This window comes from Butyrivibrio sp. NC3005 (genome assembly GCF_000424545.1).
Classification (GTDB): Bacteria; Bacillota; Clostridia; order Lachnospirales; family Lachnospiraceae; genus Butyrivibrio.
On sequence record NZ_AUKC01000003.1, the window covers coordinates 173,014 to 221,942 of the forward strand.

A 48,929-nucleotide genomic window follows, 5' to 3' on the forward strand; every position below is an offset into this window, starting at 1 on the left:
CGCTTCAATATCTCTAAACACACTTATTAACCCCTTGCTTTCCATTGCCTCAATCATAGTGATTATTTCCTGATTATTTGAAAACACCATTGTTTCGCCATCATTCTCACTGTCACTATGATATTTAACAAAATCTGCATCACCCATACATGCATCTGAATTAATCCCAAAATGATCAATGCAATTCACACATGCTTTTTGCCAAAAATACTCTGAATACTTTGTACTAAAGTATTCAGAGAATGGAACTGAAAAAATTTCAGTTCCATTCTCTATGTCATCATAGGCCCTGAAATTTCCAAACCATCCATTTCCTCTATACTTAATCATTTTAGGATTTTTAATTTTATATTTTTCAAGAAGATAATCTGTTGCCTCATAGCTTGGTACATGATTACACATCAAAGTAATCACGTATTTAATTCTACTATTCAGCACCTGATCTTCTTTCAGAAGTTTACTAATTCCTCTGGAAAGACAAGGCAAACATACTATCACATATCTTCCCTCATTTTGTTTTATTTCCTTGATAGATCTTCCAATATTTGCAGGACAATAGTTACTTCCAGAATGATTATATAGCAGAGAAGAATTCTTCTTATCAATTAAGCTATATCCCAAATCTTTGTCATTTTGATATATTCCAGCTGTAATAACGTAATCTACAACATCATTATCTAGCATGTATTTCAATAATTCGGTTGTTATTGCACCTGAAGCAGCCTCTTTTCTCACAACCGTGCTATTAGAATGCCCGTAAATCCTATATTTAAAACTTTGATAGCTTATTACGTCATTATTGAGATTTCCAGGGCAAATTCTTAAACACTTTCCACACTCAACACAAGTTTCATCTACTTTAGGTCTAAAGAAACCATTCTTTAAATGTATCGAAATCGCACCTGTTGGACATGCACTTTCGCATATTCCGCAACCAGAACACTTTTCATCCCAATTGGCACATACGTTATTCATTACCGCCTATACCTCTTATAAAAGCAAGCGACTCTTTACGCATTTCAAATAATCTCTTATTAATCTCTTCATAGTTCCAGTCAAAATTCAACGCTGAGTCCAAATTCGTTCCGCTTTTATACAAATCATATAATCCTAATTCTTGTAATAAAGTTGTTGATCTATTCTTTACGTATGCAACCTGATTAAAGACTATCTTCTTCTCAAAATTGATACTAAACATCAATCCATGAAATGTGCATGTCACCACGAACTCTGCGTCTCTAAACATCCCTATCCATGCTTTTGGGCCAATATCTGTAAGCCTAATATCACACCAGTCCGGCGCTATTCCTGCCCCAATAACAGTAAGCCCTTTATCCTTAGCATATCCAACAACACTATCTATTAACTCTTTTGGAAAATCATTTCCATAAACAAGAATATAATTCTCATATTTACTTTTAGGGATATCCTTATCTGACTTAAAGTCATATACAAGCGTTGGATCTAACACAAGTTTTGCGCAATCTTTGCCTAGAAGTGACATCACAATAGTTTTTGAGTTTTCATCTCTTACAGAAATATCGTCATAGGAATCCAATCCATTTTTTATAAACGGTTTAAATGTATCATCAGGATTCATATCCCCGAAACTTGCTGCATAAGAAACCAATTTATTGCAATTAAGTTTATTTCCAATCAAATGAATATCGTCGCCAAACTCAGGAATAGAGTACTCCCATATTGCATCGCTTCCGGTTACTATAACATCGAAATAACTGTTTTCTAAAGTTTTTTCATCACTTAACTCTATATGATCGATAGAATTCCAATCTTGTTCAAATCCTGGATAGCTTCTTTTTGGATTAACACAATATTTCAAGCACTCTTTGTAAAAATATGGTGATACCAGACATTTTACAGATGAAACTCTTGGTCTATTTTTCTTAAAATATAAATCCTGATGCCTCTGATGAAGATATGCTAAATGCTTTACTTCATATTTGTTGTAATTATTTTTCAACAATTTATTCAGGGCATACGCTTGTGCAAATGCTCCATAATTTGGCACACCCCAAAAAGTTAATATTCCAATCTTTCTCATCACTTAATCCTTATAATATTTTTAGCCTCATCAACTATTCTATTTTTTTGTATATAGAGAGATTCTTCTGAAACTTTTAATATGTCATTTGTTTTTTCGAGATTTTCCAATGCATAAAAGCATTTATATCTTTTCCCATTTTCCCAATATTTAACCGGTGTTCCATACATTAACGAGACTATTGTTGCGTGTACCAAATCTGTATATACAGTTCGAGCATTCGCATATACTGTCAAATAGTCGTATGGTGTATCAGATATCAATATAGTTTCATTACTATATTCTTTTCTATATTGATATTGCATATGCCAAGGGCGGACTACATTGTTTGCATCCTTAAATATTTCAGGCTCTTCAGAACGATTAAAAGTAACAACGTCATAATCACTATCTGCAAATCCTCTAGGATCAAAAACATCCACTGTCCAAAATGCACAGTCTACTCCTTTTACACATGGGGCAACATCCTTATATTGTTTATACACATCATCATCTCTACTTATGATTAACGCCGGCTTTATTTGCTTAAAATATGCCCTTAGGGCCTTTATTTCATCATGGTTATACTTCTCCCCCCCAAACCTAGAAATACTGGTCTACAGCCCTTTTCAGCTAATTTGTCAATCATTTTTCTTGAAGGTGCATTCAAGAATTCTTGCGTTCCAACCATACCAGGAATAACAACATAATCAGCATTTAGATAATCAGACATCTTAAATATAATAGGCTTGGTAGGCACATCCTTACTTAGTATTCTTCTCTTACCAATAGGGGCATTGTTTACATAATAATTAGTCATCGCAGATAGGCATGCCATATGGCAGTCGTCACCAAATATTCTTTTAGTTAATTCCATTCCTCCTATATCAATAAAGGCTTCACCAACATTTGTGAACCAGCAATTATTAAAATATAGAATTTTCATGTGGCTATACCTCCCTCAATTGCGGCAACCTTACGGAGCCCCAATACTGTCTCTGCCAATTAGTCTTTTCCATAGAATCATTCACAATTTCGAAGAAAATCTGATCTGCTTGGTCAAGATCCCTAAGCTCATTGCTCTCATTAATTTCAGATAAATGAAAATAGGCAATATAAATCCCTTCAGCTAAGTTTGAAATATCATACTCTAACTTTGTCTCGTAATCTCCAGCCGAATAATCTTTGAGCATTGTCCGACAATCTGTATATCCAACTGCACTTCCATCTGCGTATTTTAAAGATAAATCTATTAGCACATTGTCAATATTTTCATGGGCTGTCCATTTAAAATCCAATAACATTTTTTCATCGGTACGAAATCTTGCCATCCCTCTATCTAAAATTGATATTGACTTAAATCTAGCCTTTCTTCCCAAGTCAGCGGACACACGCTTAAATGTACTCAAATCATACTCTGTTTTTAAATCAGATGAATGACTATTCATATATATGTCTATAGCCTTCTCAACATCACCATCAAAAATCATTTTTCCTTTTTCAAGGACAATACATCTAGTACATAAATTTCTTATAGTGGCCATATTATGACTTACATATAATACTGTCTTTCCACCTTTGGCCTCATCGCCCATCTTTCCAAGACATTTCTTTTGGAACTTCATATCACCAACAGCAAGCACTTCATCCATGACCATGATTTCCGCATCAAGGTGTGATGCCACGGCAAAGGCAAGCTTGACATACATACCTGAAGAGTATCGTTTTACAGGTGTATCTATGAACTGTCTGCACTCCGAAAAGTCGATGATAGATTCAATCTTTTCATCAACTTCTTTTCTGGTCATTCCTAGGATAGCGCCATTCATATATATGTTTTCTCTACCTGTAAGTTCCCCATGGAATCCTGTACCAACTTCAAGCATTGAAGCAATTCGTCCATCAATCCAAATATCGCCTTCTGTAGGAGCTGTAACTCTGGAAAGAATTTTGAGAAGTGTAGATTTACCTGCGCCATTTCCGCCTATAATACCTACAGCCTCGCCCTTTTTTATCTCAAGATTGATACCATCAAGAGCCCAAAATGACTCTCCAAAGTGTTCTGCACTCTGTCCAATCTTCATATTTGGGTCTTCTTTTCCTCTAACTCTTGCCCACCATGACTGAAGCTCGGCATTTAGAGTCTGACCACCTATTGCACCAAGCTTATACTGTTTTCTTAAATTTTCTATCTTTATTGCTGTATCTGACATTTCTTATACCGTATCCATAAATGTTTTTTCAATCTTACTAAATAAAAGTACTCCTAAAGTTAAAACAATAAGAGTTACTATCCAACTTAGTCCCCAATAATGCCATGCAAGTGTTTTAGTACCTAGAAGTACACTTCTAAAGCACTCTATTATCGGAGTCATGGCATTAAGCATGTATACTGATAAGTATTTCCGAGGAATTATCTCGGTTGTATACACTACAGGTGTTGCATACATCCAAAGCTGAACACCGAAACCTACAAGAACTACCAAATCTCTATACTTGGTAGTAAGAGAAGCTATGATAATTCCACATCCAAGTCCAAATAATCCAGCCTGAAATATAAGAACAGGCACCAATAAAAGTGACCATCCAAGTCCAAAATTATATCCATTAAAACTATAATATGCAATTGCAATTACCAGCATTGCCAATTGTATTCCTAAATCCAACATGCCGGTAAGTACAGATGAAATCGGCATTACTAGTCTAGGAAAGTATACTTTACCCATTATTGCAGCATTTGCAGTAAATGTACTAGATGTCTGTGTAAGGCTTGTAGCAAAAAATGTCCATAGTGCATTACTGCAAAGGTAAAATACAAACTGCGGAACACCGCTTGTTGACAAACCAGCTAAGTTTCCAAAGACAAATGCATATAGTAGTACAGAAATTAATGGTTTGAATATTAACCATAACGGACCAAGTATTGTCTGCTTATAAATCGTCGTATAATTTCTTTTAAAGAAAAGCCAAATAAGATCTTTATATCTAAAAAGTTCTTTTAAATCAATATCAAACCACCCTGTTTTGGCTTTAATATGTGTAGTATATTGCTCCATGTATTACTAACTTGTTCCTTTCAATCTACAATGTATTAAAAAATGTACTTCCTATTTTTTGTGATATACTGCCCCTTATGCGTCTTCTATATAAATATAAATTGTCAGTAATATGTATCACTTTACCATATCTATAAATTCGCATCCAATAGTCATAATCTTCCGCCAAAAAAGATTGGCATCGTACGCTCCAACCTTCTTTGCAATTTCTGAAATGTACAAGAAACATGCTCCGCACCATTATATACTGGGAGTACTATAGATACTCTCTTATTGTCCATTTTTTCTATGTATAATCTTATAAAACATACCAATTACAACATTATAGAATTCATATAAATGGTAATTAGTATAAAACAGCTTTAAAGATATTCCCCCTATTCTATATTTTTTTAATATAGGCCTTATTCTTTCAAAATATTCTTTTGACTCCTTAGATTCTTGATCAGCCTTGTTCATTTGCTTCCAATGATGAATCATCATGCTCACAAAAAAAGAGAGCTGCCAAATTCCATACATATCTTTTATCTCTTGATGACACTCTATAAATCTATCTGTTTCTTCTATACTTATGCACATTGCTTTATTCTTTGGAAGCAAATTATTATTTGTTGTAATTGAATTTGATCTTACTCTTCTGTAATACAGCGGTTCATGCAAAAGTGCCACACGTTGACAAACAGATGTAAGCTCGAAATTAAATAAATTATCTTCGTGTATTATTCCTTCATAAAAACGCAAGTTGTTGTCTTCAATAACACTTCTTTTGATAAATATCAAACAACAACTTGGAAAATAATCATTGTTATCCAACGCTTTGCGATAAAAATCTGTTCCCTTCATGACATCCGGGTAACAACCATTATATTTATATCCACCTGCTTCTCTAGTCCACTGATAATCACTAGTTCCATCTTCAAATGAATATGCAACAAAACGTAACTGGTCTAAATTTTCTTCTTCAGATTTTCTGTATAGTCTTTCTATTGCATCTTTTTTTAGAAAATCATCGCTGTCAAGAAAATAAACATACTTACCTTTAGCATGCTCCAATCCAGTATTTCTTGCTGCTGAAAGCCCTCCATTTTTACGATTTATAAGAATAAAATTATCATTTTTATCACAATACTCTTTTACTATGTCGTCAGAATTGTCTGTAGAACCATCATTCACAATCAATACTTCAAATTCCTTAAAAGTCTGTTTTTCAAGACTATCCAAACATTCTCCTACATAGTTCCTAACATTATACACTGGAACAATAATACTTACCTTAATATCTTTATTCATCCTTTGGTTCCTAATTAGTATTCTATTAGCAAATCTACAAAGTATATTAACACACTTTATATATTATTGCTACATTTACGATAAACTAGCATAAAAACTACAGTTCTATATCAAATAGCTTCTTTACAACATTTCTAAATACTGTTTTTTTATTTTCTATGAACAGAATATAATAACTTTTTTGCCAAAATGAAAGAGGCCTGTTTATTTTTTTTGAATACTTCATTACTAGTTCCATAGCTTCTTTGTTTTCTTTTATTTCATTGGCAAATTCTGTAATTTGCTGATCTTTTAACTTTTTCTTTGGAAAACGAATATCTATAGGACAATTCTCTCCCGTTCCATCAAAGCCAATATTTTTACACATATCTACATTAGGATATAGTACTAGTCCATTGTGTAGATATATTGCCAATTCCCAAAAAACCGCCCAAGTTTTCTTTTTTCCACTGGCATTATCCAATACTTGCTGCCAAATAAGATCAGTTCCATTTCGATCAAGCTTATAAATATCTTCATCAGTCATCTGTGAAACAAATTTCTGAGGATTTCTTTCAAAATACTGCCATCTATCAAACCAAGTAGCCCATCCCCAGCATCCTCCCCAAGGTAATAAAAATGTTTGAGGTAAAAATGCCTTATCTTTATCAGTAGGAAGCGAACATCCACATATCTCCATCACTTTCTGCTGATCAGCATACCGTATCAAGGCTTCATTCATATATTCTAGAAAAAACTTGTTTGGCACTATATCATCTTCAAGCACAATTACCTTTTTATGCTTATTGATAACATTAGTAACGCCACCCATAATATTCTCTGCTAAGCCTATATTATTATCCCTTTCAATAATAATAATGTCTTTAAATCCATCAATGCTATGAATAAATGATCTTGTTGCTTCCACTTCGGCTAAATCAGATTCATCTCTTGCTCCATCAGAAAATATATAAAGCCTAGTTTTCTCAGATAGAGAACATTTCTTTAGATTATCAACTACTTTTTTTAATGAATCAATCCGTTTGTAGGTAAACAAACAAACTGGAGCGCAAATATCATCTTTTTCAAAAATTTTATTCTTTTTTATATTTCCAACTTTATTCATGGTAAAAACTCCATATATCATTGATAAATATAAATACTTATTGCAATCAAACCATAGTACTATATTTATTTATCCAATATGAATTATATCTTTTTTTCCATTTAAATATTTCTTTATTCTTCTATCCAAATCCACAGAATAATTATATATTTTATCTTTCAAACTTAGATTTACAGGTTCAATCTCTTCTGATAATGCTGGATGTTTGATAATCATAGGATAAAATCCGTATTCTTTTAAAACAAACTCTTTTTCATGATTCAGCTTTAAAAGATATTCATTATATAGTGCTTTAACAAGCTTATGATCCACTCTCCAATGAGACGCTGCAACACCTATATCCACCGTTTTTTCATTTAAATAACAAATGTTATGGTAATGGTAAAAAACAACATTTGTACTAACTTTATCATCCATCTTTATCTGAATATCATCATCATTTTTTGATATCAATTTATAGCGATCTAGGTTCCATAAAGCTAGTCCTGCACCGGGATGTTCAAGTACATGAACACAATCATATTTCTCCAACCATTCATTTAAATACATTTGATCTCCAAACGTTTTTCCATTATCTGCAGCTTTGCAAGAATTAAGTACTTGTTTCTTCCATTCTTTCAATACCTTCCTTCCAAATGTATCATTGCAGAAAGTATTAAACTCCACACAATATTTTCCCGAATTTTTCTCGCTATAGTAGCCATAAAAACTATTGGAAAATCTGTGTTCTATAATCTGTACACTTTTATTGTTTGCTATCATTTCATTAATTAAAACAATAGGATCACAATAAAAATACATATCAGCATCAATATATGTACAATATCCTTCATTATAAACAGTAAATACATAGTCCAAAAAGCAAGCTGAACAAGTCCAGTTATATTCTGCTCTTGATCGATTTGACTTTACCTTTAACATAACCTCATCTTCAAAATCACACAGTGAAACCACTATTACGTTTTCAAAGTCAATGTCTTTAAGAACTTTTTCACATCTATCATCCATGGCCAAAACATACAACCGAAACTTTTTGGCGTTTTTTTCTAATGATTTAATTAATACCAATCCCTTATCTAAGTAATTACTATCAAATAAGGTACAATAAACATTTTTATCCAAAGTGGCTCCCATCAAAAAATATAATCAGTATTTATTATATCTAGCATATTAACTTTAACACTATAATCCAAACATTATAATTACAATATCTGTATAAACAAAAACAATTTTATCACATATCGCAATATTGTTCTAACAAAAATAAATCATCATATATCCCTTAACAAATCGCTGTCTACTCAATTTTTCCACATATGCTTTTGCCATATCATCATATTCATAATCTTTCAGCAGAAGTTTCTGCATTTTCTTTGAAAGATCCTGCACGTTTTCTGCCTGAAACACTTCTCCCAAATGGTATTTACTTATCGTATTCCCAATTTCTCCACAATCAGGTCCTATTATCCATTTACCATATGCAACTCCATCTATCATAGGTCCGCTTGCACCATTAAATTCACGTCTATACGGAACTGCCACAATATCACAATGCTGTATTAAATACCTCATCTCTGAATCTGAGATATATCGCATTATCATAGTTATTTGCCTAGAAAAATTACTGCTAAGCGCCATAATTTCATCTGTGGCTATATCCTGCTCTTTTCCAGCAATAATAAGATGAAATGGGCAATTTACACTTTGTAGTGCTTTAAGCAAAATGTCTAAACCTTTATCACGTCTTGTCGCCCCTAGAGCTAATATTACCTTTGTATTTTTATTAAAATCATTTAGTTCCGGAGGACATACGCTATCTTTTTTGGCGCTTTCATCAGCTTTTAGAAAAGATGGATAATGTACTACTTTACCATTTTTTATTCCTTGACTACCAAGCAAAGAGCATAAATAATCAGAATGTACGACTATTGTATCCAGCATTCTGGACACTCTTAGCATTGACAGGCGCATAAACAGTTTATACCACTTTCTATCATAATCCATCGTTACGTGATGATATGTGGCAATTACCCTATACCTTTTCAAAAATTGCATTCCGAAACCGGCATACAGATTTAGATAATCACCTGCAAGAAAATGAATTAAATCAGGCTTTTCTTCTCTTACAATATGCTTTAGTTTCTTTAACGCAATTAAATAATTTTCAAAGGATAAAGTCTGGTAAGAAAATTCCGGAATACCAATCTTCTTGACATTATCAGCAGTATTGTATTTTGTTGCATCTTCTACAGGCAGCACCAACATATATTCAGCCGATATGTTTTCTATTATTGTATTTCTATATACTTCAAAATGGCCTTCAACACCACCATCAATCAATAATACTTTCATCTATTCAACTTTCTATTTTAGCGAAAAAAAGCTTCATGATACAATTCATATGTATTGGATATTTCTCTCTTTTTCCCTTTAATAAGCGGATTTCCATAATAAATTGTATTTGCCTCTAGATGTCCTTTTGCAACTGCACCTGCTCCTACTACACAGCCAGAATCAAGTTCTGAACCTTCCAGAACAGTTGCACCTGCTCCAAGAAAAACATGATCATGTATTTTAATCTGGTGATCCTGATATGCAAAATCTTCTGACTGCAAATCGTGACTTGCAGATATGATCCTTGAAAAAACGGATATAGATGAATTATCTTCTATTATTATTCCGCCTCGCCCGTCAAGATAGCAAAACTCATTGATAATGCAACCTTCACCTAGAGTAATATTATGGGGACGAACTATGATTGTCCCATATCCAATACGGCATTTCCTGCCCATCTTTAGCCCGGACAGTTTATATAGAAGTCTTCTAATCCACCATGCCGGTATATGATTGATAAAGGTATTAAGAAGCATGTAACCTAGATCCAGATATATCAGACCTAGTTTATACCATGCTTTGGACTTACGTATTTTACTAAACATTTCCATTCCTATCGTTTTTCTCAAATAATGATAATTATACCGTAAAAAACAAGATTATTCATACCAATAATATAATCCACATGTACTCTCTGCTAAAATAAGTTTTGCTTCTGAATCAGGCTCATTAACAATTTCATAGTCTTTTATTCCAGTATCTAATACATTAAAAATATAACCATGAAAACCTCCAGGTGCTTGTAAACAAATTTTAACTTTCCTTGAATCAGACATTTTTTCCATATTGCTTAATTCAGAATATGCCTGACTAGATTTTTTATATCTCCATACATCTGCATACAATGTTCCAGCACAGTTTATCACCAACAAACCAATAACTATAAAACTTATAATTCTATCTCTTTTTCTGACCCCTTGCATGTTTACATACTGAAACATCCAAGAAAATAATGCTCCCATCGGAATAAAGTACAAATGAAGATAATATCTAGCCGCAGACAATCCAGGAACAACTACAATCTGAATCAAAGTCAAAAGAGACAAAATTCCTATTATTATATATATTCTATTGTTTCTGTTTTTATATACCATAAATACTAGGTATAATAATGACACTAAGAATATACCACTGAACATTATTCCCCAACCAGCTACTCGCGTATCAACAAATGACGCACTTTGTGATATCTCTGCTAAACTAAATGTAAATGGAACCTTCAAAACAGGTTCAACTTCAATAGTATTCTGACACTTAGAAAAAAGAGAAAAAAGAGTCTGCAATGGATGTGGCAATGATCCAAACCATTGTGTAACATTTGTATGAAGTACTCCATCTGATATTCCATCAGTACCTGTAATGGAGTAAAAAGGATTACGATGCACAAAAGTATTATGCCAATATGTCGTTGATCCCACTATTCCAAATGTCAAAATCCCAACACAGATATATTTTTCTAAAATTCCAACAATTTTTCTCAAATCTAAATGATTTATGAATATGTCAGCAGCCAAAAAACCACAACAATAAATAGCAGCAAATATCACTCCTGAAAACTTAGAGTTTATCATTAGTGCGACACTTACTCCTACCATAATCCATGAAATATTATTGGAGGACTTAGACTCTATTATTTTAACTAAATTCAAAACTACAACAATAATCATGCAGTACATAAATGCATCATTATAATATGATTGCGCTTGAGCTAAAGTGATTGGATTACATACAGATAATACTGCAAAAATCAAACTCAAAAAAGACTTATTCAGATATTTTTTAACAAAATCATATACCAATAATACTGCTGCTATCATTGCAAGCATTGTGTAGCATTTTCCACTCTCTATATTTCCTGTAAATGCATAAACAACAGCTCCAAAAATCCAAGTAGCTTTTGGATAATGAGTATAAAAAATTGGCCATTTATCTGCCTTTCCAATCAAAAAACCTAAACGATTGTTGGCTTCTTCAAAAGTCTCATATATCGGGTTCCAACCATATTTTAATAAACCTGTACAAGTTTTATGATAAGAGTTTCCATCCCATGACATATCAAAAACACATGTTGATAGTGATACAGAAACTGTAAAGATAAACAGTACCCAAGCTCCACTTATTATTAGCTTTTTTAAATCCAAGTGCATGTTTTTTTGAGCTATTATTGCTTCAATGACTTCACAAATAAAAACAATTACCAAAGAAAATCTGTTTATAGAAAGTCCAAAAAACATGCAGATTGTTGGAACAATAACAATATTGAATATAGTCCATAGCAACATTATTCCAACTAATCTGGTTATTTCTACATTCTTCAATTGACTTTTCATTTTTCCTCACTTTTGTTTAGATAAGCATTCTAATCTATTCGTATTTGGTTGTATAAGATACCTCAACGCTAAAATTTTCCTATAATAAAACACTTATAATATGCAACTGCTCCATCCTTTGAGCAACATTCCTCAATAGTCGAAGTGTTGTATTTACCAAACTTTTCAACTATTTTCTCAATATTTTTTTTATCCCAACTTAATAGGCATATTTTATTACCTTTGGATAACCAGTCATCCACTAGTGATTTGCTTACTTCATTAACATCAAACAATCCGGTATTTCTATAAGCAATCTCATACTCTATATTATTATTTGATAAGTATATAAATGTTGGTAAAAAACCCGAATCTGCGAAAATATACTTATAACCTGTATTTTTTGAGTCCATTGCTTCTTCTGTCATTGTTGTTGAAAAATAACCATGTCCACCACCCATTTCCTCAAGTCTTTTAGTAAATTTCCGTGTTCCTTGTATATTTACAATGAATAAAGCGATACCAACAGTAACAATAGTCGCCTTATAGACTTTTTGGTTTTCTTTTAAAACAGATAATATTTTTACAATCCCGTTTAAACCAAATCCTATAAGTAAAAAATTCAGCCATTCAAATACCTCTACATGCTGAGGAGTCATTCTTGAAATCATTTTTAACGAAAACACATAGTAGCAAATATAGAATCCAAAAATTTCAAAAAATTCCACATTATTAATCGTTACAACCTTGGCATTAAAATGTTGCTTACCAAATTTGATGATTTTATCAATTATTAACAATGTCAGAAATGTAATTGTGATAATTATAGTACCCTTACCTAACCACATTTCTTCCATTCCTTTATGATCAAGAATATTATACGAAGTCCATATTCCTGATGATGCTATATAAACCAATCGCCAGAAAGTTGTCATTTTTTGAAATAGTGTAACCTTATTTCCCAATACGTTAATATACGAAAATCTGTTAATAGCACTTTTAATATAAGCAAAACCAAAGATACTTCCTATCAAGCAAGCACATCCAACTATAACTATTAATAAAAAGTAAATTTTACGAATAAATGCTATTTTCTCTTTCTTCACTATCAATGGGATCAGCGTAAAAATAACAGATATGACAATCAACAATAATAGCACAATCTTACACATAGTCTCGGAAAATATGTAATGCAAAACACTGTCAGAAAATCCCCATACATATGGTAAAATGCCTAGTGTAAAACCAAATACGTACTTTTCTGTTCCTAGAAATTTTATCTTATTAACTTTATTTCTAATTTTGATATCCTCTCTAGCAACGATAATTATCCACATGGGGACCAAAAACAAAAAAGAAAAGTAATCATAAAAAGCCAATCCGCTTAGTAATCCTATTTTCCACCACTTTTCAACCTTTTCTACGTTGCTGCTCTTCCAAATGTATAATGCGATGATGACACACATAACTCCAGGAAGCATTATATCTACCTGAGAACGTGATACTAAAATAATATTAGTATTACTTGCAGCCAAAATGCTAATTACTATTGCTATAGTCATGTTGGTTGTTTTTTTTAATATTAAGTAGATAAAAAAACATATAATCCAAATATATATCAGATGCGAAAATCTAATCAAAAATAAACTTCCACCTCTGGTAATTAAAAGCAAAAGCATCTGAAGATAAATAGCTAACGTTCCATGATAAATGCTTCCTAAAAGAGGTAAAAAGCTATATTGCATTGTAATATGCATATTTCTGTTTGCCGGAAAAACGATTATCGAAGCCAAATATTCAATAATAGCAGAATCAAAATACAGGCCTGGAACATTATATTTATACAATCCAATTCCAAATACTAAACAAGCAAGTATAAATCCAACTATAATTTTCTCTTTTTGTCTGCGTAACAGCATTTTTTTATCCATCCTCTTAACATGTTTACTTGTACTGATGCATATGGAATAATTGCAACCATATACGGAAAACAATATCTTGATTTAGATTCCCAAAATAATTGGAAAACAAATCCCCCTATAAAAAATATCCCTAATACCAAATATCCTATATGGTATTCTTTTTCTTTAATCAGTTTGCCACTTATAAAGATGAGATTGAGTAAATATATAGTTCCGCATACCCCTCCTAACATTCTCAAAATCATTTTCATAGTATTTCCCGCAATAAAATCAACAAATCTTGGTGATACCTGGACTTCATCAACACCATTAATATACACGGAGTGACTCACTGCTCCAAATGTCGGATCTGCCCATTGCCAAATAATCTTTTTTCCGAAAAATCCCACAGCCTTTTTGGGATTATGAATATAATTCTTTATAGCTTCTTTTGATTTTTCTATGCCAATTTTATCAGCTTTTTTCTTATCACATTCATGAGCATATAAACAAAGCAAGTGTGAACCATCGTAACCACCAGGACCTATTTCAGTTTCTGAGTTTAACCCCATCATAAGATAGCAACTAATAGGTATACTGTTCGGATTAGTTTCAGAGTCTGTTACTATTTCAAACGTTTTTCCAGCTATTCTTCCAGAAAACAGCATAACAAAAATACTTAAAACAATAAGTATTAATTCCTTTTTCTTTGCAATTTTGTCATCTTGTTTATCAGAAAACAAATGCACAGACAAAATAATAATTATTGCCACTATTCCAATTGCTGCTCCAGAATATGATATATTTGAAAAAAACATACAAAACAATGATAGTAATGCATATCTAAACTTACGATTTGACAAAAATACAAAGATTCCAAAATAAAACGCAGTCAAAAGAAAAAAGAGACTGCAGATAGTGCCATAAACATATGAAGCATACATAGCAATAGGCAAAAAAAGTATACATATTACTGCGCCCATACACTTGTCTTCTTCTTTTTTTCTTAAAGCAAAAGATATTCGCGCCACAACCATAGTAATACCAAAAGTCAAAACGCAATTAAATAGTTTATACGCTATCCATCCTCTAACATGATTTCTACCAATAAATGCAAATGGAAGCATAATCAATACCATGCCTCTTTGATGTGGGCATAATTGAAAGTAAAAATAATCAATACTATCCAATTCTCCTTTAGCAATATGAGTCGCTGCCTGCCATACCGCCGATGGATCTGCTATTGGATAGAACATTGCATTTTTCATCCATATCACAGATTCGATAAAAACGATTGTTGCAGAAAAAAACACAACAATATTAGCTAACTTTTTATTTTTACGCGTCAAATGCCTAATGAACTCAGATATCAATAAAACGGCGATAGCAACTATTATCACTCCTAAAAGATATTCAATGGCATTTCTTTTTGTAAAAATCAACTTTTCAGTGTGCTTCTTAACCAATAAATCAATTCCCCAGAACAAGTTAACTACAAAAACTACTCCTATTATTAAAAAACACATTAACTTTATTACTCTAGAACAAATAATTTCAAATAGTTTATTCATTATATTATTACACCTCTACCACTTTATCTCTTTGCGAATAGCTGTTCTTGATTCAAAGGTGTCAAAACAAACAGAATCGACAAATCGTCCTAACTTATTATCATATACAACAATATTAATGCCACGAGAATTAACCGAATAATCCTCGTCATTAATAATGATATTTGCTGTTGTTCCACCTGCAATAAAGCCTGCACTCTTTATTTTTACAATTTTACCTCTATCATTAAAGCTAATAGACTTTGAAATTGCTTGATCTGATGCCTCTTCAAAAACTCCAGTATTTCCCTTTACAAAACAATAACTCTTTCTAAAGCAGTTCATCAAATTCGTTTGAACCCCTATCTTTTGCATTAATTCCATATCTTCCACTGATAATGCTCTTGTTCCCTCGTCATTGATTGACATGAATACTGAATAGTCCCATGAATCCAGCGCTCTAAGATACTCGTCAAAATCTGTTATATTTATTAGTTTCAAATCATTCAGCAGCTGTTTATATGCAATGTCTTTGTCATCCCAATAAGCTGATTTACTCTTCTTTATATTAATATTTTCATCAATCATTTTCCCAATCAGTTTTGATAACCTCATTGCTCCTTGAGGATTGCAATGATTTATTACAGTCTCGCCTTCCTGTACCCCCAACTGATTGAAATACTTCTTTTCGTTCAAGTCCCAATAAAATGCATTATGATTGTTTGCATATTCTTCGAGTTCATTATGAATACCATCAGTCATATCTCTTGGTGTAGTATACAATATAAGTTTAATTCCATTCTCTTTACATAATTCTGATATCTTATTCAAATATTCAAGTTTATCCAAAGAAATCTCTGTTCTATCATATTTATTTTTCGACACAAATGGCTCAAATTCAGTTGTTTCTATATATGGAAATGGTCCAAATCCCAAAAGAGAAGTATCTTTAATAACTTCAGATCTAAAATCCTCCGCCCGCAAATCCTTCCATCTACCTGAATATCTAATATTTTTCAAAAAATAACCTACAAAAGACTGTTCCTTTTCTTTTTCACATATTTTCCTAACATATTCAAACTTATTGATTGACAATCTCATTGGATCTGTAGCAAGTCTATAAAATTCCTCTCCCGTATCTTCATATAGATATCTTGTTTCTAAAACAATAGCCTTGGGTTTCTGACTTTTTAAAGCTTCACGCATCCAATAATACGATGTTATAATTGACTGCTGTTGACTTCCTAAAACATATGTTTTCAATTTATAATCATCATACAATAATTGAGGTATGATTCCATTAACAACAACACTACTACCAAAAAATAGTACATCTACTTCATTTTCGGGGACGTCATAAAATCCTTCAAACGAAGTTGTAACTGGATATAAGGAATTGCAATACAGATTTTTTTTCTGTAGAATATCATTAATATTTATAATCGCAATAAAAACCAATAGAACATAAAAAAAATCTATTATTATCCTCCTTCTTCTCTTATTAAAAGTTTCCGTAAATAAATGATTCCGCATTATACATCACTCCATACGTTCCAAAAATTATAATTCCAATTATTAATAATGTTATTATCACATATCTTATTACAAAATTCTGATCATATAACCATTCTCTAATATCATACTTTTGGCGAATAGCATTCGCACCTATCAATACTCCAATGGAACATAAGAGTACATTCCAATCTTTTCCATCCAATCCCAATTTCAATAATGAATCATCAAACATTATCCATGGGTTAAAATACAAAAACATGCTTTTGATCATTTTTAGACTTATAAGTGTACTATCTGCCCTAAATACAATCCAAGCCAGCATTACTTCAAAAAAAGTAATAATCCTATGCCATGTGCGCCAAGTTAATGTATCTTTCTTCAATTTAAAAAATTTGTCAGTCTTAGAATTAATATCAAATCCAAGTACATCGCCTAGTTGATAAAAGGCATGCATCCATCCCCATAATATATAATGAAATCCATCTCCATGCCACATACCACTAATCGTAAACGTTGCAATAAGATTAATTGCCTTTCGAATTTTTCCTTTTCTGTTACCACCTAGCGGAATATATACATAATCTCTAAGCCATAAACTCAAAGATCTATGCCATCTTTGCCAAAAATCTTTTACCGATACTGATAGATATGGATAATTAAAGTTTCTAAACAATCTTATTCCAAACATCTCTGCTACAGCAATTGATAATGCTACACATGCCAAAAAATCAGTATACAGCTGTATACTGAACAAAATTCCGGCCACCCATACATACAGTCCTCTGTATGTATAATAATTCCCAAATACTTCATCCACAAATATTCCTGCTTTATCTGCAATCATATATTTCAAAAAGAATGCCCAGATAACTAAATATATTGCCTTGATAAAACGTTTATATTCAAAATGATGATTATTAAATAGTTCCACTGATAATTGATCATATCTTGATATTGGTCCCTGAATTATAATTGGAAAAAAAGTAAAATAAAGATACAATTTAAAAAAATTCTTTTCAGGCTTAATCCTTTGTCTAGAAATATCAGCCATATATGATACCATCTGTAATGAATAAAAAGAAAGTCCTATCGGAAAAACCAAATTATCAAAAGCACTATTTCCGAAAGAAACGTATTTTTTTAATAATAATGGTAATAAACAAACAATAATGCAAGCCAAAAGTATTTTCTTCAATTTTACTTTATCTATAAGTATCCCCATTCCATAAGCATAGATAACCATTATTAGATGTACAAAAAAAAGAATGCTATTTTTGTTTAATGCATTCCAATAAAAGAATACGCTTGATATTAATAAAACTCCCCAGCGCTGCTTAATTGGAAGTAAGTAATAAAGTAAGAGTGTAATTAAAACCACTCCCATAAATTCAATTGACAAGTAATCCATTTTTTACCCCTTGCATGTATCAATTAACTGTAATTTTACATCACATAATCATAGGCTTAAATGCTTCCGAATATCTCATTCGATTACTAATAAGCGTTACCGTTCACTCGTATAAACACAAAAACAAGAACCAAAAGAACAGCATTTTTCCTTCACCAACTTTCTAATTCTACCATTTATGTTATAATATCGCTAGTGTATTGACAGACTCATTTTGACTAAATTCAGGTTAAAATAAATCTTTTATCATAAAAATTTCGCACGGAGATGAATATATGCATCAAATACTATGGCTGGCGCCGCATGTTCCATACTCGAACATTTCACATGCCGGAGGCAAAAACTTAAACTATTACATGAAATACATAAATGATTCTGGTAAATTCAATATCCATTTCATTGGACTTGGATACATTCAGGAAAAAAAGAAGGTTACTCTGTCAGATAATGGCATTTCAACTGATATATATTATAGAGACAACTCTAGAATAGATTCTTTTTTAAGAAGGTTTGTAAGTGCCTTTTCGCTGATAAATCCATATACCAAATACTATCATTTACTATTATGCTACGAACACCATCAGCTTATAAAGCGCATAAAAAAATATAAAAAAGCCCAAAACTCTAGTCCTGACATTATTATCTTGCATTGGACAGCAATGGCTCTTTTACTTCCTGAATTAAAGAAAATGTTCCCTGACTCTAAATACTTGATAGTTGAGGAAGATGTCACATATTTAAGTTACAAGCGTAAATACGATGCTGCCAAAAAGCATTCTAGTTCTAGCCATTGGAAGCGCTTCTATCATAATTTGAAAAAAGATGAACTTAATGCAATTTCAAATGCAGATTTAACTGTGACTCTAAACGAAAAAGACAGAAAACTTCTTTTATCTGATGGAATACCTCCTGAAAAAGTATTTACTGCTGCCTTATACATCGACAGTCACTCTGATGTCGTTCGAAAGCCTGACAATAATTCGCTCCTCTTCTACGGTGCAATGAACAGACCCGAAAACTACGAAAGCGTATTATGGTTTATCCAAAATGTTATGCCAAAGCTTTCACCTGACATTACTCTTGAAGTTGTTGGTGCAAGGCCACCTCAGATGCTGTATAAAAACTTGCCATCAAATGTTCACATTCGAGGATTCGTAGAGGATATTTCTCCATACCTATCAGGCTGCATGTGCATGGTTGCTCCACTTGTCTTAGGCGCAGGAATCAAGGCCAAGGTTTTAGAGGCTATGTCTGCCGGAATTCCGGTTCTAACCAATGAAATTGGTATTGAAGGAATTGATGCTAGAGATAAAATAGACTACTTTTTCTGCTCGTCTCCTGATGAATACATCACTACTATAGAAAAGCTTTGCTCTGAACCAGAAACTGTAAAAAGAATTGGAGAAAACGGGAAAAATTTTTTCGAATCTTCGTTTGATGTAAATAAAAAGCTTGACACTCTTGTCGATTTCTTACTCAGATAATAAAACATGGTACATAAGTCAAAACAACTGCTTATGTACCATATTTCCAAAAAAATATTATATTTCTATTCATCACCCTCAATTAGCCTTACTACGCCTATATACCACTCCGCAATCTACTGATTCTTTAAGATAATCTCCATCATCTAATTCTTTTGCCATTTTGGTCTTATTCCAGTAAGCTTCATACTCATCTATTTGAGTCTTTGTTACATTTCTTCTTTCCAGCTGATCAAATTCTGAGAAAGGAGCACTTAATCTAAGTATTATATCTGGTTTTTTTGCGGATAGTTCTTCCAATAAGCATCTCCCAAATCATCCTGCATATCCGGCATTATTCTCCATGTTGTATATGCAGCACACTTCATATCGGAATTAAGATATCCCCAAGGGCAAAATCCCATTATATAGAAATTAGCATCCTTTTTAGTGATAGATTTTATAGTATTACTAACAGCTTCATAACACTTTGCTTTCTCTGCAGTAGTTACTATTCCCTTGGCACAACCACTTTCTATTGTTGTATCAAGTTTTCCCAGACTATCATCTCTATATACAAAGCTCAAACGTTCACCAAATGTGATTATTAACGATACTATTATTACTAATGCAGCAGCATAATTGCATTTATACCTTGTCTGTTTCCAAAAATCTTCGAACAGCAATAAAGTTCCGATTCCTGCTATTACACATCCATTTGTGGTAGCACTAAAATGTGTATCCGATGATGCGCACATCAAAACTAAAGCCACTATCCCTGTAAGATAAAACAGATTAAATATCGTTTTATTTCTATTTGGAGTAAGAAGGTATACAATTCCTCCAAACAAAGTCAAGGCTACAGCATTAGCACCTAATGTATAAATATTTCTTAATGGATAGAATGTATTTATAAGCAAAACGCAAATATTGACACATTGCAATGCATTTTTCGTTTTATCATCAATTTTCTTCTTCAATATTGTCCTACTTATTATATACAAAAACGATAATCCCCAAAATGCAATCGTAAATTTAAAGTGATTTGCTATATACAAAAACGCTCCAAAGAATTTCACCAAACCATTTCCATAATATGATGAATCTTGTGTTATGTACTCAAGACTTTGACTAAAAGAATTGATATCAGCACTTTTGAACACATAAATCAAAACAGATACTCCCACAAAAAATGTACCCATAAAGATCATTCTAGTATTTATATCATAGTTTTTCTGCGAATCGCAGATTGTACCTAATGCATTTGAAATTTTTGTAAAAAGATTTGTAAGTTTAGTCTTTAAAGTATTATGATTTTCTTTATCACGATTTTCTCGATCACAATTTACCTTATTACTATTTACTTTCCATATAAGAAAAAGATACATAGAAAATAATAGCGCCAAAAGATATGGGTTGCATACAATAGCTATTCCCCACAATATTCCAACTATAAAAGATTTAATACATTTTCTGATTTTGCTAGTGGAAACGCTTTCCAAATCAGAAAGCAGCATCAAAAATGACAGTAAAAGACTTCCAAGGCTTACAGAATAATATGAAATAGTTATTATATTTCCTCTACATGAGATCATGAATAGTATTGCAGCCAAAATTGCAGTTTTATAGCCTTTTTTACTCAAAACTTTATAAGTAAAAAAGGCTATAAGCATCTGACTTGCCACATACAAATATCGAAAAAATATAAATATTCCATCAAACTCCCCACCTGAAACTTTTTTCCATATCTTTAACAAAGGAACAAGCAGAATCGAATACACCTGAGCAGTATACCATTCATCTATTATTGGCCTATCTCCCTGAACAAATCTATTGGCAGTAGAAAAATAAAACGGCTCATCTGACCAGATGAAGCCATACTTAGCTCTCCATGCTAATACTATTGCAACGACTATTAAGATACAATATGGCATAAAGCCTTTTATCATTTGTTTTTTATTTTCTTTACTATACATATTTTTCCCTGACTTTTTTGTGAAATTCAACAAAACTGATTATACAGCATAATCATCAGCCACTCAATGATTTCCCCTAACTCATGACTAAAGTCACGAGTTAGCCGCCAATGTTATCAAATCTTCAAGCATTGCGATTCAACCTAAAATCACTCCATTCGTAAACCGAAATACTCTTTAAGAACATGCGACCATTTTCATTTTTTGTATTAGCAATTATAATCTAGGAGAAGTTTTTATGGCAGATAAGCTTCCGATACTATTATTCGCTGGGGATGCCAGGCTTTGCTATGGTATTTTTCGATCTTTCAGTAATCAGCTTTATAAAGCTTTATTATCACTTGGTGAAGATGTTATTTATACTGATATTGAAAAGGATGAGCTTTTTCCTTATCTTGGCAAAAAATACAAGGCTATAATTGCGTTTGAAGAACGCTTTTTTTATAGCTTTTTTCCTAATACTACAACTCCACTATTTGACTATGTTGATGGTCCTATTCTTAATTTCTGGGTAGATCATCCTATTACCTTTTATGGTATGTTTGACTGTATTCCATCTAATTATCATATATTAACACTTGATAGGAACTATGTTGACTTTATTCACAAGTACTATACTGATTTTGATGCTTATTTTTTACCTCCTGGTGGTATTGCACCTGAAAGAATCATTCCATTTTCAGAAAGAAAATACAACTTATCTTTTGTAGGAACATACATCGATTGGAAGATTCCATTAGAAAAATTCAATGGCTGTGATGAAAACACTCTTGAAATTGTTCACAAATACGTAGATTGTCTTATTTCCAACTGCACTTTATCTACAGAGGATGCTTTTAACAAAGTTCTTCTAGACATAGGCGCTGAAGTCACAGGTAAACTCTATCTTGAAACACTGGCCAAGCTTCGTCCACTTGCAGACAGATGCGTTGCAAGGCTTTTTCGTGAAAATATAATAGATACACTTTTACAAAATGATATTTCCATTGACGTTTTTGGAGATTCATGGAACAAGGCTCCATTTGCAGATAATCCTAATCTGCATATCCACGAGGAATTATCTGCTGCCGACATTTCAAAGATATATGCCGATTCCAAGATGAGTCTCAATATAATGGGATGGCATAAAGACAGTATCACCGAAAGGATTCTGGATACAATGCTTTCTGAGAGCATCGTAATAAGTGATGAGACAGGATATCTTCGCGAAAATTTCAAGAATGAAAAGGACATTCTTCTTTTTCCGCTCGATAATATTGATGAAGCTGTCCGCCTTATAAAAAAGCATTCAAACGATTATGAACTTGCAGTAAATGGCTATAAAAAAGCTATCCAAAAACACACTTGGAAACAAAGAGCAAAAGAGATTCTTGAACTTATAGATAAATTGGAGAATTAAATGATTTTTTATTCAGTGATTGTTACATCGCGCTTATAAGCATATGATAAAAGGCGTGAAACTTACATTTAGGCAATATAAAAAATGCCAAAACAAAAGTTCACGCCTTACTCTATATATCCGTTTAATCAAAAATCCAAATCATTGTTTACTATTGTTTTCTGTATCATTCTCCAACAATTCTTTTATTAGCTTTGACTGATATTCCTTATCTGAAACCGCTCTTTTCAAATCTTCAAATCTATTTTGATTGATTAACAACAGATTCAAAGAATTAATAACATTCTTGCCCTGCTCCAATCCAATCTCTTGGCCTTGCTTAAGTCCAATCTCTCTGCCTTGCTCTCTGCCTTGCTCTAGACCTTGCTCTAAACTACGTTCTATCAAAGCTTCACTTAAATTGCACATTGTGTTCAGTCTCCTTTCTGTTTCTAAATCTACTACAATTCCGTATTCTGAAAGTTTTTTTTTCTTTATGGAAAAGGAATCATCCCTCATTATCAAATCTTCAAGCATTGCGATCAATTTGTTCTCTGATTCTTTTAGGTTGCTGTTTTTCCTTAAGCGTATTATTACTCCCTGCACCTTATCTAAATTTGCAAGTTTCATTTCTTTTCCATATATCGTATCCTGTACAAAATGTATGCGGTTGATTGAATCTTCATCATCTGCTGTATCCATACATATCCAGATACTTCTTACTGCCTTTAGATTATCATAGTCCGAATTTACAAATTCAACTTCCTTTTGCGCGGATATCATTCTTCCTAGATAATACAATATTCTATTATCAAGTTGATAACCAAGCTTATGTTTATCCGTGCTTTTCTGTGCCTCGATATTTATTAGAATCTTTATCGGCTGCTTTCCAATATATGCTGAAAATCTGATATCATAATATATCTTTCCTTCTCCAAGCACGTTATCTTCTTCTGACGTCTTCTTTACTTTGCCAGTATTTGTAAGCCCTGGTTCCATTCGTATGCTTGAAATTTCTGGTTCATCCATGTTGTTAATAATTGTTTCTATGTCTATCTCAGAAAACTCTTCAAGCGTATACTTCAAGATTCTTGCCAGAATCTGTTTATTTGCTAAAACTTCTTTCATACTTGCATCATATCTTACTGCATACTCATCGTTTTTAGCAATCATTTCTATTATGTCTAGTAAACTGTTGCCCATATTACTCCCTTCACTGTAATTATCGCATGAATGCTTACTTTTGTGAATAAATATCATAGATATTCTTGAGGTTTTACCATGTTTTCTGTATTATAAATTTGTTTGTATCTATATCAAATTATTTTACTAATATCAAAAATGGGAGGTTTACCTTGAAAAGTTATATTAAAGGGGCGAATCCGTACATGCCATTATGGGAACATGTGCCGGATGGAGAGCCAAGAGTATTCGAATACAACAACGAAAAAAGGGTATATGTCTATGGTTCACATGACATAGAGAAGGATAAATATTGTGGTCGCAACTATGTAGTATGGTCTGCGCCTATTAATGATTTAACTGACTGGACTTGTCATGGAGTAGCATACGAAACACAGTATGATTCTGTTCTGTATGCTCCGGATGTTGTCAAAAAGAATGATACTTACTACCTGTATGCAGCTGAGCGTTGCGGAAGTCTTGTAGTTGTGGCAAGTTCCAAAACTCCCTGGGGGCCTTTTGAAAATCCTGTAGAAACAAAGCTTGGATTCGATCCAGGCATACTCGTAGATGATGATGGCAAAGTATATGCTTACTGGGGCGGATGCGCAGCTCCATGTTATATAGCAGAACTCGAAGATGATATGGCTACTATAAAAGAAGGTACATTAGTAGAGAATCCGCTTGGTCATTCTACATGTCCGTGGAACCCTGTTGATGATGGTCATATCTCTTTGATAGATGCCTTTTTTGAAGCATCAAGTCCTAGAAAAGTAATGGGCAAATATGTCTATATTTATTCCAAACGTTATGAAAAGCCGATTCCAGAATTAGGAATATACGAGCCTAATAACGGTTTTCTTTCATATCGTTTTAGCGATTCTCCGTTTGGACCATTCCATGATGGCGGAGATATCAGCTTTAATGGTGGAGAAATACTTAAGGATGCGGATGGATGCGGAACAATGACTTACCAGTGGGGCAATAATCATGGTTCTATTATGGAAGTTAATGGGAAATGGTATATTTTTTACCACAGACAGACCGGACTTAATGAATATTCCAGACAAGCAATGATGGAGCCTATAGAAGTGGCAATGGGAGCAGATGGAAAGCTCTATATCGGAGATGTTACCTTTATAAATGGTGAACCTATATCTTCAAAGCCTGTTGAAATGACTTCTCAAGGGCCTCAGATAAATGGAATAGATGCATATTCATGGATATCTGCAGGTTACGCCTGTCACATATTTGGCAGCAAAAAAAGAGCTTATGTAAGACCAGAATATGACAAAAAAGAAGATATATCAACTCCTATAGTAGATATTACAGATGGAACAACAATTGGTTTTCGTTATCTACAGTTCGGCCTTAATACTCCAGAAAGCGTTACTGTGATTCTCGAAGAGGCTAAAAAAGTCCAAGTTAAAGTACGCATAGATTCTTATAGAGGACGAATTGTATCTATACTAGACTTTGATGGAACAAGTAAAGAAGTTACAGGAAAACTCACATCAGGAATTATAGGAAAACATGCAGTATACTTTGAATTTGTTTCTGAAAACAAAGAAGAAAGCTTTACGTTTGACAGGTTCAGTTTTAATTCCTGACAAAAAGTCATGACTTCTTGTCACTTATATTCAGAAACTCGCATTTACTGCGAGTTTCGTGAGAACAAAAGTCAAGTGGCAAACTGGTTCAAGGCGAAGCCTTTTCAAATGGCCAGTTTGCGTGGTTTTTGGAACGTAGTGACAAAAATCTATAGGTTATTGTTTTCATCAGGAAAATCAAGAACCGTACCAGACCAAAATTTGTCGTTAAGACAAATTTTGTCCTGCGAAGCAGGATTCTTGCTGATGATTATCCTAAATCTCAGCAAGAAGTCATAGATATAGATGAGTTTTGATGGCTTGTAATATTTCATGAGCAGAACTGTTTATAAACGTTGGCACTTAGGTTCTGTATTTTAGAACCTTATGTGCCATTACGTTTATAATCAAGCGAAAGCGCGTCTGCGACGAAATATACAAACATCAAAACGGACTACATAAAGACAAAAACTATAGATTTTTGTTCTTTCGTTAATTACTCCCTATCTTTTTCAATACCTTTTTACTGAAAATCGGTTTATTACACCCAGAAATACATTTAACTTTGTACTTAAGAGCAAAGCTGAATCTATCTATATTCTTTATATTTCTATTACATATCAGTACATCTGCCTGACTTATTACTGCTTCATCTTCATCTTCGTTTATAGCCAAAAAGCTTAAAGCAGGCCCATCTGGGAGAGTTCCGCAATATTTTATTAAATTTTCTATAATCCTGCAGTCGTTTTCGCTGTTCAAATAATAAGCAATAATAAGTTCTGCTTCTTTTGAAGGATACTGCCTGCAAAAAGAGTCAATAATATTAAAATATACAGGTCTGGTATCAGAGGTATCCAAAAAAGTCACGAAAATAGGTTTTGTTCCGCCCAAAGCAGAATTTATAATCTCAGGATTTTTTGGATAATAGTTAATGTTTTTTTCGTATTTTTCTACAAACGCAGTAACGTCGCCTTTCATGTCATTTTCAATATTCTTAAGAGTATCATCATCAAATGCCCACCATCTGATACCTAGCATCTTTTCAGCTATATCTTCTGGAAATCTATATTTTATGAATCTTGCAGGATTTCCGCCATAGATTGTATACGGCAAAACATCAGATACTACAACGCTACCAGCTGCGATTACTGCACCATCGCCTATGGTGACATCACTTATAATCGTGACACCATCGCCAATCCACACATCGCTGCCTATCATAATCATTCCCTGATGCTGCATGGCTTCTTCTTTTTGACCAACTCTTTTTCTAAATGGGACGTTTTCATCCTCTGTTCCGTAAAGATAAATAACTCCCTGATAAACTGAGTTATAATCGTGGTTTATATCCACAAGAAATTTGCAATTACTCCCAATAGAAGTAAATCTTCCTACTTGGAAAAAATTATAATCATACTTAGGATCTAATTGATATGATGATTGAAATTCAATATTCTGTGAATACGACGATTTACCACAGGAAAAAATAATTAAATTATCTTCATTTTTTCTTCGATAATCATCCTTTTCCATTCCCAATCTTAAAAACATAATTTCCTCCGTAGAGTTGTAGTACGAAACATCAGGATTTTTTCTTAAATTACCTTGTTATACATAACATCAGGAGATTTTATTAAATCACCTTGATATACATAGCATCAGAAAATTCTATTAAATCACCTTGTTATACATAGCATCAGAAAATTTTATTAAATCACCTTGTTATACATAGCATCAGAAAATTTTATTAAACCACCTTGATATTCGACTCTATTCCGTACTTTTTACGATCCTGTTCATAGCGTTTATCTATCCAGATTAAAGCCTCTAATATTTTATTTCTATGTTCTATATCTTTATTGTTTATTAAGCCGTTCTTCCTTCTATAATAGTCATACAAAGGTTCTTTAAGAAATGCCGCGTCGAATAGCTTCGACATGCGAAGTGTAATTTCCCAGTCTTCATATGCTATTAAACTTTCATTAAAAACGCCTGCTTTTTCAAAGCATTCTTTTTTGAAAAAAATCGCAGTTGAACATATAAAATTTTTAGGAAGAAGTGCTGGCAATATATATCCGTTTTTTCTGACATCAGTCATTTCTCTTTTTGGAATGACTGACGAAGTTGTAATCACAGAATTGTTTTTGTTTTCTTTGGCCAACGCTTCATATTCTTCGTGAAGTATGCACTCACAATACGTAAATTTATAATTATCCGGAAGTCCCAAGATATAATTTAGCTGTTTTTCAATCTTATCAAGTCTGCAAAAATCGTCATCATCCTGAAAGACTATGTAATCTCCTTTGGCATTTGTCAGCCCGATATTTCTAGCATGTGAGACGCCTTTATTATTCTTGTTAGATATTAGCTTTATTCTATCGTCGTCAAATCCATTTACAACTTCCTGTGTATTGTCTGTGGAGCCATCATCTACAATAATGTATTCAAAGTTTTGATAAGTCTGCCCCAGAATGCACTCTATCGACTTTTTCAGGTAACTTGCCCTATTATAAGTGGCTGTTATTACCGTAACCTTTCTTTTAGCTGTAAGAGCGTCACCAAGTTCCCTGTCAGACGAAATATCAGCATTCATCAAAGTTAAAAGTTCTAATTCATCTCTGTTAAAAGAATAAATAATATCATTCGAAATCCAATGAGGTACTATATTTAACACAATATATTTTAAAATATCAAAAAGAAGTATCTTATCAATACCATCACCAAAAGCTCGCAAAAGTTTCATATTTTGAACATAGCATTCTTTCACAAAATGAGCTTCAATAATATCTTTATACTCTCCTGCTATTTCCGGGATTCCGCATAACATCTGATACAGGTTAGTCTGAAGATTTAGTCTGTCCGATATTCTTTTCTTTAACTCTTCAAATCTGCAGTTTTTGGTATCAGCAATCGCTTTCCTATATGTATTTTTATATTCAAAAGAGCAATATCCATGGTCAAAAGTGTAATAGATACTCTTTGTAAAAAACAAAAGAATATATGCAAACACATAGTCAATATCACAGTATGTTTTGGAAAAATAAAGTCCTATACTGCTTATCAGACTCTTTCTATATACATGACAAAGATAACATTCATCAAAATAGTCACTACAAAGATACTCTCGCCTTGTCATGTCATCTTCTATGCCAATAAACGAAAAATCCTCTATGGTAAATGGATCATCGCCAAACCTCGTAAAATCCCTATGTGCAATCGTCCTATGAAAAGAAATCAAATCAGCATCGCTGTTTTCTATGATGGAGGCAACATTCATTAAAAGAGCCGGATGAATTTCATCCCCTGCCTTTAGAAAAAGAATGTACTCTCCATGACAATCGTCTATACCTGTATTTAAAAGTATTTCGCTCGAAGCTTTTTCGATATTTTTTATCGTAAAATCACATTTTATTCCTGAGAAAAAACGACTTAAACTAGTATTCTCAGTCTCCTTTAATGAACTTACAATCAGTATCTCCAAGTTATCCAAATCAATCTGTTGATTTTTGATACTATTTGCAGTCCTCTCTATATCTATATCTAAATCGCAAAAAGGAATGATTATACTGATAGTCTTCATGGTGATCCTTTCACGCCTAAATCTCAGCAAGAAGTAATGACTTCTTGCTGAGATTTAGGATAATCATCAGCAAGAATCCTGCTTCGCAGGACAAAATTTGTCTTGACGACAAATTTTGGTCTGGTACGGTTTTGGGTTTTCCTGATGAAAACCAAAACCTATGGCTTCTTGCTGAGATTTAGGATAATCATCAGCAAGAATCCTGCTTCGCAGGACAAAATTTGTCTTGACGACAAATTTTGGTCTGGTACGGTTCTTGATTTTCCTGATGAAAACAAGAACCTATGCTATATTCTAAACTTTGCAAAGACTCTTCTCCAATGCCTCCATTTTGCTGCTAAACTCTGTAAGTTTTTCTCTTAAGGAGTTATTCTCATTTTTCAAAGCTTCAAAAGTTGTCTTTATGGTTTCATCTTCAAGTGTACTTATAATAAACTCTTCTGAAAGTTTTACATATCTGTCTGTCATTTTGGCATATTTCCACCAGATTTCTTCATTTGAACATCTAAAATACGCAAACTTCCACGGTTTATCTCCAGCGTAATGGATAATGGAACAGTTTTTCTCTATTTCTTCTTTGGTTATTCCGTGAGTATGAGCCATTCCTGCGAATATATCATAGAAAGCCCATTCCATATATCCGATTTTTTTCCAATGGACATAATTAATAATATCCTGATCGGGAGCTTCCATCTGAAAGTCCCATTCTTTCATTACTTTGCAGTAATAATCGAAGTTGTACTTTTCTCTAAGTCTTGCAACATTTAGGAGAAGAACTCCAGAATTAATATATTTATAACCACTACTAAAAGCTTCCTGCATCATGCTAACAACTTTAGGGCTATGGTCAAGCTCTGTATCAAGGCCGCAGCTATTAACACATCCATACATTTCATAATCCATAAACGGAAGGTTATACATATCATTTATAGATTTGTTGACTATTATATCAACATCAAGGTAAAGTACTCTTTCAACGCTAACAGGCAACAAATCAAAAAGCATCAAGCGAAAATAAGCTTCAATAGTCCACCATTCATCTCTAGGAAGTCTGTCATCAAACTTTTTCCTGTCCACTTTGAGGTCATGAATCGTAATATCGAACTTATCCATAGAAGATTTCATGCTGTCTATATCCTCTGTGGTAAGCTCGCACTCTAGAAGATAGGCATCTACATGAGTCTTATTATTAACGCAAAGGGATGTCAGCATAACTATTGTATAATCAATATATTTTCTATTTAAAGACGTAACTATGTTCATAAAATCGCCTTTCTTTTTAATTACTTTAATCCTTTATCACTATGTTTGATTCAAAACACTTTAATTTTCCAAAACAAACTGACTTTATTTTAAAATCACAAAACAAGCAACTATCCTTCTCCCACCATAGTCAAGACTCGCTCGCGAGTCTTGCGCGCCGGATTCGGGTCTGCTTCAGCAGACAAATTCCTGTCCGAATCCGTGCGCATCCTCGCGGAGCGTTTAACTCAGTCGGAGCTTGTACCCCGACTGAGTATAGTTTGTCATAACCCCCACCTACGCTAACGCTTAGAGGTGGGGGATTTCTCCGACTGAGTTAAATATCTGTTCCAACCTGTTTTCAAACGTATGATATTTAGCTACTTTATCATGCGCATTTTGAGCTATTCTTATTCTTTCTTCAGGGTTACTTAGATAATAACCTATCTTTTCATCAAGGTCTTCTCTACTTTCGTAGTAAACAAAATCTTCTCCAGCTTCAAAAAAATCAAAAAAGTCAGCCTGATAATTGGATATTAAAAATCCATTACATGCCATGATGTCAAATGCTCTTAAAGGTATTCCGCTTTTTATGCTGCGCAAAGATATATTCAGATTTATCTTCGAGCACTTGAACGCCTTAGGCATTTCAAGATAATAATCAACTTCTCCTCTATTATCCACTTTTGGAATTTTGAATTTTTTATCCTTGGTATATAAAGTTACATTATATTTTCTTCCAAGCATCTCTAATATTTCATACCGCTCAATTGCTGTAATCTTGCGGTTTACAACATACTGCCCATAAAGATATTCATAAGTTTCAACTCCGTCGAAATTCGGTGTAAGAGATAGTGCATTTACCATATCGTCTATTACATATTTATTCAAAGACTCCTGAACAAAATTTGCACCTTCTACCTGCATCTGGGCTTTCATAAGACCTTCTATATAGCCTTTTGTATAGCTCGATACTTTATCGCTAATCCTATCCCAGAAATTGTGTCCCTCATTGTACATACTTCCACAAAAAGAAACATCACTTTCCCACTTTTTTCTTTCTTTATCAGGGATAACTATGCTATCAAGGCGTCTTGACGAAGCTGCAAGCGGCAGATAATAAACAGTCTTTATTCCCTGACCAGAAAACTCCCTATACATTTGAGAGTCAAAGACAAATACATAATTACATGAATTAATCAGCGTATAGGAATAGAGTTTAACTTGAGGATTATCATATAGCCAGGATGCATATTTTATACCTGTTTTCTGGCATACTTTCGACACCTCAGGGTAATAATTCATGGAAAAGACAAATGATGGCTGTTCGTTAACTATAGCCTTTTCCAGATTTTCTTCAAACTCCGGATTGTCAGCACTTTCCCTTGGCTCAAACTTATAGCGGAACACTTCAATAGGTCTGTCCGATTCACTTAATTTTTCAAAAGCATCTAATATATCTTCATTACAAAAGCTATTCCATTCCATGAAAAAAACTTTCATAAACTACCTCTCAAAAGCAGTAACGAACATTTCAGGAATCTTTTTTATATAAGAATACTTATCTTTAACTTTCTTATATCCATTTTGAGCAATTTCTTTTCTTTCCTTTTCATGTTCAAGATAAAAACTGCATTTATCAGCCAATTCTTCAAGGCATGTGTAAACTTCTATTTCCTGTCCTATTTCGAAAAACTCCGGAATCTCTTCCTGATAATTGCTAAGAACAAATCCTTGACAGCTCATAATATCGAATATTCTCTGCGGAAGTCCTGTCCTTATAGCTTTAGATGTTGTATTTATATTAATCTTAGATTCTTTGAAAATAAGTGGCATTTCTTCAGTAGAATTAGCAAGTCCCATTGCATGAACCTTTGGAAGTTTTGAGGTATTACTTCCTGTATAAAGACTTACGTTAAAACGCTTCGATAAGTATTCAAAAGTATCCTGCCTCTCCATAGCTGTAACATGATTTCCCATACAAAGCTGAGTTAATACCACTCTTTTTGTAAGATAATCGCCTTCTTTGCCATAATAAAACTTCTTACTTCCAGAAGCAGTTTTTTCCACTATTTCATCTGAAACAGCATCGTCTATAATCCATGCTCCATAGGCAAACTCCTGTATAGCCATTATGCCTTCAAGATATCCTTTTATATAATCATCTGTAAATGTAAGCTCCATAAATGGATCTTTTTCAGTATAAAGAGATCCTACAAAGGCTATGTCGTGTCTATACTTTTTAAGTTCATATGCGTTTTTTTGATTAAAAAGCCTTTCTTTATAAAATCCTCCTGAAAGCGGATAGTGCCATACTTTATCGTTAAAATGCGATATTTCCTCAGATAGTTTCCTGTCAAAGATAAAAAATCTGTTGACCTTGTTAGATACGGATTTACTGTACAATTCAAGGACCGGAGAATCTACCACAAGGCTTACATATATGAGACCGAAGACATTACATACATCAGACAAAAAAGGAAAAAAATTCACCGAAAACACGGCATTTACTTCATTTTTCATTAGAAAATCAGATATTTTTTCACTATCTTCGCAGATTTGGTCATTCCAAAGAGTTTTAACTTCTATTCCAAGCTGATCAAATGCTTTCTGAATATCTGTTTCGCATATGCTGTGATAACGATAAAAAAGAATCCTCATATATTTTTCCTTTTTGTATATAAAAGCCTTCCTGTAGTTTGATAGTAACTGCGCGTCACCCTATCATTATCTTTGTATAATCACTTCTCTTATCACGCATTATCAAAAGCCCTGTTTCTAAATCCTCTAATTTAAATCTGTGAGAGATAAACTGCTGCGGCTCTATTTTTCCGCTTTCCAGCGCTTTTAGAACAACATGCCAGTCATCGTTTTCTTCCTTGGTAAAAGAAGAATTCCATGTTCCTGTGACTGTTAGTTGTTTTCTAAGTATTCTCCAATAAATATCTTTGGGCAATTCCATATCAGAATAAGGATTTCCTACTACTACTATTTTCCCAAGAGATTTTGACATAGTTATGGCATCATTAAGAGTTTCATTTCTTCCAACGCATTCAAAGAAAAAATCAAATCCCTCTTCAAATTCTTTCACTTCTTTTATGGATTCATATGTATTACCATCATTATCTGTAATGTCTTTTGTGTTATCTTTAGAAATATTTCCTTTCTTTCTTACAAGACATCTTTCCTTTCTTTGAAAAAGCTTCAAAAACTGCTCTTTTTGATACTCTTTATTACAAATGGCATATACATTTTTAAATCCGAAGTACTTAAGAAACATGCACACAAAAAGTCCTATTGTGCCAAGTCCTTCTACGCATATTCTCTTTTCAAAATCACTATTATTTATATCGGTTATTCTCCTTATTGCATGAACCGCTACGCTCATTGGTTCCATGCAAGCAGCCTGCTCAAAAGTCACATTTTCTGGCAGTTCAATCAGATTCCAGACAGGAACTTTTACATATTCTGCAAAACCTCCATTACATCTTGAGCCAAGATAATTGTAATTCTGACATGTCTCAAAATTTTTACTCTTGCAATCAGGGCATTCTTTACATGGAATAAGCGGGAATACTCCGACTTTTTTTCCTAGAAGATTTCTGTTTTCATCACTACATTTGTAAACTGTTCCTGCAAATTCATGCCCTGGAATAAGAGGCTTAACATGCGCACCTGTCGTATATATTCTGGGAATGTCCGAACCGCAGATTCCAACATTTTCAACTTTAACAATTACTTCTTCTTTCGATGCCACAGGCATATCAACTTCTTCTAATCTGATATCGTTTATTTCATGTAAGACGTATGCTTTCACTAGTGTACTCTCCCTGTTAGAAATCTCTCTAAATCTGCCTTTGTAGTAATCTTATAATTATTCTCATCACCTTTTATCGCAGAAATATTCATGCCTGACATTATCGCTACTTCTGTCGAACCATTTACAGTTAATATCTTATCTGGAAGAAGCTTTCTGCAAGCCTTAAGGTATTTGCCAAATACAAAAGCTTCCGGAGCCTGCCCCGCAACAACTTCATCTCTATTTAAAAGCGAAGATATGCTCTTGCCATCTTTGCTCAAATACACTGTATCCTTCATAGGAAGAACAGGAATTGCCCCATCACTGTTATCCATGCTGTTAAACAAGTCACTTATCATTTGACCTGTGACAAGCGGCCTTGCTGCATCATGAATTAGAATTTCATCATCCTTATCCATAAAATTTTCCATATCTTCAAGTGCATTTACTATAGATAGTTGCCTTGTCTTGCCTGGCATAGAAAAAGAAAGTTTCTTATCCTTACAGATTCTATATGCTTCTTCATCTTCTTTTTCAAGCTGATTTATAATCTTTTGCTGCTCTTTAGTGATAAAATCATGCCACATACAATCTGCCACAACATAAACCTCTGATATCATGGCATGGCTAAGTATGGTCTTTAGGCAATAGTAAATAATCGGATTACCTAGAGCCCTTACATATTGCTTTGGAATATCAAGACCAAGCCTTGTACCAGTGCCACCTGATAAGATTATTGCAACTCTCTTCATAGGGATTCCTCAAAAATGCCTTTTATAGTTTAGATATAGTACGTTTTGCTGTTTGTATATTTCAACACATATCTATTGATATAACTTTTTCTTCAAACTGTCCCTTATATTCCCTACCGGCAAATTCTGTTAGCTTTTTTACGTACATTTCTCTTAATTTTTCCGTATTGACATACACTTCATCTGCCTTTAGTACTGCCGGTGCTGTTACGTAATGCTTCATGTTATAGCAGTTTTTCAGGTCGTTTTCTCCGAAATCTTCAATTTCAAATGGTTGTATATAGATTAGTTTCTTACATTTTTCATATAGATTTTTGCTATAGAAACTTTCTGGTATGGATAGAACACTATTTTCACCATCGTAGGGATTCTGAATAAAAATATAGTCATAGAAAAAATCATCTTCGATAGCTTTTTTATACTCTATTATGTTTGCTTTTTTAGTAAAAAAACTTTTTTCATCCAAAGACCAGTCAATTGTATTATTCTTATCTGTCAAAATATTTCCTAGTGCATCTTTTCTATAGGTTGGAGCAAAGAATATACTAATCTCAATTTTATTTTTCTTTAGAAGTTCTATCCACTTGCTGATAGATTCTACACTTTTTTTATAGGTTATTACGAAAAGCGCTTTTCTGATAATCGAGGTTTCTTTACTTGTTTTTTTATATCTTTTTAATTCTTCAAGACTGTTTATGCCTTCTTTTTTTCTTGAAGGTAAAAGTTTTTTGTCAAATGTAAATTCAGGCAGTTTGAAATCAGCTATTTTCTGAAGTTCCTTTCTTTGTCCTTCAAAAAAAGGATATCCATGTCCTCCCCATGCTTTCTGAACTGCAAGATAGTTTCCATAGCAGCTTTCAAGCACGCTTTGATAGGCTATGGGGACCGGGATAGTGGTCATTTCGTAAGGAACTCTTATTGATTTTTCATAGAATGTTTTATCTATTCCCTGTGAACCTTTTAAAACCCACGGGAATATGTACCCTAGTTTTTCAGAATCTTTTTCTTTAACTCTTGCCATTTGTTTTTCGGCAAATGAATACAAAAAAACTGCTTTTTGTCTTTTATCTAATTGAAAAAAGTTTTCAAATTCTATCTGATACTTTTTCTCTAAATCAGAAATCAGTTTCTCCTGAGCTATTTCTGAAATTTCCTCGCCATATATTGAATCGGCAAGTGCTATTATGTATTTTATTTCTTCGTCTCTTTTTTTTTCTTTATCACTATCTTTGTAAAGGTAATCAAGAAGGAACACGTCGACACACGCTATATAAGGAAAATTGTAATATTCATTAAGATGTTCTAGTGAAAAATTCATATGCTGTGTATTTACTACTCTTGTTATGTAATACCAATGATCATCCTGATTAGAATAATCGAATGTGGCAAAGCCATCTTTTAATTCACTTCTGCAGATTATTTTAAACTTTTCATAGTCCTGCCTTTTCATGCATATATCTATATCGTCATCCCAGGGAATAAAGCCTCCATGCCTAATTGCTGCTATTAATGTTCCCCAGGCCGCAAAATACTCTATACCATGTTTACGGCATATTCTATCAATTTCTTCAAGAATATCCAGTCCCGCATTCCATGCCTGTTTCACTGCTGTTGGAATATAGAATCCATCTCTAACTTCATCTTCAAAAAAGCTTAGCTGCTTAGCCATGTGCAACTCCAAGTTTATCTAGTTCTTCATCCTGTTTTTTGTACAAAGGATAATCATGAGCACCCTTTCTATTATGTGGTGTCAGATAGTCGCTTCCATACTGCCTTGTAAGTATCTCCTGATATCCAATTGGAACTGAAATTTTGGTAGGGCCAAAAGGAACCCAAATATTATCATCAAATAGTGAACTCTTAAACTGTGCTGCATTTCTGTCAAGAGCAGACCTGATAGACACGATATGAAGTGTATCTGTGTCTATATCTTCGTAAATCTGTGCCAGCTGATTTTCTAGTCTGCTCATCTGAACATACAAAGATTCGTTTCTATTGACTGTAATTCCGCAGGTCTGTTCAACTAGTTCAATCATTTCTTTAACATCTTTTTCTTCTACAGTCTTTCCATTTTCATCAACACTTTCTTCTTCATAAGCCTTAAAAACAACTGCTGCCTCCAAGACTTTATCAATAAGTGTCATCTGAAGATCATCGTCATCTTTATTAGGATTTTTCTTGTCCAATACATCAATATCAAGACCGTTAACATAAGGACATCCATGATACATCATAAGTCTGTCTGCCTGCGTAGAATAGGAAGTTGCATTTATTACTCTTGCCGTAAGATTCTCATAATTGCCCACAACTAGCCTGTTAAGAAGTACCATATCGTCCATAAATCCGTTTTTATTATAAAAATCTACAAGGATGTTATAATCCCTTCTTTTCATAATAATATCAATATCATCATCCCAAGGGATATAATTTCCATGCCTTATCGCTCCAAGAAGTGTTCCCCAGCATGCAAAGTAAGATATACCAAGTTCTCTGCAGATTATGTTAAAGCGTTCTAAAACTTCTAGTCCGCACATCCAAAATCTTTTCATCTTTTCCGGAACTAAAAAGCCATCTATTTCTTCATCTCTAAAAAAGCTATCGTCAACACTTAACAGGCTTTTTTTCATTATGCACCTCTTTTATATTATTTCTGCTGACCTAATCATGACCGGTTTCTTTAAATCTGTCATTTTCAGTACATAAGGCGAAGCATCTCCATAGTAGGCATCAAGTCTTTCCAGAAACTCTTTATCTATTTTTCCTTCTATGACGTTTCTAAACTTAAGTATTTCTTCTATCTTCCTGAACGCATTAATATTTACATGCATCCACTGACTCTTATCTTCCGGAAAAAAAGTAATAAACAGCTGGATTTTATTCTTATTCTCATCAATTATGCTTAAATTGGACAGTAATTTATCTATCCCGTTATTCTCCATCTCTACAAGAGAACTTGCTCCAAGACAAAGAAGCATGTGTTTTTTATTTTTTTCAAAAATATAATCATCAAGAAATGCTATTCTCTTCTCATCTTCATGATAGAAAAAATCAGTCCCAAGATCATATAATATCCATGGTGCTTCCTGAGGAAGTACTACAACTCTTTTACCTTCTCTTCTTAAATCCATAGCATGGATACTGCAGCAGTACTCATCATCAAAATCCCCGGTATTCCACTTTATATCACCTTTAGTAGCAACAAGCACGTTACTTACAAATGAAACGTCGCATATGCTATTTAGAGCTTCACCGCAGATAACTGTTTCATTCTGACTTGTAACTGCAAGAAGTCCCTGACAGTCTATATCTTCCATGATGCCATTTGCAGGAATGTGTCTGCTTCCAAGTATTCCCACCATAGCAATGTCTTCATTTTCTTCAAACGCATCTATTACTCTGTACAAAAAATACGGATTTAGAATCCTAACTCCTTCTCTTAAATAAATCTTGTACTCTGCATCAACTGCTTCAAGCGCTTCATTATACCCTTTTGATAGTTTCTCTACGCCTGTAACCTGAATAGAGTCAATTTCGATATTATGAGGAACATATAAATGCTGAATCCATTCCATAATTCTTGCATATTCCAAGTTGTTGTCAGTACAGATGATAAAGCACACTTTGCTGCCTTCTCTTTTCTTTTCTATTAAATTATTATCTGGATAATTAAAAAGAATCTCTTCATCTTTTCCTTCGATTCTATCAAATACCCTATCAGGAAATACTGCAAAAATGCTGATTGCAGTAGACATCTCTATCATAGAAATCTCATTTTCCTTCATGAAGCTTATAAGTGTTGACGCATCAAAATCATCGAGAAATTCTGCGCGTTCGATATTGTATTTGATTTCATCAAGTATTTTTATTGCAGTATTTAAATCCTTTACCATGCCTAGAATTCCATGGTTTTTTTCTTCTTCAAAGTTTTTTCGTTCGAGAAGACTTAATATATAGATACTACTTACTTCCTTACTGTTTCTGTATTCCTGCAGACCTTGGCTGACATCATTCCATAATTTTTCAAAATCACCTGCACTAAAATCTTCCTCTAGCATTTTTCTAAAAACTGTAAGATTATCCATGATTTGTTCCTCTTACGTTTGAATCGAATGACATTTTTGTTACTTTGTTCCAAAAACGGGAATAACTTTCATACTATTTATATATTATCATATTTTCGTCATCATTGTTACGAGAAGTTGTTTTTTATCCGATATACATTTCGACAATATTAATCGTTACAATTTTCCTGGCTGCGTCTGTAAAAAGTAACGAATCCGCGAATAATATGTGCTTTTTTCCAGTCTGTAAACACTAATGTATTCGCTCTTTTTTAACTGAAAGGAAACACAACATGGTAAAGAATAGTAAAGAAGTAAGTTTAATAGAATACACCGAGGCTATAATATATCAGGACGGAAAGATGCGTCATTACCGTACTTTCTACGATGAAACAGGTATAACTATCTGCAGATACAGAACAAGATTCAGCAAAAATGATGATGAGTATGGTCTATGCAAAATAGACTTTACCGATAGCAGCCAATATGACAAAGTTATGCAGTTTCTTCAGTCATTTGCAATAGATGATAACCTTACATTCACTTCTCAGAAAAGTTTCTGGATAAGCTTTTTAAACGATTCCGTTGACTTGGATCACATCATGGAGTACTTTGAGCTTGATAAAAACGGTTATACCAATCTGGATAATCAGAGCCTTACAGAAATTGAAGTTATGCGCAACCTTCAAAAATACTCTGATGTTATAGATTTCTTCAGAGATACTAACATATTCGAACGACGTTATGGAATATATTGAAAATCTTTTTGAAGATGAAGTCAGAAATGATTTCACAGTGACTTCCAAAAGGAAAAGAATATGGAATGTTGAGCTTGAAATGCTCACATTAGTTGAAAAAATATGCAGCCAGTACAATTTAAAGTACTGGCTGGATTTTGGTACGCTCCTTGGTGCAATAAGGCATAGCGGATTTGTACCATGGGATGATGATATTGACATTTCTATGCCCAGACCTGATTATCAGATTTTTCAAAAAGTTGCACCAAGACATCTATCCTATCCTTTTTTTCTTCAAAACATCTACAATGATGGAAAATGGCTTTTTAGTAAGCTCCGAAACAGCGAAACTTCCTGTATCTGTTATCCTGACGATACGCTTAATCAAGGGATTTTTATAGATATTTTCCCGCTTGACAGCGTTCCTTCAAATGATGATGCTAAATCTTTAGCTGTATACGAGACAGAACTTGAACTGTATATGCTTGGAAGTAACGAAACAGCTTTTGCACATAAACTTGAAAGCGGCAGGTGTATTCTGCCACTTGATATTATTAATACGCTAAAAGAAAGTGGTTCTCTAGCCTCTTTTCAATATTATGAGCAGTTTGCCGCTTCTAATTATGGATGCACTGATACTATCAGCTTCCTTCCGTGGGTATTTTCTTCTAACAACTTTAGTATTGGACGAAAAAAAAGCTGGTTTGATTCGATTATTCATGTTCCTTTTGAAAAAATGGTCGTGCCGGTTCCTGCTTTCTATCAAGAAATTTTATCAAGTACTTATGGCGATTATTTAACTATAAGAAAAGGCACAACCCTTCACGAAGGTGCTATCTTCGATCCGGATGTGCCATATACTGTTAAGATTAATTCCCTCCGCTTATAACTGGAAGTTCTTTTACTCTTAAATCCTTATCAAGGAGCCATACTGTAAACATTCTCTCTGCAATAAAACCTGCAATTCTCTTATCATAATCATTTTGGTAAATGCCGTTTAACTCTTCATCTATTCTGTCTGTCAGTTCGATGATAAAAGGAAACAGGAAATCGCAGTAATCATCAAAGAGTTTAAAAGGCATAACGAAAAGGTTACACAAATACAATGTATGTCCCTTCATTACTCTATCAAAGTTTTCAAGTCTTTCAGGATATTTTTCTGATAAAATATTTCTGGCTATTTGGAGCCCTACATAAACTGTATGAGTATTTTTAAAAGTTTTTATAAGATGTTCTTCGATTGTTTCAGGATAGCTATAGTCTACATCTTTTAATATAATATCGTAATCTTCAAAATAATCTAATATATCTTTTTCTAGCAAAAACCAATCAGAGACTCTATTCATTGTCCTTACGCTAAAATATCTCCGGTAATGATTTATGCCTATATATTCAAAATCTTTTACATTTTTCCAAATATTATAAATTGCAGTGCACTCGTTAATATAAGGGTTATATTCAGAAATATTATCCCCTTTATCATCTCCTATATATCCTAAATCTTTTTTGCCTTTTCTTCCCGCATGAATCGGAAGATACATAGGGTAAGACGGCTTATTGAATGCTTTATGACATACTGTATATATACGAACTTTACCCTTGTAATTGTTTACTTCTCTATCTAAAAGAATCAGCAAGCCTTTATAGTTTTTGCCTATAATAATAAACCTTCCGTAATCAGATAATTCTTCTCTAATCTTATCAGTAATTGTATCTGTTACAAACTCTATTAGGACATATCTAGAAATATCTTTATATTCTTCCAAGTCTTTTGACAATCCTGAAAGACTTTCTTCGTTAAAATCCTTATATAAAAGCAAAGACACATCATAAGTGTTTTTTTCTTTACTATTCTTTGGACTATAGGAAAAAAAAGCTTCTTGTCCCCAAAATATATTGTTATAAATGTTACTTTTTACAAGTTTTGCAACGAATCTGTTATCAGGTAAGCTAATGTTTTCATTTTCTTTTTGCAAAAAAAGAGAATCTATAACTAAATCGTCGAAGTATTTATCAACTGGGATGTGCCTTCCTATTATCTTCGCCTTATCAAAAGCAGCGCCAATATCCAACACTTTTGTGCACCTAAGGTCATGCATGATATCTATTGCCTGCAGCAAAACTTCTCTTTTATCAAATAAAAGTTCTCCTTCAATCTTTCCAAGAAATACTTCCCACCCGTAAAGACTATCCTGTAGTTCATACATTTTGTTTAAAAGGTCTTCAAATTGTTTCTCAAAGTCTTTATCTAAGCCATTTTTACAGTCGTTTTCAAATTTTCGGGCACTTTTTTGAATCTTTTTTAAAACATCTGTATACTCAGCAAGTTTATCAGAAAAACTTTTTGCATATTCTGATTTTATAGATTCTTTCAGTTTTTTGGCTATAATTAATGACTCATCAATGCAGCTATATTCTTTCTTATAATCATTACTGCAAAAGGCATTATATAATTCATACTGATTTTTTGCTAATACCTTTAGCATTTGCGAACAAATATCAATTTGAGCTTTATTGAAATTAAAGATATCATTTTGCACTTAAATTACTCCTTGGATTTTCCAATGCTTCAAAAACGCATATTTCTAATATCATCTATGATTTCCTTATAGCTTTGCTCTTTTCCGAACAAAAGCGTTGTTCCAAGGACAAAGCCTTTTACTCCTCTTGGAGCATAGGTTCTTATTTTATCTTCGCTGCAGGCTCCATCCCAGTAGATATCAAATTTCATTCTATCCATAAGCGACAATAAAACTGTTATTTTATCTCCAACATAAGGCAAGAACATTTGGCCTGCATTTCCGGGATTTACGCTCATGACAAGAACTTTATCAACGATTCTTAAAAGTTCTAAAACTGACTCTACACTGGTTCCAGGATTTATGGCTATTCCAGGTATCATTCCTGCATTTATAACTTCCTGAATTGTGGCAGACGGATGATACTCGGCTTCTGGATGAATATACACAGTATCTCCTTTTCTTAATTTTTTGAGGAAAAGGCCTATCGTATTACTAGGATGCTGCACCATAAGATGTACATCCAAAGGCTTTTTGGTGGCATTGGCTATAAATGCCATATCATTTAATGACATGGCATAATTGTGAACATATCGTCCATCCATTATATCTATGTGGAAAGAATCTATTCCCGCTTCTTCTAGTCTATGCACTTCATCTTCCAAATGTCCGAAATCTGCGCACATCATTGATGCAGTTAATTCAAAATTCACAGTTGCCTCCATGTTCTGATTTTCTCATCCTGCACTGCATAAAATGGATAATCATGTCCAGCTTTAGCCTGTCTTGGTGAGAGATAATCCTGTCCATAATTTTTTTTCAGTATTTCGTTATAACCTATCGGAACCTGTAAATCTATATATTCAAACGGAAGCTTTAAAAAATCATCTAACCATTCTTTTTTCCTGGATATTGAAAAGTCTCCTGATGCGGCAACATCGGGAAGCCATACATAGGAATCACATTCGCTTTCGTCATACATCATCGCAACTTTATCTGATAATCTCCAAAGCTTTGTCTGAAGATTATTTTCATCTATAGTGAGCTTTGTCCCTGTTGTATCATTTATTCTGTGAATGTAGTCCTCTAATTCGCCTCTTTCTTTTAGTTCATTAAACCTGAATGCCGCATCATATATTCCTCCATAGACTGCAAGTAAAAGCTCTTTTTCTTTATCATCTCTTGGGACTTCATCAAACGGAAATATATCAACTCCTACAACGTATGGGCAGTTATAAAATTTTTTGGTTATCTGTGCTTCTTTACTGCTGTTTCCAAAATCAATATACTTCCTGTTGGTGACAAAAGCCTTCGGGACATCATAGCTTTCTTGCGTATAAAAGCTATATACTACACATTCCTTCGGAAGTTCCTTCTGCAAAATCGGCATAAGCCGCATATAGTCTTTCCTTTTCACGGCTATATCTATATCATCATCCCAAGGAATAAAGCCGCCATGACGTATTGTTCCAAGAAGCGTTCCATAATCGGCAAAATACGGGATATTGTATATTTCACAGACTTTTGTCACATACCACAAAACAAGTATCATTGAAGCCCATGATCTTTTCATTTTCTCTTCTACGAAAAAACCTTTTATTTCTTCTGCTTTTAGAAAACTTTCACAGACTTTAGGTTTTGGTATAGCATCCCAGTTTATCAAGGTTTGTACTCTCCAAGTTTGGCAGAAAATTTATGGCTTCTTTTTTATATAGTCCGTTTTACTGTTTGCTTTATGTGATACATTAGAAAATTAACTCTCCATCAGACTTTAGGTATTTTCCAAGAATTTTTTCTGCCATTTTTTTATCAATTCCTTTTTCAAATCTATCGCAGATAATAATGTAATCAAAGTATTTTTCCAAAAACGGAAGTTTTTCTTTGGTCCAGTCTAATAGGATAATGCCAGCTGAGCTTATCTTATATTCAACTGCCTTTTCGTCTTCTTCTATTCCTATTATTTCAATTTTAGGAAACAGCATTTGCAGATATCCCATAAATACTCCGCAGCCGCAACCTATTTCGAGTACCTTAAGATTTAAATTCTCCTTTTTTAATTCTTTTAATTTATCTACAAAATCAGCTTCTTTATCTGTCAAATGGTATATTATATTATCTATTCCCCATTTTTCCATAAAGAGTTTTTTATGTTCTACTCCAATTTCATTTAGATTCTCAACCTTTATAAAACTCTGAGAGCCTGCATGGTAAATAAATGAGTTGTAACAGGCAATAAGTCTATATCCAGCTCTTTTTATTCTGATTCCAAGGTCATCATCTTCGAAATATCCTGGATTAAATGCTTCGTCAAATCCTCCAACTTCATCTAGAACATTTCGCTTAACAAGCAGTGCAAATCCACTTAACGCAATTAGCTCTTCATACGGATTCTTCATGAAGATATTATTTTTATTGCCATACTCTACGTAGTCTTCCGGGGATGAAAGTTGCAGTTTCCCCATTTCTTTTCTTCTATCGTAATTAGAAATACCACCTGTTGCTCCAATATCATCTCTTTCATAAAGTCCCATTCTTAGCCAGAACAAAGAGTTGTGGCACATTCTGGTATCATTATTAAGAAAGAAAATATCATCATCTTTTGATGCAAGCTTAATTCCTATATTGCATCCACCAGAAAATCCCAGATTTTTATCTGAAAGATACAAATCAATATCGTATGGGCAGTATTTCAAAAATTCTCTCGTTTCATCATGTGAATCATTGTCTACCACGATTATTTTTGTAGATTTTAAGTCACATCTTTTCCAAATGCTTTCAAGACATTTTTCAAGTAGGTACTGTGCATTATAAGACACTATTACTATGCTGACGTTTCGTACCAAAAAGTCTTTGTCTTGCCTTGCCTGTTCCATGCAGCTTTCAAGTTCTTTCTGCATATCTGCAAACGGGCACAAAAATCTGGCATTCTCATAGCATAAATATGCCTGATTTACATTGGTATTCTTAAGCACATTTCCAAGAGACCAATAATACAAATACTCATCTTCTGTCATAAAATCCTGTTTAGGGATGACATTCTTGAGATTTCCTGAAGGTCTTTTGTATTTAGAAAGCTCGGCAATTTCTTCTTCATCTCCCCACACCTCTTTGTATCCTTGGGTAAACTCCTCTTGGGCAATCTGGAGCATTACTTTTGCAGAGAGTTTTGACTGATACTTTGGATTATCAAAAAGGTTTTTCTGATCAAATCGTACTGTCTGATTTTTTTCAAAGGATATAGCATAAAAATCTTTGGAGAGCCAATCAAAATCTCTGTCGCATATTGTATTTACATCAAAAAAACTTGCTCCATATCTAAAAGAATGCCAGTCTCTTAACCTGCATTTTTCAGGATATTTGGTAAAAACATAAGTTCCATAAGTTTCAAATTCGCTAAAACTGTTACTCTGAAGAAGAGGACTATTAAGGCAGTTAATAATCTTTTCCCAGAAAAAATCACCTTGAATTTCTTTGTTTTTTTCAATATCATCAAGCATTTTAAGCACAAGTTCTTTTGAAAAGATCATATGTTCAGCAATAAATGATTCTTTCCTTACCTTCTTCATTCCAGGGAGTATTTTCTCAAGTGTATTAAAATATTCTTCATGGTATTCATTTTTCAAGTCAAAATAAGGCACGTTTTCTTCATCAAACATGGTAAAAGTTTTGCATGGAATCGTATCTCCATCCCATACAAAATAGTAATCATCGTCTGATTTCATATATCGTGCATAATTAAATTTCAAAAACTGCTGATAATACCATCCGACTATTCCACGAGGAACACTTTGACCGAGTAGAACATCCTGCATCTTTGCTTCAACGACACCTGCCACATCATCGAAGCTTAGAATGCTGTTTTCATTAATAAACTGAATTTTTTTGGAAGCTTTTTCGTTTAATCTTTTGAACCTTTTTTCTTCAAATAAAAGCCTTCCGACTTCATCTGATCCTACAAAATATATGTTTCTAACCGGAAGACATTCTGAAAGCCTATTATAATGCATAGCTACCCGCAAAAAATCCCCGGGCGTAACGATTATTAAAGCATCATACTCGAAAGGTTCTGCTACACGACTCATTTTGTACTCTCCATGATATCAATTATTTTATCTGCATAGTATTCCCAGGTCATATTCTTTATAGCATATTCCCTGGCATTGATGCTGGTTTTATATAATTCATCATCAGAAACATTACTTAGTACTCGTATAACACTATCTGGCTTTGATATATCATAAAGAAGAAATCTATTTTCACTATTCTTTGTTCTTACAATTTCCTCTAAATATTTGCTCTTATCCGTCACACATACGCTTCCTGAAAGCATTGATGTCGGTATTCTGTCATGCATGCCATCCATAAACCTTGGCATAACATTAAGCGTCATCTGAGATTTTCTACAGATATCTGCTGTTTCAAAATATGTAACAGGATTATGTATTCTTACTTTTCCAAAATCGGATATGTCAAGTTTGTCCCAGCCAGAGCCGAAAATATCTATACTTATGTTACCGGCAATCAAATATCTTACTATTTCCTCTCTGTAATACCCCCTTACATAAATATTGGCGGTTGTAGTAAGCTGATCTATCTGCCTTCGCATACTTTCATTGACATCTTCTTTTTTCATTCCATACTTTTCAAGTACTAGGCTCTGAACTTCACTGTTACTTAGTGTTCTGTCTTCGAGCATCATATCAATCTGGTCAAAAACAAGTCTTTGCTGAAAATCTTCCATAAGACCTATTTTTTCTTCCAGAACACTCCTATCTGTATAACTCATGGTAGCTGATAGTCTATAAGGTCTTTTCAAAAAGCTGTTTATATTATTTTCGACATATTCCTTCTCAGATTCAATACCTGGAAGTGGAAGAAAAAAAGATTTTTTTACTTCTTTATAATGTTCATCCAAAAATTTCACATGATTTCTATCTGGACATATTGAATAAAAATTGTGGGAAGTTATTTTTTGTTTGCAGTATCGCTCTATTGGTGAATCTAAAAGATAATCAAAAAATGGAATTTCAAAACTATCAAAAATATTAGAATTATTAATCGTAAAATTCTGCTGTCCGCTTGTATTAAATGCAAATACAGCTTCTATATCATTTTTTAAAGCCATGGCGAGGTCATGGTTTATGGCATTATCCGTTTGCATTAGATTGATTTTATAGGTTTCTATCCCTAACTTATGGAACTCTTTTGATAATAGTTCTGAAAAAATATTAATCGTATCATAACACTGCTGTGGATAATGAAATAGAAGCACTCTTTTCATAGCATTTCCTCACTGACAACAGACAGATTTATGTTACCATATTCGAATGTACATTTATATTTTATCAAAAAAAAGAGCACTGGTCAAAGACCAGTGCTCTCCTTGGTAGTTGCAATGAATTGCAATATTTCGAGCTACAGCTTTTATGCTTTGCCTAATTAGAGATTAGCCAAGTAAGGAAAGAACACCCTGCTTGCTCTGATTAGCCTGTGCCAGCATAGACTGACCAGCCTGTGCAAGGATGTTGTTGTTTGAATACTTAACCATCTCAGCTGCCATATCTGTATCACGGATAAGTGATTCAGCAGACTGAGTATTCTCTGCTACGTTGTCAAGGTTCTTAATTGTGTGCTCAAGACGATTCTGGATAGCACCAAGAGCTGATCTCTGTGTAGATACAGACTCGAGAGCTGTCTTAATCTTGTCGATAGCTGTTCTAGCTTTGCTAGATGTCTTAACCATAGAAGAATCAGCTATACCAATGCTAGAAGAATCCATCTTCTTGATTGTAATCTTAATGTTAGAATCTGCAACGTTCTCGGAACCAACCTGAAGGTTCTTGTTTGCGAAGGAACCGTTCAAAAGATGCTGGTTGTTGAATTCTGTTGTAGAAGCTGTACGGTTAATTTCGGACTGAAGTGCATTAACTTCCTGAGTAATGTACTCACGATCCTTTGTTGTCAAAGTATCGTTTGAAGCCTTAACTGCAAGCTCATTCATTCTCTGAAGCATATCTGTAACTTCGTTCAAAGCACCTTCAGCTGTCTGTACTACAGAAATACCGTCCTGTGCGTTAGCAGA

Annotated in this window: 39 protein-coding genes and 1 pseudogene (1 of these 40 running past the window's edge); 5 read left to right on the top strand and 35 right to left on the bottom strand. The window is 33.4% G+C overall.

All coding sequences use genetic code 11. The features are described from left to right. The 16 genes from G634_RS0100720 to G634_RS0100795 form a co-directional block, all read right to left on the bottom strand. Positions 1 to 975, bottom strand: partial view of a Coenzyme F420 hydrogenase/dehydrogenase, beta subunit C-terminal domain gene (locus tag G634_RS0100720; RefSeq protein ID WP_026503681.1) — the 5' portion only. 180 nt of this gene lie to the left of the window's left edge; 975 of the gene's 1,155 nt are visible here — the first part of the coding sequence; it begins with the start codon at positions 973 to 975; the stop codon falls past the left edge of the window. Continuing rightward, on the bottom strand, positions 968 to 2,062 hold the full coding sequence (locus G634_RS0100725) for a polysaccharide pyruvyl transferase family protein (RefSeq protein ID WP_026503682.1): 1,095 nt from the start codon (positions 2,060 to 2,062) through the stop codon (positions 968 to 970). Before G634_RS0100725 ends, G634_RS0100720 begins: the two co-directional genes overlap by 8 nt. After that, complete coding sequence (locus tag G634_RS19960) at positions 2,062 to 2,547, bottom strand: polysaccharide pyruvyl transferase family protein (protein ID WP_051233586.1); 486 nt, start codon at positions 2,545 to 2,547, stop codon at positions 2,062 to 2,064. The genes G634_RS0100725 and G634_RS19960 overlap by 1 nt, the downstream gene beginning before the upstream one ends. Before the next feature lie 62 nt (positions 2,548 to 2,609). Then, entirely contained in the window at positions 2,610 to 2,987 is a 378-nt protein-coding gene (locus G634_RS19965; RefSeq protein ID WP_051233587.1) for a hypothetical protein, read from the bottom strand. A 4-nt stretch (positions 2,988 to 2,991) separates the two neighbouring features. Continuing rightward, the gene (locus G634_RS0100735) at positions 2,992 to 4,254 is read right to left on the bottom strand and encodes an ABC transporter ATP-binding protein (RefSeq protein ID WP_026503683.1); all 1,263 of its coding nucleotides are present in this window, start codon (positions 4,252 to 4,254) and stop codon (positions 2,992 to 2,994) included. 3 nt (positions 4,255 to 4,257) lie between these two features. Further along, entirely contained in the window at positions 4,258 to 5,097 is an 840-nt protein-coding gene (locus tag G634_RS0100740) for an ABC transporter permease (RefSeq protein WP_026503684.1), read from the bottom strand. Positions 5,098 to 5,367: 270 nt separating this feature from the next. Next, a complete protein-coding gene (locus G634_RS17440; protein ID WP_051233588.1) occupies positions 5,368 to 6,387 on the bottom strand; it encodes a glycosyltransferase in 1,020 nt (339 codons plus the stop codon). 97 nt (positions 6,388 to 6,484) lie between these two features. Continuing rightward, positions 6,485 to 7,492 (bottom strand): glycosyltransferase, encoded by a 1,008-nt coding sequence (locus tag G634_RS17445; protein WP_051233589.1) that lies wholly within the window; start codon positions 7,490 to 7,492, stop codon positions 6,485 to 6,487. Between the two features lie 69 nt (positions 7,493 to 7,561). After that, complete coding sequence (locus tag G634_RS17450; protein ID WP_051233590.1) at positions 7,562 to 8,614, bottom strand: hypothetical protein; 1,053 nt, start codon at positions 8,612 to 8,614, stop codon at positions 7,562 to 7,564. A gap of 132 nt (positions 8,615 to 8,746) precedes the next feature. After that, positions 8,747 to 9,844 (bottom strand): glycosyltransferase family 4 protein, encoded by a 1,098-nt coding sequence (locus tag G634_RS19970; RefSeq protein ID WP_026503685.1) that lies wholly within the window; start codon positions 9,842 to 9,844, stop codon positions 8,747 to 8,749. A 17-nt stretch (positions 9,845 to 9,861) separates the two neighbouring features. Beyond that, positions 9,862 to 10,431: an acyltransferase gene (locus tag G634_RS0100770; protein WP_196805266.1), complete on the bottom strand. Its 570-nt coding sequence runs from the start codon at positions 10,429 to 10,431 to the stop codon at positions 9,862 to 9,864. Positions 10,432 to 10,485: 54 nt separating this feature from the next. Further along, a complete protein-coding gene (locus G634_RS0100775; RefSeq protein WP_026503687.1) occupies positions 10,486 to 12,216 on the bottom strand; it encodes a glycosyltransferase family 39 protein in 1,731 nt (576 codons plus the stop codon). Positions 12,217 to 12,284: 68 nt separating this feature from the next. Beyond that, entirely contained in the window at positions 12,285 to 14,126 is a 1,842-nt protein-coding gene (locus G634_RS0100780) for a glycosyltransferase family 39 protein (RefSeq protein WP_026503688.1), read from the bottom strand. Next, the gene (locus G634_RS0100785) at positions 14,081 to 15,667 is read right to left on the bottom strand and encodes a hypothetical protein (protein WP_026503689.1); all 1,587 of its coding nucleotides are present in this window, start codon (positions 15,665 to 15,667) and stop codon (positions 14,081 to 14,083) included. Before G634_RS0100785 ends, G634_RS0100780 begins: the two co-directional genes overlap by 46 nt. Positions 15,668 to 15,682: 15 nt before the next feature. Further along, complete coding sequence (locus tag G634_RS0100790) at positions 15,683 to 17,179, bottom strand: hypothetical protein (protein WP_026503690.1); 1,497 nt, start codon at positions 17,177 to 17,179, stop codon at positions 15,683 to 15,685. Beyond that, on the bottom strand, positions 17,148 to 18,569 hold the full coding sequence (locus G634_RS0100795; RefSeq protein WP_026503691.1) for an MBOAT family O-acyltransferase: 1,422 nt from the start codon (positions 18,567 to 18,569) through the stop codon (positions 17,148 to 17,150). The genes G634_RS0100790 and G634_RS0100795 overlap by 32 nt, the downstream gene beginning before the upstream one ends. 275 nt (positions 18,570 to 18,844) lie before the next feature. Here G634_RS0100795 and G634_RS0100800 point away from each other — a divergent pair, with 275 nt between their 5' ends. Beyond that, positions 18,845 to 20,053: a glycosyltransferase gene (locus G634_RS0100800; RefSeq protein ID WP_081676398.1), complete on the top strand. Its 1,209-nt coding sequence runs from the start codon at positions 18,845 to 18,847 to the stop codon at positions 20,051 to 20,053. Between the two features lie 78 nt (positions 20,054 to 20,131). On the opposite strand, the gene G634_RS0100805 is transcribed toward G634_RS0100800, so the two are convergent. Beyond that, positions 20,132 to 20,353: a hypothetical protein gene (locus G634_RS0100805; RefSeq protein WP_026503693.1), complete on the bottom strand. Its 222-nt coding sequence runs from the start codon at positions 20,351 to 20,353 to the stop codon at positions 20,132 to 20,134. Continuing rightward, on the bottom strand, positions 20,320 to 22,008 hold the full coding sequence (locus G634_RS0100810) for a hypothetical protein (RefSeq protein ID WP_026503694.1): 1,689 nt from the start codon (positions 22,006 to 22,008) through the stop codon (positions 20,320 to 20,322). Before G634_RS0100810 ends, G634_RS0100805 begins: the two co-directional genes overlap by 34 nt. 238 nt (positions 22,009 to 22,246) lie before the next feature. On the opposite strand from G634_RS0100810, the gene G634_RS0100815 reads away from it, so the two are divergent. Next, the gene (locus G634_RS0100815) at positions 22,247 to 23,407 is read left to right on the top strand and encodes a glycosyltransferase family protein (protein WP_026503695.1); all 1,161 of its coding nucleotides are present in this window, start codon (positions 22,247 to 22,249) and stop codon (positions 23,405 to 23,407) included. A gap of 141 nt (positions 23,408 to 23,548) precedes the next feature. On the opposite strand, the gene G634_RS17460 is transcribed toward G634_RS0100815, so the two are convergent. Beyond that, positions 23,549 to 24,589 carry a hypothetical protein gene (locus tag G634_RS17460; RefSeq protein WP_051233592.1) on the bottom strand — a complete coding sequence of 347 codons (1,041 nt, stop codon included), beginning with the start codon at positions 24,587 to 24,589 and terminating at the stop codon, positions 23,549 to 23,551. Between the two features lie 152 nt (positions 24,590 to 24,741). Here G634_RS17460 and G634_RS19975 point away from each other — a divergent pair, with 152 nt between their 5' ends. Next, on the top strand, positions 24,742 to 26,178 hold the full coding sequence (locus G634_RS19975; protein WP_051233594.1) for a family 43 glycosylhydrolase: 1,437 nt from the start codon (positions 24,742 to 24,744) through the stop codon (positions 26,176 to 26,178). A 1,037-nt stretch (positions 26,179 to 27,215) separates the two neighbouring features. Here G634_RS19975 and G634_RS22060 read toward each other — a convergent pair. The 10 genes and pseudogenes from G634_RS22060 to G634_RS0100875 all read right to left on the bottom strand — a co-directional run. Continuing rightward, positions 27,216 to 27,387, bottom strand: a pseudogene (locus G634_RS22060) (CatB-related O-acetyltransferase); the annotation flags it as partial. 517 nt (positions 27,388 to 27,904) lie between these two features. Beyond that, on the bottom strand, positions 27,905 to 29,737 hold the full coding sequence (locus G634_RS0100835; RefSeq protein ID WP_026503696.1) for a glycosyltransferase family 2 protein: 1,833 nt from the start codon (positions 29,735 to 29,737) through the stop codon (positions 27,905 to 27,907). Positions 29,738 to 30,031: 294 nt separating this feature from the next. Beyond that, entirely contained in the window at positions 30,032 to 31,000 is a 969-nt protein-coding gene (locus tag G634_RS0100840; RefSeq protein ID WP_026503697.1) for a glycosyltransferase family 8 protein, read from the bottom strand. A 288-nt stretch (positions 31,001 to 31,288) separates the two neighbouring features. Next, a complete protein-coding gene (locus tag G634_RS0100845) occupies positions 31,289 to 32,482 on the bottom strand; it encodes a CgeB family protein (protein ID WP_026503698.1) in 1,194 nt (397 codons plus the stop codon). A gap of 3 nt (positions 32,483 to 32,485) precedes the next feature. Beyond that, positions 32,486 to 33,640 carry a glycosyltransferase family protein gene (locus G634_RS0100850; RefSeq protein WP_026503699.1) on the bottom strand — a complete coding sequence of 385 codons (1,155 nt, stop codon included), beginning with the start codon at positions 33,638 to 33,640 and terminating at the stop codon, positions 32,486 to 32,488. Positions 33,641 to 33,695: 55 nt separating this feature from the next. After that, positions 33,696 to 34,796 carry a galactitol-1-phosphate 5-dehydrogenase gene (locus G634_RS0100855; protein ID WP_026503700.1) on the bottom strand — a complete coding sequence of 367 codons (1,101 nt, stop codon included), beginning with the start codon at positions 34,794 to 34,796 and terminating at the stop codon, positions 33,696 to 33,698. Continuing rightward, positions 34,796 to 35,530, bottom strand: coding sequence for an IspD/TarI family cytidylyltransferase (locus G634_RS0100860; protein ID WP_035798379.1), 735 nt, complete (start codon positions 35,528 to 35,530; stop codon positions 34,796 to 34,798). The genes G634_RS0100855 and G634_RS0100860 overlap by 1 nt, the downstream gene beginning before the upstream one ends. A 61-nt stretch (positions 35,531 to 35,591) precedes the next feature. Next, positions 35,592 to 37,199 carry a LicD family protein gene (locus tag G634_RS0100865; protein WP_026503702.1) on the bottom strand — a complete coding sequence of 536 codons (1,608 nt, stop codon included), beginning with the start codon at positions 37,197 to 37,199 and terminating at the stop codon, positions 35,592 to 35,594. After that, positions 37,192 to 38,157: a LicD family protein gene (locus tag G634_RS0100870; RefSeq protein ID WP_026503703.1), complete on the bottom strand. Its 966-nt coding sequence runs from the start codon at positions 38,155 to 38,157 to the stop codon at positions 37,192 to 37,194. Before G634_RS0100870 ends, G634_RS0100865 begins: the two co-directional genes overlap by 8 nt. Before the next feature lie 12 nt (positions 38,158 to 38,169). Then, positions 38,170 to 39,612, bottom strand: a complete 1,443-nt coding sequence (locus tag G634_RS0100875; RefSeq protein WP_026503704.1) for a glycosyltransferase — start codon at positions 39,610 to 39,612, stop codon at positions 38,170 to 38,172. Positions 39,613 to 39,884: 272 nt separating this feature from the next. Between G634_RS0100875 and G634_RS0100880 the strand changes: the two genes are divergently transcribed. Together G634_RS0100880 and G634_RS19985 are read left to right on the top strand one after the other, a co-directional pair. Then, on the top strand, positions 39,885 to 40,349 hold the full coding sequence (locus G634_RS0100880) for a hypothetical protein (RefSeq protein ID WP_026503705.1): 465 nt from the start codon (positions 39,885 to 39,887) through the stop codon (positions 40,347 to 40,349). Further along, positions 40,336 to 41,217 (top strand): LicD family protein, encoded by an 882-nt coding sequence (locus tag G634_RS19985; RefSeq protein ID WP_026503706.1) that lies wholly within the window; start codon positions 40,336 to 40,338, stop codon positions 41,215 to 41,217. Before G634_RS0100880 ends, G634_RS19985 begins: the two co-directional genes overlap by 14 nt. Here G634_RS19985 and G634_RS20675 read toward each other — a convergent pair. The 6 genes from G634_RS20675 to G634_RS0100915 all read right to left on the bottom strand — a co-directional run. Further along, complete coding sequence (locus G634_RS20675; protein WP_081676400.1) at positions 41,198 to 42,868, bottom strand: DUF4422 domain-containing protein; 1,671 nt, start codon at positions 42,866 to 42,868, stop codon at positions 41,198 to 41,200. The two genes, G634_RS19985 and G634_RS20675, sit on opposite strands and share 20 nt — an antisense overlap. A gap of 29 nt (positions 42,869 to 42,897) precedes the next feature. Next, the gene (locus G634_RS0100895; RefSeq protein ID WP_026503707.1) at positions 42,898 to 43,560 is read right to left on the bottom strand and encodes a ribulose-phosphate 3-epimerase; all 663 of its coding nucleotides are present in this window, start codon (positions 43,558 to 43,560) and stop codon (positions 42,898 to 42,900) included. Further along, positions 43,557 to 44,510, bottom strand: coding sequence for a LicD family protein (locus G634_RS0100900; RefSeq protein WP_026503708.1), 954 nt, complete (start codon positions 44,508 to 44,510; stop codon positions 43,557 to 43,559). The genes G634_RS0100895 and G634_RS0100900 overlap by 4 nt, the downstream gene beginning before the upstream one ends. Before the next feature lie 82 nt (positions 44,511 to 44,592). Continuing rightward, the gene (locus G634_RS0100905) at positions 44,593 to 46,929 is read right to left on the bottom strand and encodes a glycosyltransferase family 2 protein (protein ID WP_026503709.1); all 2,337 of its coding nucleotides are present in this window, start codon (positions 46,927 to 46,929) and stop codon (positions 44,593 to 44,595) included. Next, positions 46,926 to 48,128, bottom strand: coding sequence for a glycosyltransferase family protein (locus G634_RS0100910; protein ID WP_026503710.1), 1,203 nt, complete (start codon positions 48,126 to 48,128; stop codon positions 46,926 to 46,928). Before G634_RS0100910 ends, G634_RS0100905 begins: the two co-directional genes overlap by 4 nt. A gap of 165 nt (positions 48,129 to 48,293) precedes the next feature. Beyond that, positions 48,294 to 48,929 (bottom strand): flagellin (locus G634_RS0100915; protein ID WP_026503711.1); only part of this gene is annotated, 636 nt, incomplete at its 5' end.

What these genes read in the sequence shown, in the direction of transcription:
- G634_RS0100815 (WP_026503695.1), top strand. Translation starts at nt 22,247, where the DNA reads ATGGCAGATAAGCTTCCGATACTATTATTCGCTGGGGATGCCAGGCTT.
- G634_RS0100800 (WP_081676398.1), top strand. Translation starts at nt 18,845, where the DNA reads ATGCATCAAATACTATGGCTGGCGCCGCATGTTCCATACTCGAACATT.
- G634_RS0100810 (WP_026503694.1), bottom strand. Translation starts at nt 22,008, where the DNA reads ATGTATAGTAAAGAAAATAAAAAACAAATGATAAAAGGCTTTATGCCA.
- G634_RS0100740 (WP_026503684.1), bottom strand. Translation starts at nt 5,097, where the DNA reads ATGGAGCAATATACTACACATATTAAAGCCAAAACAGGGTGGTTTGAT.
- G634_RS0100790 (WP_026503690.1), bottom strand. Translation starts at nt 17,179, where the DNA reads ATGCGGAATCATTTATTTACGGAAACTTTTAATAAGAGAAGAAGGAGG.
- G634_RS17460 (WP_051233592.1), bottom strand. Translation starts at nt 24,589, where the DNA reads ATGGGCAACAGTTTACTAGACATAATAGAAATGATTGCTAAAAACGAT.
- G634_RS0100870 (WP_026503703.1), bottom strand. Translation starts at nt 38,157, where the DNA reads ATGAAAAAAAGCCTGTTAAGTGTTGACGATAGCTTTTTTAGAGATGAA.
- G634_RS0100845 (WP_026503698.1), bottom strand. Translation starts at nt 32,482, where the DNA reads ATGAAAGTTTTTTTCATGGAATGGAATAGCTTTTGTAATGAAGATATA.
- G634_RS0100735 (WP_026503683.1), bottom strand. Translation starts at nt 4,254, where the DNA reads ATGTCAGATACAGCAATAAAGATAGAAAATTTAAGAAAACAGTATAAG.
- G634_RS0100860 (WP_035798379.1), bottom strand. Translation starts at nt 35,530, where the DNA reads ATGAAGAGAGTTGCAATAATCTTATCAGGTGGCACTGGTACAAGGCTT.
- G634_RS0100725 (WP_026503682.1), bottom strand. Translation starts at nt 2,062, where the DNA reads ATGAGAAAGATTGGAATATTAACTTTTTGGGGTGTGCCAAATTATGGA.
- G634_RS0100780 (WP_026503688.1), bottom strand. Translation starts at nt 14,126, where the DNA reads ATGGATAAAAAAATGCTGTTACGCAGACAAAAAGAGAAAATTATAGTT.
- G634_RS0100910 (WP_026503710.1), bottom strand. Translation starts at nt 48,128, where the DNA reads ATGAAAAGAGTGCTTCTATTTCATTATCCACAGCAGTGTTATGATACG.
- G634_RS0100850 (WP_026503699.1), bottom strand. Translation starts at nt 33,640, where the DNA reads ATGAGGATTCTTTTTTATCGTTATCACAGCATATGCGAAACAGATATT.
- G634_RS19985 (WP_026503706.1), top strand. Translation starts at nt 40,336, where the DNA reads ATGGAATATATTGAAAATCTTTTTGAAGATGAAGTCAGAAATGATTTC.
- G634_RS0100775 (WP_026503687.1), bottom strand. Translation starts at nt 12,216, where the DNA reads ATGAAAAGTCAATTGAAGAATGTAGAAATAACCAGATTAGTTGGAATA.
- G634_RS0100905 (WP_026503709.1), bottom strand. Translation starts at nt 46,929, where the DNA reads ATGAGTCGTGTAGCAGAACCTTTCGAGTATGATGCTTTAATAATCGTT.
- G634_RS0100770 (WP_196805266.1), bottom strand. Translation starts at nt 10,431, where the DNA reads ATGTTTAGTAAAATACGTAAGTCCAAAGCATGGTATAAACTAGGTCTG.
- G634_RS0100880 (WP_026503705.1), top strand. Translation starts at nt 39,885, where the DNA reads ATGGTAAAGAATAGTAAAGAAGTAAGTTTAATAGAATACACCGAGGCT.
- G634_RS0100840 (WP_026503697.1), bottom strand. Translation starts at nt 31,000, where the DNA reads ATGAACATAGTTACGTCTTTAAATAGAAAATATATTGATTATACAATA.
- G634_RS19970 (WP_026503685.1), bottom strand. Translation starts at nt 9,844, where the DNA reads ATGAAAGTATTATTGATTGATGGTGGTGTTGAAGGCCATTTTGAAGTA.
- G634_RS0100785 (WP_026503689.1), bottom strand. Translation starts at nt 15,667, where the DNA reads ATGAATAAACTATTTGAAATTATTTGTTCTAGAGTAATAAAGTTAATG.
- G634_RS17440 (WP_051233588.1), bottom strand. Translation starts at nt 6,387, where the DNA reads ATGAATAAAGATATTAAGGTAAGTATTATTGTTCCAGTGTATAATGTT.
- G634_RS19965 (WP_051233587.1), bottom strand. Translation starts at nt 2,987, where the DNA reads ATGAAAATTCTATATTTTAATAATTGCTGGTTCACAAATGTTGGTGAA.
- G634_RS17445 (WP_051233589.1), bottom strand. Translation starts at nt 7,492, where the DNA reads ATGAATAAAGTTGGAAATATAAAAAAGAATAAAATTTTTGAAAAAGAT.
- G634_RS0100795 (WP_026503691.1), bottom strand. Translation starts at nt 18,569, where the DNA reads ATGGATTACTTGTCAATTGAATTTATGGGAGTGGTTTTAATTACACTC.
- G634_RS0100875 (WP_026503704.1), bottom strand. Translation starts at nt 39,612, where the DNA reads ATGGATAATCTTACAGTTTTTAGAAAAATGCTAGAGGAAGATTTTAGT.
- G634_RS0100835 (WP_026503696.1), bottom strand. Translation starts at nt 29,737, where the DNA reads ATGAAGACTATCAGTATAATCATTCCTTTTTGCGATTTAGATATAGAT.
- G634_RS0100865 (WP_026503702.1), bottom strand. Translation starts at nt 37,199, where the DNA reads ATGGCTAAGCAGCTAAGCTTTTTTGAAGATGAAGTTAGAGATGGATTC.